Here is a 54,239-nt window from a genome sequence, read left to right as displayed (position 1 = left end):
CGATCGCGTTTGAGCCAGTCGTCGAGTACATCAAAGATGCCTCTTTCGGTCTGGGCGCGTCCGACTGCGATTGTCATTTACGCAAATCTCCAAATGGATATAATTACAACGGATCTGCCTCTAGTCATTAGTCTCTAACCGTTGCCTCTGCTTAGCAGAAAACAAGTTGGATTATGAACAGAGTTTACTTTTCTTTACCGTATTAACGATTATAGAGGTAATTCTTTACAAGAGCAAGTTTTTATTAAAAAACTTCCGGAGCTTGACTTGTCGGAAGTCCCCGAACCCCCCGAAGCCCTCGAAGCCCCCGAAGTCCTTGCCCTGCATTTGGGAACTTCTACTATATAGGAGTCTTTGCGCTTTGCGTCAGAAGCCCGGTCGCTTCGTAGATATATCGGCCTCAACCTCTTATTTTTCTAAGAAACTGGGTTTCCGTGGGTAAGTCCTATATATATACTGAGGATAGAGCTCCAAACTTAGGTTTTTAAGACTATATGTTCAGCATTGACATCATTGTGAAAAATACGCCCGTCTCGCTGTCGGTGCAGCGGAAGTTGGAGGAGGACGCTGAGACTGTTTACCAGCAGGTGCTGGCGGCGATTCGCAACTCCCAACCGCAAATTTTGGAACTCACCTGCGAGAAAAATCCTGAGAAAAAGGTGGCTGTACTCAGCAGCGAGATTTCTGGGGTGGTGGTTTCTCAGAAATCGGGGGCGTCATCTACAGGCAGATCCCCTGGTTTTGTCTCGATGACAGCAGAATGAGGGCTGGGGGTGTTGGTGCCGATATGAGCCAGTCAGCCGTTGCTGTGCGGGATTTGGGTTTTTGCTGGCCGTCGGGCGATCGAGTGTTGCAAGGTTGCTCTCTGGATGTACCCAAGGGCGAGTTTTGGATGCTTTTGGGCACTAACGGCAGCGGCAAGTCTACGCTGTTGAGGCTGATGGCTGGGCTGCTGCACCCCCAGTCGGGGGAAATTGACCTGGGCGGGCGAGTGGGTTTTGTGTTCCAAAACCCGGATCACCAACTGGTGATGCCGACGGTGGGTGCGGATGTGGCTTTTGGTTTGGTGGAGGAAAAGCTTTCTAACGTTCAGGTGCGCGAGAGGGTGGCGGAGGCTTTGGAGGCTGTGAATTTGCTGGAGTTGCAGCGGCGGCCGATTTATGCTTTGAGTGGGGGCCAAAAGCAGCGAATTGCCCTGGCTGGGGCGATCGCCCGTCACTGCGAAATTCTGCTGTTGGACGAACCGACGGCTTTGTTAGATCCTGATTCTCAGTTGGATTTGGTGGCGGCGGTGCAGCGCTTGGTGAAAAATCGCGGGATTACCGCTTTGTGGGTGACTCACCGTTTGGATGAGTTGAATTATTGTGATGGGGCTTTTTTGTTGGAAAAGGGCGAAGTGGTCGATCGGGGAGATCCGGCGCGTTTGAAGCAGCGCTTGATGCAAAGTCAAGATGTTTAGCTGTCAAGCAATTTGAGAATTAAGTCATTCTGCGAGTGAAATCGCTTCTACAAAAACGAAGTCTGCCTCCGCAGACTAAGAGGATGGCTGCACCCCAAATCAATCTCGCAATCCTCGATCGCGCAACCAAGCATCTGCCCAAATTGTATCGGCCTCTGACAGCGGTGGTATGACTTCCCAGTTGCGATAATCTATCTTCAGGTCGTAACTTGCTATGTCGTAAATTTGAGTGAATAATTCCTGCAAATTGATTATAGGTTCGGTATCGCCCGATCGCAGTGGCAAAGGAAAGGCTGGCAGCGGGTTCTGCACGTTAAAAGCGTACAAATCTGCTTTGGGACGGCGATTTCCCCGACACACCAAAACGCTATAGTGGCTTTCAATGTCATTGCCAATAATTGGCATTTTTTGACCGCGCCGCAATAAATCTATTTCAATTAAATGAGTGCGGCTACCTAAAATTTCTTCTCGCTTTTCTTCGTACATTTGTCGTCCTTTTCCTGTGCGCTTATTGCTAGGCGAGAGGATTTCAATCAGGGTGATTAATTCTTGGTTTCCTCTTTCTCTAATTTCTAAATAGCCTTCCCGAACCTGGTAGGGCATGGGAATAATTACTGTTAATGGTTGTGTAGGCGGTGCTGCAACTGCTACGTTTAATGCTGTTGTTTCTGTTGCAGTTTGCGGCTGTATTACGTTTACGTCAGGAATGCCAATAACGGACAAATCCTCGTCAGCGGTTTCATACATTCTCACTTCCAATGACACGAAATACTTAGGACGCAGTTGGGGAGATAAAAACCTGAAAATTTCACTAATCAGCAAGTGGTGTATCCCAGGCCAAAAGTCGGGATGTTCTAAATACGAATCCATGCCGGGAAAGGGAGATGGCATTGATGTGACTCCTTGACTCAAATCTATTTTCACTTTAGCAACATTTTTTTTGCAAATTAGGGCCGATCGCACTTCCTGTCAAATAGAATAATTCCTATTTGTGGAAGGGCGATCGCACTTTTCAACAATTAAACTTCGATCGCCAATTGTGTTTGAATTGGAACGCTGTTTTCATCCAACACAGACACCGCATTTACGAACACAATTGTATGCGGGACTGCAGGCATTAAGCGGCGCAGCACGTTCAAGTAAGATTCGGCATCGGGGCGGCGGCTGAAACGGGCGACTGTTAACCGCTGACAGTTGGGGAGGTGGCGAATTAGATGCCAAGGTTGAAGTCGATCGCGATATGTCGGTTGTTTTGGTATCATAGGAAAATCCTTCCCACTTTTGTGGGTGGTGAATGAAAGGCGATCGCTCTAGATTTCTCAGGTCCGAGGGCGATCGCTGTTAACTATCTTTATTAAAAGCTAAAGACGTAGCTTCTGTCAAGCATAAATGGGGTTAATACGGTTGCGAGTTCGAGAACTGGCTGAGGAGAAGAGTTGGACGCTGAAAGAAGTTTCCGAGAGAACGGGTATTCCGTACAGCACGGTCAAAAATTACGCGCAAGCTCCTAAGCTGGCAACGGTGGACTACACGGCTTTGCAGAAACTTGCTGAAGTCTTCGATGTGATGGTGGAAGATTTGGTTGAGGTTTTGGAACGGTAAACTGATTTTTCAGCGGGAAAATGGGGTTAATTCGGTTGCGAGTTCGAGAACTAGCCCAAGAGAAGGGTTGGACATTAAAAGAAGTTTCTGAGCGATCGGGCATTCCTTACAGTACGGTTAGAAGCTATGCCCATTCTCCCAAGCTGGCAACGGTAGATTACACAGCTTTAAACAAAATGGCTCGCGTGTTTGATATTGCGATCGAAGATTTAGTTGAGATTTTGGAAGAGTAGGCGATCGCTTAAACTAGGGAGTAGAGTGATAGCTTGGCTGATTAGCGTACTGATGGAGGTAATTGCGGGGTTGACTGTGGGTGACTTAACTCAATTGGAACTCCTAGTTTCTCAGAAAGTTCCAGAACATTATTGCTAAAGTCAGCCGCTCCAGCTAAAACTCCAGCAGTCAATGTGAACAGGGCAACTAAGCGGGTTTTAATTCTCTGGGGTTTTCGCTTTTCAGGAGTATTGATGTCCTCTTGCAAGTCATCCAGATGAACCAATGCTTCTTCACGTTCGGCTTCGGGGAATTCTTGAGCCATATCGCGGAGATAATTGATTAGCCTAGTAATTTCATCAACATTCTGTCCAATATTTTGGGAAAAATTGGAAACAGTACCACTGCCGCTTTGAACAAAACCAATACTTGAATTGGGAGCATTGATTGTTGTTTCGTTAGTAATAGATTCATTTTGATTTTGAGTCATATTAACATTGCCTCCTGTGATTACAGTACCTTTATTATTACCTATGTAGAGCCTAGACTGTATCCTGATGTGTTCAGAAATTTCTACTTCTAGAATGTCAGTGTCAGACCGCAATCTAGTCAAACTTTGTAAGATAGTCTGCATATTATGTATATGAGAAAATCCAGTATCAGATTGGGTAGAAAGTTGAGCTTGCAGGTGCTGAGTGACAGTATGAAGATTGTCGCAGGTAGTCTTGAGCCATTCTACAGATTTCTGGGGATTATCACAGATTTGTTCACACTCATTCCATATTAACTGAAGAGTTTGAGCGATGGCTCTTTTTAGGGCAAAGAAGAGGAGAGCGGCTCGCGCACTATCCTGTACGGAGTTAGAAAATTCAATACAGTGTTCCAATAATGCTTGCTCGATTGATCGTTCTAATTGAGTTAATCCCAAAGTTTGGGCAAGAGTGGGTTTAATGCTACAAAGCCATTTGGCTAAAGCAAGATCATCAACAGTCATAGCCTTGACTAAAGGCAAACTTCTTGCTCTCCAATTCACTGAGAGGATGCTTGCAGCATAAGCACTGAGCAAAAATGTCCAATGATCACTCTGGATTAATCGTTGCTCTCCTTTGGTGAGGATATCTCGCAACCATTTTGAATGATCGGGCTGACTTTTGTAGTAGTGGCTAATGCCTAAAGTAATACCAAGCAATTCTGTAGGACGATAGAAAAACGATGTCCGATCTGCGGGAAAATGGTTCCGACCAGATAATCTAGTTAATCCATTTGCCCAGCTTTCGAGAAAATCTTCACTAAATTGTCTGCCACAGGCAAGACTATAGCCTACGGCTGCCAGAACAGGTACTTCACTAAAGCGGTTAGGTGATAGTTTTGTTATGTCTATATCGTTGGCTACTTCAAAGGGAATATGACTGTTTGTTTGATGAAAAACATAGTTAGCAAAACAGCTTTCTGGTGATTCACTGTGATAGTTCGCCTGTAAATACTGTGCAATGCTTTCTAACTGAGAATTGAAACAGTTCCTAATTACATCTCTCATAGGAACCATTTACTTGCACGAAGTTTGATATTGAGCATTGCAGGCGACCATCCCCGAACATCCTGTAGGCGAGCGAGTAAACCCGCAATAAGTTCAGAGTAATAGATGGTTACAGGATCGGATGCGGGTAATAATGATTTCCAAGACAACGAAGTAAACTTCAGCACTTGTTCGCTGAGATACGTCAGATCATAGTAGGTCGATTTAGGATGAAGATGAATAAGTAACGGCGTCGGTAGAGGTGTGCTGGGTCGCTTAATCAGCTTCGCTCCATTTGTACTTAGCAAGCGAGTGTAGCGCCCAAGTTGCAGAATAGTACCTCGTTCTGGTGCATAAATACCTTTGCGTTCGCCTTCTTTTACGTTAACACCCTGTTGAGATTTATCGAGCATTGTGAATGGGTGATCGTGGGAGATTGTTAAAAACGCGAATTCAACATTTTGTTCGTTACCGACTTGATCGACACACTCAGCAATAATATTAGCAACGTCAACATCTTTAAGTGGCCTCGCAGCGTGAAATACCAGTCTTACCTTATCATCTGGTTGCCAGCCATTGCGATTCTTTATTTCCTGCAAGATTGAGAGAGTGGAACTCCTTAATACATTAGGATATTCATCGTAAGTACAGTCTTTAGACAAATTCCCCAAAAGGTAATTACCATCTCCTCGAAACACTGTGGTAATTCCCACAAATCGCTGTCGTTCCGTAAATCTACTACCTGATAGTTCGCAGGTGCCAACACCAATGACCAGTTCGTCATGAATAGTCAGATCGTGATCGACAGTCCAAGGTACACCATTCATTTTGGCATAAAGTGCAACCGTCAGATTTTGTAAAGTGTATTGTAGATCATTTTTCGATTGATTTATTGTGGCTAAACGAACCTCTTGAACTGGAATACCTGCCATTAATAAAAGTGATTTGGAGTGGATGTAGGGATTCTCGGAATCTGGTAGCCGTGTATGGTTATCCAGAAGCACTACCATTGCGGCATCAGGCATAATCTCTCGGCTAGCTAAAGTTAGTTCAATTGTGTCCCTATAAACAGTGGCGGGTTTATTTTGTGTATTTTTAAACCAGGGAATAGGCTGTAATATAAACTTCGGATTAACAAGACTAAAGATTTTTGCAAATCCGCCAGTATACCTGGACTTTTCTTTCCACTCTACCTTCCCATACTCATCATTTTCTCTCTTCTTAATGCTGATGCCGTCACGTAAGGTAGCGATAAAGTTTTCAACTGATCCTTGTTCTGTATCTGGGAAAAAAACAATTATTTCTGGAGTCTTCTTAGAAAAAGTTTGACGGCTAAATGGTCCATATTGCTCGATGCCAACCCAAGCGTAAGGCGATCTTTTAGTCCGTGCCGCATCAAAGCAATACTCAACTGATGATCCTGTAATTACAGACTGATATTCTTTCGTATTTATAGCTTCAATGCGCTCGCCAATTTTTCCTTGTAAACCGGGTGCGATATCCAAAGGCGAGTTAGAGGCTAAAAACTTGTGCATTGTAGTAATAGTGGTATCAACAGCAGGGCCAATCAATAAGTTACTCTGCTCGTTATTAAGCGCCGACTCGAAATTTTTGTACTTATAGCCAAGTATGGCTTTCAGACAACTACTAAACGAGGCTTTAGAACCTTCTAGCCAAACTTCTTCCTCATCAATGGAGTCTATTTTGTCAAAGGAATCAGAAAGATAAACAATTTTTTCTGAAAGACGATCAATGCGCCCAACTAAGCGTCGCTGACCACGAGTACATTGACGGCGAATGACATATAAGTCCCGAAGCTCAACACCCTCATTTTGAAGTGTGCTTAGGGATGCCTGAATTTGCCAATTAGTTTTGAGGCGAAGAAATAATCCAATACCAGATTCATCGTTCTGAATCTCAAAAATTTTTGGTTCAAGAATGTATTTGGGAAAAACCTTGAAACTAGAAATAATGTCGGGTAAATTCTTGACAGTGCTAATAACTTCACTGATAAGTTCTTTTTTTTGAGCAAGGAAAGTAAACGGTTTGTGCTTTAACGGGTTATATCTTGAGAAGATAACTGGCAGTAAGTAGTTTATCCTACTGCTTAGAAACTGCAAATGTTCGTTACAGATAAAATCCTCCCTTTGACCAAAGGGTTTCTGGGGATTTGTGACCTTGGGAATACCGTACAGTTTGCCTTTTCGCCAGTGAAAAAACCACTCATCTCCCAGTAATTCTATAAAACTTTTTAATTCCTGGCTGTTCGGTAGGTTTTGCACATATGCTTTGAAGGTTGGTGCAGAAAGTTCTACCTTGAAACCGTTGAGTTGAATATCCAATTTACTCATAAATATACTTATATTTAAATAGAAGTTTTAGGATTTGTATTATAGGTGATTACTCAATAATATGAAAGTGATAAAACTTGCATTATTGGAAATAATATTACATTTCAAGTATGTAGTTTTATACTCTATAAGGAGTCTTCTATATTATTTTAGCGTTGAAAACTTATAGGTATGCTACATAAATAAAGTAGTGATTACCGTACTTGCCTTTAGTGGGATCACCCATCGTTGTAGTAGGACACCTAGTCTCAGCCGAAATAATTTAGATTTGGTTGCATTTTCTCAGCTATATGACTAACTTTTTGGTTAAAGGTGACTTACTTGTGCAGGTCACTGGTAGTTTAGCATTTCCTAAAAAGCAAAATCGCGCCCCTAAAACAAGAAGCGCGATCGCCTATTTTCCCGCTTCTCCCTCCTCCTCTACAGCCATTGTGGGACAGGCGTCTCGCCTGTCATTTTCTGCGTTTCCTTCCCTACCTCATCTCATATCCAAACAAATTCGGATCGACTTCTCCCAAATTCAAATCGGCCAAACCATACTCAGCCCAACGCCTTTCTACCATCGCCGCCACATCAGGATCAGACTCCAAAACTTCCCCCCACTCGTGATCGGTTTCCGGCGGCATCTTCGTAGTCGCATCAATCCCCATTCTGCCTCCCAAACCAATCTTTTCACTGGCAAAATCTAAGGTATCAAAGGGCGTATTCGGCAGAATAAACACATCCCGAACCGGATCGACTTTAGAACTAATTGCCCAAACTACTTGACGCGGGTCGCGAATGTTGATACTTTTATCGACAACAATCACAAACTTAGTGTAAGTAAACTGCGGTAATGCACTCCAAAATGCTAAAGCAGCCCTGCGCGCTTGACCGGGATATGCTTTATCAATCGAGATAATTGCCGCTTTATAACTCAGGGCTTCCATCGGTAAGAAGAAATCGACAATTTCCGATACTTGCTGCCGCAAAATAGGGGTATAAATACGGTTAAGCGCGATCGCCATCATTGCTTCTTCTTTCGGCGGCCGCCCGCTAAATGTGGTCAGATAAATCGGGTCTTTCCGGTGCGTCATGCAGTGGAACCGCACCAGTGGGGAATCTTCCACGCCGCCGTAATAACCCATGTGATCCCCGAACGGCCCGTCGGGCAGAACTTCCCCCGGCGTAATCGTTCCTTCTAACACAATTTCCGACTCCGCCGGTACTTCCAAATCTACCGTTTTGCACTTGGCCAATTGCACGCCGGAACCGCCGTAAAGTCCGGCAAATAACCATTCAGATAAATCTACAGGAATTGGCGTTGCTGCAGCGAGAATAATCAGGGGATCGACTCCAAGGGCGATCGCAACTTCCAACTTTTTACCAGCCTGCGCCGCTTTCCGCAAGTGTCGCGCGCCGCCCCGCACCGATAACCAGTGTACAGTCATCGTGTTTTTTGACTGCAACTGCAACCGATAAACCCCCACATTCGGCGTACCCGTTTCGCAATCTTTGGTAATTACCAAACCCAGGGTGATAATTTTGCCCGCATCTCCCGAATAAGGGCGAATCATCGGGATTTTGTTCAAATCCACCCCTTCTCCCTCAAATACCACTTGCTGACAAGCTGGGAAAAAGTCTCGGCCCGGTTTGGCTTTCACTACGTCGAACAGCACTTTGCCGAATTCTATCGCTTGGGAAATCTTTTTCGGCGGTTTTGGCTGTTGCAGCATTCCCAGTTTTTTGCCGAGCTCTTCTAGTTCGATCGGTTTTTCCATGTTCATCGCCCAGCAAACGCGCTCTTCCGTACCCAACAGGTTGATTGCAACGGGGAATTCGGCCCCTTTGACGTTTTCAAACAGCAGTCCAGGACCGCCTTTTTGCAGCATTTGGTTGGAAATTTCGGCAATTTCGAGGTCGGAATCGACTAAGGCGCTAATCCGGCGCAGTTGTCCCCGTTCTTCGAGTAGTTTTAGGAATCCCCGCAAGTCTCTAGCCATTTTTTTTAAGAATTGTTAACGTTCTTTTGTTATTATGAGCCGATCGACTGCCACAAGTTACTCCTGAACCGCTCAAAAGATACGTGTTTAACGAACCGCGAAGACGCCAAGGGCGCGAAGGAAGAGAAAGAAGAAGATAGGTAATGCCTTGTTCGGTTCGGGAGTAGGCTGCATAATGGGTTACATGAAATGTCCAAGATGCGAATCTGACCAAGTTCGTAAAAACGGCCGTCCCAACGGGCACCAGCGGTATCTTTGCAAAGCTTGCCGCAAACAATTTTTTGAGCGGTTGAGTCCGCAGTCTTTCAGTCGCAAATGCACCGAAACACGGTTAAGCGAAGCTATCCCGAAGGAAATCGCCCCTGCAACCACCACAGAGTCCGGCGGGATTGCGATTTTGCTGTTGGATGCCGAAAATCTGAAACTTAAGGTTAATACAGAACAATTTTTAGCCGGTTTGTGCGACTATCCCCTGCAAGTTAAAATTGCTTTTGCTAACTGGAAAAACCCGAGTATGGGCAAGTTGGATGCTGAACTTTACGATCGCGGTTACGAACTGATTCACGTTCCGGGCGGTGCTAATAGTGCTGATGGTAAAATGATTGCTTTTGGCGCTGCTATTTTATATCGATATCGGGATGTGCGACAAGTTTTTGTCTGTTCTTCTGACGGTTTGTTAAATCATCTTTGCAATCAGTTGCAAAATCAGGGATTGACTGTGTTTCGGGTGCGTCGGCAAAATTCGGTTTTGTCTGTAGAAAATCCTCTGACTGGTGATACTCATCATTATTCTTGTGAGAGGGAACTGGAAATCCCTAGTTTTGAGGAATTGGCTAATCAAGTTGCAGAGTTGTTGAAAGCTGAACACAAATCTATTGATGAGCGAATCGCTCGTTTTTCTAGTGTGGCGGAGCTTTTTCAAGAGCGCCGAACTATTGTTTTCCCTTCTACAAGTTCCCCCGTAGCAGCACTGTCGGAGCCAGCACAAAACGAAGTTACCCCGGTGCTTGAAGCATCTTTGGCAACCGTTGCTGTTCCTCCAAATATTGCGGAGCAAAATTTTCCCGAAATAATACCTGCTGTCAATTCAAATGCTATTGAGTCGCTGGATGTTTTAAAAACTATACTTGTAGAAATAATTGAATCTGCCCAAATTGAGTTGAAAGAGGATGCTATTCCTGTAACAAGAATTAAAAAATGTTTTTTTGCTAAATATCACTCTCCTGCTGATTTAATTGTAAAAAGTTTTTTGGGTAGAACTTCGAGTTTGATCAAATTTTTGCATTTGGAATCAGCTACTTTTAAAATAATATTAATCGGTACCGAACATCAAGTGGGACTCGTTCAAAAACCATCGAGTTCAAAAATTGAATTATCTGCCGCCCTTGAAGCATCGGTAGCAAAAATTGTACTGGCATTAACTGCTGAATCTCCAGGTAGTTACATTCCGATTCCCCAGGTAGCCGGCGAATTTAAAAAGCAATACGGTCAACCAATTACTAAAAAGCTGAAATCGCTGGATTTGGGCACCAAATTTCCAGATTTTTTGCAGTCCTGTAAAACATTTAAAGTTAAGAAAAAAGGTAAAATTTATGAAGTGGCGATCGCACTTCCCTAGCTTTTTTATAAATACGGCCCTACCTGGGCTGTAAATCGCCCGCCGAAGTATGAAATTAGCCGAGTGCGATCGGACAAATCATTTTTTACGGCGGTCGCCAATTTCGAGCGTCAATCCTACGCGCAATAACTCCAATAAAACTCGCAGCAGTTAACGGTCAAAAACTTAATCTAATGTTAACCTTAATTTAAAACAAGCTTATTGTTATTGCACCCATTTCTTAATAGTTAAAACTTTAATCTAAAATTAACCATAATTTAAAACAAGCTTATTGTTTCCTATGTCTTTAATTAGGGATTTTAGTCTATCCTATGTAGGATTCCCAAAGCCTGCTATCAATATTGAGGACGAAAATTATGACTTTCTTCACAGCACGTTGGCGGCGTGCTTTTATAGTTACGCTAGCGGTAGCAGCATTTTCGCTCTCGTTGATTAGTTCTGCTGTAGCTGCTGTCACACTAAACGGTTCGGGAGCAACTTTCCCTAAACCTCTTTACGATCGCTACTTCTCTCAGATGAGAAGTGCCAATCAAATTACTGTAAACTACGAAGGAACTGGCAGCGGTGCTGGTATCAAAGCATTAATTGCAGGCACTGTTGATTTCGCAGGCAGCGACGCGCTGATGACTGCTGCACAAATCGCTGAGGTAAAGCGCGGCGTCATGGCGGTTCCGACTGCTGGCGGCGCTGTTGCAGTTGTCTACAACTTGCCCGGAGTGACCAATCTGAGGCTAAATAAGGATGCCATGAACGGCATCTTTGAAGGCAAAATTACCCGCTGGAACGATCCTAAAATAGCGGGAATTTCTGGACAAGCTAAAGGCTTGCCAAATACTGCAATTCGAGTAGCTGTACGCGCAGACAGCAGCGGTACAACGTTTATTTTTGCTAACCACTTGCAGGCAACTGGTAGCAGCATCAAAGCTGCCGCTCAGCCGAGTTGGCCCGGAAGCCCTGTCAGCGGTCAAGGAAACCCCGGCGTAGCTGCTTTGGTGAAAAATACAGCGGGTGCGATCGGCTACGTTCAAGATACTTATGCTCGGCAAAACAATCTCCAAACAGCATTTATTCAAAATAAAGCTGGCCGGTTTGTAGATCCTAGCTTGGCTGAAGCAGAGAAAGCTTTAGCAGGGGAAACATTCCCCGCAGACTTCCGCTTAGTAGAAGGCAATCCTAACGACGGTTATCCGATTGTTGGCTTGACTTGGCTGTTAATCTACAAACAGTATCCTGCTGCGAAAGCAGAGGCTATTAAAAAGATGGTTAATTGGGTGATGACTACAGGTCAAGGTATCAACAAACAGCTAGAGTTTACTCAGATTCCTTCAGCTACAGCTCAAAAGGTGGTTCAAACAGTTAATCAGACTGTGGTTGCCAGAAATTAATTGGGGCGAGCGCACGGGGTTAGGAGTGGACGAGTTAAATGTATGACTCAAAACTCATAAATTATCAGGTTAATGTGCGCTAATTTTACTATGTAAGGTGCGAGCTGCACCCCCTAGAAACCAGGTTTGCAGCGCGCACCAACCCCCTTAGAATTACTCGTGTTTTAAGCAAACATTTCGCTTTTTACGCAATAATTTCGGTATGACCAATACTTCCAAAAAACGTAAACAAGTGACGCGAAAATCGGCAGAAATAAACACAGCATTAGACTTGACAGATACTTCTGGCGAAGGTTTATGGATCGAGTCAGGATTTACAGTGTTTGTATGGGCTTTTGCCTTAGCGACAGCGGGCACGCTGTTCTGGATAAGCGCGATAATTTTTAAAGATGCTTGGCCAGCTATTAGCAATTTTGGACTCTCCTTCTTGTGGAATCCCAAGTGGGATATCGGCGAGTTGCAGTTTGGGGCATTGCCGTTTATTTACGGCACTGTGATTAGTTCTGCGATCGCCATAATCATCGCACTTCCTTTAGGGCTGTCAGTAGCTATAGTTACTAGCGAGAACTTCTTACCCCCTTGGGTGCGATCGCCCTTGGGATTCATGGTTGAATTAATCTCGGCTATTCCCAGCGTAATAGTTGGCCTTTGGGGAATCTTTGTTTTGATTCCCTTTTTGTTGCCATTGCAGCAGTCATTGTTTGATAATTTCAGTTGGTTTCCCCTGTTCAGCAGCGAACCTTTAGGCCCCGGAATGCTGCCCGCAGGAATACTGTTATCGATTATGATTCTGCCCACAGTAGCCGCCATCAGCCGCGATGTATTGCTATCTGTTCCAGTAGATTTGCGAAGTGCTTCGATGTCCCTCGGGGCCACCCGCTGGGAAACAATATTTAAGCTGTTATTACCAGCAGCTAGTTCAGGAATTATAGGCGCTACAATCTTGGCATTGGGGCGCGCTTTAGGCGAAACAATGGCCGTCACAATGGTGATTGGCAACTCGATTCAAATTAACAAATCGCTGCTAGCTCCCAGCTACTCAATTCCTGCTGTTTTGGCAAGTCAATTTCGGGAAGCTCTCGAACCGCTGCACATTGGCGCTTTGATGTATTTAGCCTTGATTCTATTTGTCATCACTCTGTTGGTGAATGCAGTGGCAGTATTGCTGGTTAAGCTAATGGGCGTTAAGGGAGCTAAAAATTAAAAATGACTCAAGCACAAAAATCAAACAGTATTCTGGATGCAGAAATCTACAACCCCCTGTCACTGAGCAGAACTTTGTTCAGCCGGGGAATGACACTTATTGCCTGCTTTCTCACAGCTCTTGCCGTGCTACCTTTGTTCGCTATTCTGTACAAAATCTTGGGGGAAGGGCTTACACATTTGAGCTGGGAAGTGCTAGTATCTTTGCCCGCACCCGTCGGAGTTGAAGACCAGCCCAACGGCTTTGCCAATGCCATTCTCGGCACTGCTTTAATGGTGGGAATTGCGACATTAATCAGCGTCCCTATCGGCGTAATGACGGGAATATTTTTGTCCGAGTTTGGTAGAGAAAACAAAGCGATGGCCAATGGTATTCGCTTTATCACCGTCATTCTCAGCAGCGTTCCCTCGATCGTAGTTGGCGTCTTTTCCTACGCCCTAATTGTCGTTACCACCAAAGCATTTTCATCCTTAGCAGGCGGTTTTGCCCTCGGCATCATCATGCTTCCAGTTGTTGCTCTGACAACAGAACAAGCATTAAAATTAGTGCCTACTTCTTACCGCCTCGCTTCTGCTGGTTTGGGAGGCGGACGCTTTCAAACTATGTTTCGCATTATCATACCCTCAGCACTTCCAACTATTACCACAGGTATTTTACTCGCTGCTTCCCGGGCGGCTGGCGAAACGGCGCCGCTGATTGTAACGGCGTTGTCAAGTCAATTTTGGCCTCCTTTAGTTGATAAATTGGGCGAGATAATGCAGTCTCCCATAGGTGCAGAAACTATCTCAAAACTCAAAGAAATTCCCGAGACACTGCTGACTCCGACTCCTTCTATGTCAGTATTAATATATAGCTACGCCAGCTCTCCTTATAAAGAGCAGAACGAATTGGCGTGGACTGCTGCCTCTGTCCTTTTGGGTATGGTTTTAATTGCTAGCGTCGCATCCCGTACAGTAACTCGGAAACGCTTGCAAAACCGATAAATCAATAACTAAAGTGCATCTTTCAGTCAAATATTAACAATATAAGCCGCAAATAATGAAACCTAAAGCTAAGTTGAAAGCAGAAAACTATACAGATCAATTCCTAGAAGATGCCACCCCGGAAATTGACCCCAATGCAATGCCAGCCCTGCGGGTTCAGGACTTGAGTTTTTATTACGGAACTCACAAAGTCTTAGAAAATTTATCGATGAATATCCCTCACCCGCAAATTACGGCGATTATTGGCCCTTCAGGTTGTGGCAAATCTACCTTCCTCAAAGCTCTCAACCGGATTGGTGAATTGGAGGGAAAGGTTCAAATTAAAGGAAGAGTAGAGTTTTTTGGACAGGATATTTACAGCCCGAAAGTAAACATTAATAGTTTGCGTCGCCAAATTGGGATGGTGTTTCAAAGGCCGAATCCTTTTCCGCTGAGCATCTACGATAATATTGCTTACGGGGTGAGAATTTTTGGTCGCAAAAGCAAAGCAGAATTAGATGAAATTGTGGAATCTGCACTTAAAAGTGCGGCGCTTTGGAATGAAGTCAAAGACGATTTGAATAAATCGGCTCAGGGGATTTCGGGCGGACAGCAGCAGCGGCTTTGTATTGCTCGCGCTTTGGCGGTAAAGCCAAAAATTTTGCTGATGGATGAACCTTGTTCTGCTCTCGATCCGATTTCAACGATGAAGATTGAGGAGTTGTTTCAGACTCTGCGGCAGCAGTTAACTGTTGTGATTGTGACGCACAATATGCAGCAGGCGGCTCGTGTTTCTGATTACACGGCATTTTTTAATACTGATGAAAGTCGCATCGGCCGGCTGGTTGAATTTGGGCCGACAAGTAAGATTTTTACTTCTGCGGGCAATTCGAGTACGAGAGATTACATTCAAGGCCGTTTCGGTTAATACCAGGGTGTTTTGCTTTCTCTCACTCGCTATATTATGACAGGGGCTTAAGTCCCTGTCTCACAGTTAAAGTTCTCTTAGGAAAACTCTGAAATAGTAATAGTATTTGACTTACTATTAACTCAGATTTGGCAACATTCTCAATAAGTATTTCAGTCCTCCTAGCTGGGGACTTGATTTTGGAGGCGGGGGTTTAAGCCCCTGCCGGAATTATTGCAAATATTACTAGATGTAACCTAATATCAGTATGGCACTGAACAGAAAACCGCTATATTTATGTCTTCACCACTTCTGAAGCGAGAGTTAGGTGTTTTCGGCGCAACTCTCATGGGCCTGGGATCAATTCTTGGCACGGGAGTATTTGTGAGTATCGGGATTGCAGCGGAAGTTGCTGGGCCGGGAGTGATTTTGGCTGTGGGTATTGCGGCTTTAGTTGCTGTTTGCAATGGCCTTAGCAGCGCTCAATTAGCGGCAAATCATCCTGTTAGCGGCGGTACTTATGAATATGGCTACAAATATCTCAATCCTTGGCTGGGTTTCACTGCCGGCTGGATGTTTCTGTTGGCGAAAACGGCTTCTGCGGCTACTGCTGCTTTAGGTTTTGCGGGGTATTTTTTAAATGCAGTTGGTGTAGCCGATCGCACTTACCTGATCCTAACAGCTTTAGTCGCCCTCGCCGCCCTCACTTTAATTGTATTGACGGGAATTAGGCGATCGAATATTGCCAATACTGCCATAGTCTCCGTTACACTTCTATCCTTAGCGGTGTTTGTTGCTGTCGGTTTGCCAGAGGTAAGGTGGGAAATGCCCGCCCTACAGAATGATAGCTCGATCGGCTCCATCTTCCAGGCCACCGCCCTGATGTTTGTCGCTTATAGCGGTTACGCCCGCATCACCACAATGAGCGAGGAAGTGCGGGAACCGAGGGAAACCATTCCGAAAGCCATAATTTTTACTTTGGTGCTGACAATGCTGCTTTACGTGGGGGTAGCAGTAGTTGTCGCAGGCGCGGGGGGAGCCGATAAATTGTCTTTACAACCAGGCGGTACGGTTGCACCCCTGGAAGTCATCGCGCGCAGTTTCCCAATTCCAGGAGTTTCTCAACTGCTAGCCGTCGGCGCAATTACCGCTATGTTGGGAGTCTTGCTGAACTTAATTTTAGGGCTGTCGCGCATCTGGCTGGCGATGGGGCGGCGCTTGGATATGCCGAGAGTCTTGGCGCGGCTGAATCCTTCGGGGACAACTCCCTACGTGGCTGTGGTGGTTGTCGAAGTTACGATCGCACTTTTAATCCTCGTCGGCGATGTCAAAACCACTTGGTCATTTAGCGCTTTTAGCGTTTTGATATATTACGCTATCACCAACCTCGCCGCGCTGCAACTTTCCCCCGCCGAAAGGCTTTATCCGCAGTGGTTGGCTTGGGCGGGTTTGGGGAATTGTCTGTTTCTGGCTTTCTGGGTGGAGAGGGAAATTTGGCTGACAGGATTGGCATTAATTGCCGCCGGTTTAATTTGGCGGGCGATCGTCCGACTCCCGGCGACAAACTAGAATTGTGATAAATTGAAACAGCATCCCGCATTGTAGAGGGCCATGCCCGATCGAACTCCCTTGCTGGCGACTCAAGAATCTCTCGCATTCAGCGCCATCAGTCGCTATATAGCTCAAACCCTAATTACCATTCAGGAACAGCATCCCGAATGGATAGCTGAAAAATACAGGAAAACCCCCTGGGCCAAACCTGAGTTTCAGTCAGTTTTGATTGGAAAATTGACAAAAAGTTTCACAGTAGCCAGCGATACAGATTCCCTGCTGCTGACTGCGAAAAAATACCTACAAATTCTGCTGGTTCCAGAATTCGTTAATTCACCTCAATTCAGCAAATTATCGGTCAAAATTCAGCAGCTAGCCCAATCTCAAACAGCACCCGCTAAATCACAAAACTCAGTTTCGTCAAAGCCTCCCACTCCCACCACCCATCAAACAAATTCGCTTCCTATCGGCATTGCTATCTTGCTGCTAGATGTCGAAAACTTGCAACTCACCATCGAAACCGAAAAATTCCTAGAGGGAATTTGCAACTATCCCATCCAAATCAAAGTCGCCTTTGCCAACTGGCGCAGCATGGGCAAAAAAGATGCCGAATTTCACCAGCGCGGCTATCAACTAATTCACGTCCCCCCCGGCAAAGACAGCGCCGACTTAAAAATGGCTACAGTCGGCGCATCGATTTTCGTACATTATCCCACAGCCAAAGAGATTTTTGTCTGTTCGTCCGATCGCGCCCTCACTCACCTCAGCAATACACTGCAAGCCCACGGACTAACCGTATTTCAAGTCCGCAAACAAATAGATAAAATCCTAGTTTTAAACAGCAAAACCGGACAAATGGAAACCCATTCCCTTGTAACCATACCGGAAATTACACCCCTAGAACAATTAGTTGTTCAACTAAAAGAATTAATCAAAAAAGAGCAAAAACGCACCTCAACTCAGTGGATAAAAGTTTCTACTGTTTCAGCTTTATTTAGGGAAAATTACGGCTTAGTCCTCAATCAAGTTGTTGCCCATCATTTGCTCGGTACTAAAACCCGGGATATCTTTCTTAAATATCCCACCGATTTTGTCCTCCACAAACCCTCAGAAGTTTCTCAAACTTATGTCACTCTTTTTGAAGTAAGATTATCGCCCCCACCGCCAATACTGAGCCAAGAAATTCTGAATAACCACCAGGCAGCACCTGCGACTTTGACAGATATTAATTCTCTGGAAGACTTGGAAAGAGCTCTTGTCAAAATCGTTGGCGACTTAACCGGCAACTCTCGTGAAAATTCTGTATTTCTCTCCAATGTAGGCAGCGAATTTCACAGACAATACGGCAAACAAATTACCCAAATAATTAAAGATTTTAATCTCGGGAGGAAATTTACTAAGTTTTTGCAATCCTGCACTTCTCTCCAGCTAAAAAAAGCCGAAAAAGGCTGGCAAGTTTCCCTCAATTAATTAAAAATTAAAATATATCAACCTCCCCATTACTAGCAACTTGAGTTATCATACAATCGGGACGTAAAGAAATGTAAAGGGATATGCAGGACAAAGTTGTGGTTGTGGTGGGTGCAACTGGCGGCATCGGTTCAGCGGTGGCCCGCAAACTCGCTGATGCGGGTGCGAGGCTAGTGCTCGCCGCCAGAGACAGCAGTAAATTAGACGCTTTAGCTAGCGAACTTTCGGCAACAGAGGTACTGTGCGTACCCACAGATATCACCGATTTGCCCCAAGTCGAGACGCTGATGCACAAAGCTGGCGGGCATTTCGGACAAATTGATGCCCTCGTAAACGCCGCCGGTGCCGGAATTCTCAAGCAGTGGAACAAGTTAGAACCCGCTGATTTAGATGCAATGCTTGACTTGAACTTGAAAGGCAGTTTTTACACGTCTCAAGCAGCGGCGAATGTGATGAAAGAGCGCAAATCCGGCCACATTTGCAATGTCATCGGGATTTTGGGCAAGCATTCGATGGCGATGGGAACGGCTTATTGCGCTTCAAAGTTTGGGGTAGTTGGTTTCAGCAAGTGCATGGCAGATGAACTGCGACGCTACGGTATTAAGTTTACGCTATTCTATTTTGGCGGGGTGGATTCTCCGTTTTGGGATAATGTGAGTTTGAAGGTAGACAGGTCAAAAATGCTGAGTACCGAAACTGCTGCAAATGCGATTATGTTTGCTCTTTCGGCTGACCCGCAAGCTGTGCCGATGGAGATTAATATTCAGCCGGAAAGTCATTTGTTTTTTTAGCTATTGAGGAGTGATTTGAAGGCAGAACGCAGCGGAAGCTGAAGGCAAGAAAAATTATGATATTTTTAGGTTTGAGAACTTGTACAGCAGTTAATTATGTAGGGTGCATGGGCTCGCGCACCTTACTCCTATAAATAGCACGTCAAACCATTTTTTTGCCTTAGTCCTATTGGTGAAGGCCTAGCGGTCAAACCTAAGTTATCGCACACACCGGGTTTCTTTTAAGGGCCGACTTATTTCTACCTTCAGAGGGAGCTAGGATATTCAATCTTTAGGTTATTATTAAGTGGGCGCGCAATAAAAAGTATGAAAAATATCCATTACTCAATTCCTCCCTTGCAATTTCGCCTTGAAAATCAGCAGATTTTCCATTTTTCAGTTTCCATTTTCAATTATTGATTATGGAGTTCGATCGCATTCAATTTTACGTTGAAAACGCTCAAGTATCCCGCGAGTGGTTTGTCGGCAAGTTAGGCTTTCAATCAATAGCAGGTTATGCCAATAGCCACACTCACACCGAAGCTGTCAGCAGTGGCAATGTATGTTTTATTTTATCTTCGCCCCTGACACCCGCTAGTCCCGCTGCTAGTTGGTTGAAGTTTCATCCTCCAGGGATTGCCGATGTGGGTTTTCGGGTAAAAAATATCGAATTAGCGGTAGCTATAGCGGCTGCACAAGGCGCTAAAATCCTGGAACCGATTCAAGAAGACCTAAACGCAGGAGGCTATTTTAAGCGGGCCAAAATCGCGGGCTGGGGAGATTTAACCCATACTCTTGTGGAGCGCATTGGCAGCCATTCACTGCTATCGGCTTCCGATAAGCTGCCGTTGTTTACTCGGATTGACCACGTAGTGTTAAATGTGGAATCGGGCGATTTGTCAAGTGCTGTGAGTTGGTATCAAAAAATATTAGGTTTTCAACCGCAGCAAAATTTTGACATTCAGACTGAGAAATCGGCTTTGCGGAGCCAAGTTATGGTGCACGCTGAAGGTGGGGTGCAATTTCCGATTAATGAACCGGCAACAGCTAATTCTCAAATTCAAGAGTTTTTGAGCGCAAATCGGGGGCCGGGAATTCAGCACATGGCTTTGCAAACTAATAATATTGTGGGTGTTGTTGCCGATTTGCGATCGTGCGGTTTGCCTTTTCTGCCGGTTCCTCCAACATACTACTCCGAATTGCAGCAGCGGCAAAACTATTTGCCCGCAGATTGGCAAGCAATTGCAGCTTGTCAAGTTTTGGCAGATTGGCAAGAAGATACTCCCGCAGCGATGCTGCTGCAAATCTTTACCCAGCCAATTTTTGCAGAACCGACTTTCTTTTTCGAGATTATTGAGCGCCGAGTTAGTTTAGTTAACGGCAAACAGGTGCAAGCTGGAGGTTTTGGGGCGGGGAATTTTCGAGCTTTGTTTGAGGCCATTGAACGGGAACAAATGAAGAGGGGAAGTTTGATAGATGATTGACAAAAATTCCACTTTTTAGATCATACAGGCGTGTTAATCAGCACTGCGATATCTTTCCAACCGTAGGCAATTTCTTTGAGTGCAACTCCTGCTCTACTTGTTTGCTGTTCGTCTACTTTTTCACCTCCTAAGAATTCATAAAACCTATAAGCTGAATTGTCTCCTAGTACCCAAACTAGCATCGAGTTCAAACCTAACTCTGCCAATTTTGTGGCAACTGTTCTCACGAGTTGCTGTCCGATTCCTTGACGCTGATATTCCTGCAAAATATAGATGGCAAATAATTCTCCTTTATATACATATTTGCCGGTGCGTTCGGGACCACCCGCAGCAAAACCCACAATTAGTCCCGAGTCATTCTCGGCAACGCAGACAAAAACCCCAGTATTTTTGACGTTTGCCAGGATTTCTTGCCAACGGCTTTCTCCTTTTTCATAGGACAGTTGCGCGAGGTAATCTGTGGGTACAATTTTTCGGTAAGCTGTCCGCCAAGTATCTAGATTAACCCGTGCGATTGCAGGTGCGTCAGCGATTTTAGCTTCTCTCACAATCATCAGAAAATACTCCTTTCCCGGCCTGAAATTCTCTTTTCAAGTCTAGGCAAACTATACGATCGCGCCCTTCTAGTTTAGCTCGATACAGGGCTCGATCGGCCTGTCCAATTAACTCCTCAATCGATAAACCAGCAGCAGGTACAGTAGTAGCGATCCCCATACTGAGAGTTATAACATTACTTACCTTGGAAGCAGCATGAAAAATTGCCGCTGCTTTCAAATCGTTGCGAATTGCTTCAGCTATCTGCTTTGCTCCTTGCACATCAGTGCGCGACAAAATTACCGCAAATTCTTCGCCACCGTAGCGGGCGGCTAAATCTCCTGCCCGCTGAGCCTTGCTAGCTAAAATCTCGGCTACTTGTTTTAAACATTCGTCGCCTCCTTGATGCCCGTAATGATCGTTGTAAAGTTTGAAAAAATCGATATCGCACAAAATTAAAGACAGCGACTCTTTTTCTCGCTCCATCAACTGCCATTCTAACTCCAATTTTTTGTCAAAACAGCGGCGGTTGGGAATTTGAGTCAATCCATCCACCGAAGCGAGGCGCTGCAATTCCATGTTAGCTGCTTGTAATTCTAATTTGGCTTGTTCTAAAGCTAAATTTTGCCGAGCTAATTCTTCACTTTGGCGTTTTTCTTGTTCGTACAAAAATCGGATTGAAGCTTCAGCTTCTTGCAATTCTTTCTCTGCATATTTGCGCTTGACAAATTCCCCTAATTGAGAACTTACCACAGCTATGATTTGAAGTAAATCTTGATCCGGTGGCAGTTCTTCCCGGCAAAAAAAAGTCATTACTCCTACAACTTGGCTCCTAGCGTGAATGGGGAAACCGAATCCCGATCGCAGTCCCGCTTCCTCGGCCAAGCGGGATCGCACGAAATTGCGATCGCCCACAAGATCCGTAATCCACTGCGTAGAACCGCTTCGGGAAACCGCTCCCGGCAAACCCTCACCCGCAGCCAAAGTAATCTGCTCCTCGTTTTCGGCAAACTCCCTAACTTCTTCCGCTGCCTGCCAAATTGCCACCCGCCGCCAACAAGGAGCTGCCTCGATCGGACAGCAAAGCGGCAGGCACCAAAGCGGATCTGTTTCAGATTTTATTTCCTCACCCCATCTAGTTTCTTTCTCAGCCTCTGCAGGCGTCCAAAGCTCGCCAAAATCCCACCCAAAACTTTGGCAAATAGCTTGCAAAATTTTCGGAGTTGCACTATCTAGAGAAGTTGATTCTGACAGGATATGAGTAACAGCATACTGTGCTTCTTGACACTTTTTTATGCGTTGTTGCTTGGTAACGTCTTTGCCGATATAAACAAAATCTTGTATAACCTCGCTATCTGCATCCGGGCTTCCTGTGCTTGTCTCGAAAGTAGAGCAGGAAAACGCAACAATCAGCTTTAAACCTATTTTCGTTTGGCAAGCTACTTTTACTTGAGGCCAATATTCGCTTTTAAGTGCAGGAGGTAGCTGGCTGACTTTGCGTAACAATTCCTCCTCAGCCGTAATCAGGGATATGGATTGGCCGATTAATTCCGATTCGGTATATCCAAATAATTGCTGTGCAGCTTGATTCACTTTTTTGATTTCGCCCGATGTTCCTGTTACGAACAAAACATCCCCTAGGGAATTAATAATTTTGTCAATATAATCGCCAGCCGCAGCTAAGTTATCGCCTTTAATACTTGTTTTGTTGACAGCCTGAACCATGGTTGCCTGAGTTCCAATGCTATCTGTCACATCTTCACATAAAATAATCAATCTATCAGCATTGGCTTGTCCCTTATAACCAAAAATGTACAAATTTAGATACAAATAAGAGCCGTCTTTGAGAACTCTGCTAATTGATTTTAACTGACAATCTTGCTGTCGTTCTTCAATAATATCTTCAAGAAGTCCTTCAATTCCTATCAGTTCGGGAAAACTATCGCGCACGTCTTTTCCTTCGCCTACTTCCTCATGAATGTAGGCAAAATCTTGCACTTTCACAGATATTTCTTTAATCTTAAGTTCCCGATCGACTGTGAGGTATTCAATCCTGCGTAAGGATAACAGCTTATAAAGAAGAATATTAATACTTCTGGGGCTGCTCTCTACAGTTAATGTGGGAAGCATATCGTTATTGTAGAGCATCTCTCTCAAAGGTTAGCCGGTAAAGTTAGTTGTTGTTTTGCTGCGATTTATCATGGGAATTTTTATACTGGCAGAGGTCATCACCTGTTACCGGTGGCAAATTTATGCAAACAGTAAACTTTGGATTCTCCAAGCAGTTTTTTGCTTATTTTAAAAATGGGGCCAAATATTAATTTGACCCACTTTTTGTGAGAAAGCGCAGTCAAAATCATCCTCTGTTGAGGTTGAGATTTATGAAGAATATGTAGCGGTTTACACTATTTGTGCGGCACATTTTAATTTTAAATTCCCCGATATGGCTTACAACCGCTAAAGTTGAGGGACAGCACAGTTTAATTCAAATGTTTGCTTTATTAATTAGCACCATTCCTATAGACCTTACCTCCCCTGGGTATTTGTGTCAATTTTTGTAAAGAAAGTGTTACCTTTAAGTGATATAGTATCGAAGGATTTGTATAAAAGCTTAAAAATACTCTGCTAAATGCTGAGACTTATTACCGACTTTGACGGCCCGATCATGGACGTATCCGATCGCTACTACCGAGTTTACCAGTATTGTCTCGCCGAGACTAAGCGTTCGGACCAACCAGTGCGCGAACTCCCCAAAGCCGAGTTTTGGGAGATGAAGCGCGCGCGGGTTCCCGAAACCGAAATTGCCATCCTCTCGGGATTAGATGCAGATCAAGCCCGCGATTTTGCTCAGAAACGCCGTCAAACCGTCCACACCCTACCCTACATGGTTTACGATCAACCAGTCGCCAGCGCCGTGGAAACCCTCGAAAAGGTGCAGCGCGCTGGAGTAGACTTAGCGGTGATGACCATGCGCCGCGTTAGGGAACTAGATGAAGCCTTCAACCGCTGCAATTTAGGGCAATTTTTCCCAGAAAACCGCCGCTATTGCCTCCCCAACGATTACGTTAAAACCGGGGATGTCAAAGATAAGCCGCTGTTGATGGCAAGAGCTCTCGCCGAACTGCCGCCGGCTTCTGACACTTGGATGGTTGGCGATACGGAGGCGGACATTATAGCAGCAAAAACGCACGGTGTCAAGGTAATTGGTGTTTTGTGCGGAATTCGCGATCGCACCCAACTAGAAATGCACCAACCGGATTTAATTGCCAACAATTTGAGCGAAGCAGTTGAGATTGTTTTAGGTCGCAAAAATTAGTCATTAGTCATTAGTTATTAGTCATTAGTCATTAGTTATTAATTGTTAGCCGATGTTACTTGTCGGAGGTCTTAATTCCACAGTTATTAGTGGTTGGCTGCTGACTAATAACTGCTGACTAATAACTGCTGACTAATGACTCCTGACTATCGCAGAAAACCGCTGACCAGCCACAGAATTAAAAACGTAAACAAAGCGATAAATTTCTCTGTTGTTATAAATGCCGGACTGACCAAAGAACCCAAAAAGCCTCCCAGCAACAAGCCTATAACCAAGCCCGCCACAGTCAGCAGCACAGCCCGACCAAATTTTTGTTCCTTGCGATTAACAAAATAAAGACAAGAGCCGACCCCAAGAGCCAGAGTCAACTGTAGTAAACCATCATTAGCTGCCGGATAAATACTCAGTCCGCCTAACCCCACATACACCCCAGCCGGCCACAAAATGTCCGATCGACTAGGAGTATCGATTAGCCGCTGCAACCAAGCTGGGCTGCCACTAGGAGGAGAGGGAGTAAAGCTTGGGGGTGGCGGAGTCAGCCGCTCGGGAAAGCGGATGCGTTCGGGTACTTTAATTTTACCTTCCTGTCGCTGCCGCAGGCGATCCATGAGGATCGCATCGTAAGCGGCTTCGAGCAATTCCAAACGTTTCTTGTCACCGCTGTACTGCTCAGCTAGGCGCGTGCGGGCCTCTTGCACTTCATCAAAGGAAGCATCTTCATCGACTTCAAGCAGTTGATAGGGAGTTGGCTCACTCATGGTAATAACCCGCTGAAGACTCTCGTTATAGAGTAATCTTAACAAGAGAGGAAAGCGGGGCGGGGGCTCTGCCGCTTTCCCAAAAGTTTTGCTGCTAGTTTTTGGTGCTTTAAAACAGGAACCAGCAAACCTTACGAAAATAGAAACTAGAAGGCATTTGGCATTCGTAAATAAAAAATAATGAATCCAAAGATTTTTATTTTTATCTTGGCCGTCTAAAATTTTACCTTCTGCCAAATGCCCTCAGAAGGGACTTGTCCCGCAGGCACTCACAATTCCCGACCACTGGACTTTTTTAAGTCGATCGCGGCGGTACGAAAAAAAGTGAGCCGAGTCAGAATAAGTACAGAAAGGAGCGATCGCCACTTGAGAAACATCGATTCCCAACTGCTGCAATTGCAGAGCATTGCAGAGGCGAACATCCAAGCGTACTTTTCCCGGTTCTGGATCGGCTAAGACAGGCGTTTCCGGCAGTTGGTGCAAAAACTCTAGAATGCCGTCGGCTGTCGCACTAACGCCACTCTTAGGAGCAATGGTGGCTCCCAGTTCCGCTGCTACCTCCACAGATACCTGGTAAACCTCTCCAGCGATCGCCGGCCCCATAGCAATCTTCAGATTTTCTAGTTGACTGCCTTGTGCCACAAGTTGAGCGATCGCCTCTGGTAATATCTTAGCAGCAGTCCCGCGCCAACCCGCGTGAACTGCAGCAACGAGTCCCGTGCGCTCGTCAGCAATCAGCACCGGCACACAGTCAGCCGAGCAAACCCACAGCGCCTCCAATTCTCGCTCGGCTACCAAGCCATCAGCCTCAGCATAGCTTGGGGCAGCGGTTTCCGGGCCCGGAGCCACAACCGGGGACAACTCACTCGTTTTGAGTACCGCATTGCCGTGTACCTGTTGGAGTCGGTAAACCTTAGCTCCAGGTTCGAGAACTTCCGTCAGCTCGATCGGCCCCCGGGGCGAGAACTCGCGAGTAAAAAAGCCGTGAGACCAGCGAGAAAGCAAGCTGCAAGTCAGATACGGCAAGCCTTCAGAACTCTGCCAGTCCCAACTGATACCCTCAGGCTCTCCGGCGCACTCAGAGTCAGGAAAATTTGTCAAGCGATCGCCAGCTACAGTCATGAAACCTATCCATCCCCAAGCGAATCATTTAGCTTGTATTCTAAACAATCAACAATTTTGTCCGCGAAGTTTAAAGGCAGCGCCAGCTTTAAGGAAAAAATCGCGATGAAGCAGGCGGTTTTAGGACAACCGACTGCGCCGAAATTTTGCATAACCCGAAAAATATAGGCAACTAATTAACATAGAGGAACGCCAAAGCGCTATCATCAGTGTGGCCGTCAGACACTTCAAGGCAAGTGCCATCGGGATCAAAAAAACCGGATATCGATCGCGACTGAATGTGCAAGGTATTCGAGCTTGTTCTATGTGCAAAAAAAATTGCCTCAAGCCCGGTAAAATCAGTTAGGTCTGTATATAAAGACAAGGATTGCCATACATTCGATCCTGACTTCGAGATCCTTGTGCCCCCTGTTGAGTTGGGAAAAAAAATCGTGAAACCAGTTCCAGACAAGCAAATAACAGCCCCTTTGAACACCAAACAGCAAAAAAAGAACCCTACAGGCACCCGGACTCGATCGCGCCTTTTGTCCGATCGCTCACTGCTGGTGGGACTGGGTTGCCTTGCCAGTCTGGGACTGCTCAGCAAAGGCCTAGTTTGGGCCCAAGCCGAAACTCCGCCAGCAGAACAAGCCGTCCCCGGCGCTGCTGACCTCCAGCCATTATTTGAAGCTCCTCTCCCGCCCCCGGAACCCGAATACAGCCAAGTGGAGCCTGAACCATACCCTGAACCGCAGGCAGAAGTTCCACCGTCCGAGCCTTTTGATGCCGCACCGCCGTCCGAGCCGGAGTACGCCAGCGAACCACCTCCCACCCAATATTATCTGCCAGAACCCGCGCTGATTCCCCTGCCAGAAGCGACGGCCCAGGAGCCGCCTTTTGAAGCGCCAGTTAACCCAGCCCACGCTGAAATCGACCAAACAGACTACAGCATTGGCGCTACCAGCGAGTACCAAGAGTACGAAGCGCCAACAAGTATAGAGTTTGCAGAACGATCGACCGGCTGCGAAGGAGGTGGCGATTTGTGCGCGCCTCCTCCTGTTTCCGAGCCGGTGACGGCCGATGCCGGAGAACCCAACTACAGCCCGGAACCTCCGATCGCAGACGACGGCTATATTGCAGCCCCTCCTCCTCGAAATCTGCCAGAAAGCATTCCAGACAATGTTGGGGAAACTGTAGCCGGAAATAGTAGCGGGAATCCTGTCAGTAAAATCGGTCAAGCCGTTCAACAAATAGGCAGCCAGGTTTGGGGGGGTTCAAACCCGCCGGAACCTGCCTACGCACCCCCGCGCTACCCAGCAAACATCGGCTACTCGGCAGACGCAGGATACTCGGCAGACACTGGATACTCGGCAAACATCGGCTACTCGGCAGACGCAGGATACTCGGCAGACGCAGGATACTCGGCAGACGCTGGGTATTATGCCGGCTCTGCATCTTACGGTGGCGGCGCTCCAGCGCCCAGCATGGGACTCGGGCCGGTTCAAGTCGGTGCCATTAGTGTCAGCAGCGGCAGCAATACCGGTTTTGCTTACTACAATCTCACGCCGCGTCCCGCAGGCCTGCCCGGGAATGGCAACACCAGCTTGCTGTTTCCGCTATCTATTGCTTCGGCAATTACTTCGCCCTTTGGGTGGCGGACTCATCCGGTTATGGGCTACGGCAGGTTTCACACCGGAACGGACTTGGGGGCCCCGATGGGAACGCCCGTACTGGCAGCCTATGCGGGTCAAGTGGCGATCGCCGATTGGTTGGGAGGCTACGGTTTGACAGTGGTTCTCAACCACAACAAAAAGTCTCAGGAAACTCTCTACGCCCACCTTTCGGAACTGTTTGTGAAACCGGGAGAGTGGGTGAAACAGGGAGAGACTATCGGCCGCGTCGGCAGTACGGGAATGTCTACAGGGCCTCACCTCCACTTCGAGGTTCGGCAAATGACTGACCAGGGTTGGGTGGCGATCGACCCGGGATCTCAGCTAGAATTCGCTCTGGCAAAAATGATCGGCAGTTTGGAAACCGCCAAAGTACCGCAAATGCCGAAAATGGTGGAAATACAAACCGCTAGCGGACTCAAGGATTTGGAAAACGATCTGCCGCAGCTTCCACCTCTGCCGCTGGGAATGGACATCGAAGTTCACAACATCCAGCCGCCATTCCCGGAACTCTTAAAAGCTGACATTTCTAAGCCCAAAGATCCCGAAGCAGTCAAACCCAAAATTCAGAAGCAAGCTAACAGGTAAAAATTAGGGATTGCTTAGATTAATTTTCTTGTGGAACGGTCGAAAAGCGCACCCCACAAGAAAATTAATGTTTTGTGCAACCAGCACGCGAACTCGTTGTTTTTCGTCGTTACCACGCTCTTTTGGGCAACGAGGAAAAACTGATAAAAAATGGTAACTTGCAGCTTATGCTAATAGCGCAGCATTTGTGGGAATTAATTTTATTTCTGATTATTATAGTCGGCCCGATTCCCTTAAGCTTGTCTCTTGCCTTCGAGAATCAGAAAGAAAACAATAAGTATTCATTTCCCCATTTTCTCCTCGTAGTCTTGACGGGATGGAGTATTGCACAAGTTTGTATCGGCTTGATTTTAGGAAGCGCCGATAGCCTAAATATTGCTGCGGTGATTATAGCAGAAATTTTGATTTGTGCGATCGGCTTCATCCTGATTTATACAAAAAACCACAAAACTTTTACCTTCTCGCAGTGGCCGATTCCCCAACTGAAGCAACCTTTAGGCCCCTCAGAATTCCTAATTATTGTTGCCACCGCTGTTGCAGGATTTTTGCTGTTAAAAACTCTCGCAACCAAACCCACAACCAATTATGATTCATTGTGGTTTCATCTACCTGCGATCGCGCGATGGTATCAAACCACTTCATTTACATTATTAGATGCTGCGGGAAATTGGATTTTTGAACAAGAACAAGCCCGAGTATATCCTTACAATTGGCACGTTTTATCTGCTTTGTGTGTGCTTCCCTTCGGAGAAGATTTTCTAGCAGCTTTTCCCCTGCTAATTGCGTGGGTACTGGAGGGAATTGCAGTCTATCTCTTAAGCGTAAAATTTGGAGCCAGGCGAATTCACGGTATGGCAGCAGCATCTTTAGTATTGACAGTACCGATGATGCTCAACCAAGTTAACACCATTCACCCAGACTTACCGCTAGCTGCAATATTTACAGTCGGTTTATATTTTGGTTTATCCTACCATAGCAGCAGATCGCAATCCGAACTTTCCCTATTTTTGGCAGCCACAGGAATGCTAGGCGGAATAAAAATCACGGGAATAGTCTATTCAGCCTCACTTTTAGGAGGATTAGCAATATTAGAAATTAAAAGATTCGCGGTTAATAAAAAATCTACACCAGCTAATTTTAGAATTCGCCACTTTCTCAAACCAGTGTTACTGTGCGGCATAGCTTGTTGCTTGCTTTTAGGAGGTTTTTGGTATGCGAGAAACTTGCTGCACATCAATTATCCCGTCAGCGAAGTCGGCGATATTAAAATTCCCTTAGAGCCTGTTCCCTTACCGTCTCCCATACCTGCACCACTACCTCCGGTACAGCAGCCGCCCGCTTCGCCAATTCTAAAGATTTGGCAAAGCACTTTAGCAGCTCAATTTAATCCCAGCAATATTTCCCACTGGCAAACTGTCGGCTTACAAATTATCATTAGATTGCAACTGCCATTTCTGGCGATCACACTTCAGGTATTGGCAGCACCTCTGGCTTTTATCAGAGGAAAAACCCGAATAATCGATCAAAATAATATCATTTTAATTGTAGTTCTCGCCAGCACCGGAATTTTGTATTTAATTACACCTTACACGTCCGGTACTGCGGGAGAGTCGATCGGTCAACTCAGCCCTCTACTCGGTTTTAACCTCAGATACGGATTTCCTTTTTTAAACGTACTCGCCATCGCCGCAGCAGCTACAGCAACTCTCTTGAAAACTCCAAATCTAGTTGTTCTGGCAGTGGTTGTGGTTAGTGGTTTTTTAGGAATTACTAGCAACACAAGTTTTGATAATATTAAAAAGGCTTCTTTCACCGGAGATAGTATTGTTTGGGGGAGTTTGTTGATTGACAATTTTAAGTCTAACCCCCTAGAAGCTATTAATAGTATCGTAAAAATATTACGCCCCATTTGGCAAGATATATTACCCGATCCGATATTTTATCTTGTGTCAGTGACGCTGGCTGCGATTTTGTGGAAAATGAATCCTGCCTTGGGATGGCTGAATCATCTATTTCCCACCCGCAAAAAATCGATTTACATAGTGATAATGGGTGTCTGTATAGGATTGATACTAATTGGTCATTGGAGGGAAAAGCGAGATTTTGCACGCACAGAGCTGTATCGTGGTATTTACGAATATATTGATAAAAATACAGTACCAGATGAAAGAATAGGCTTCTTTTTAAGTTCGCGCAACTACCTGTTTTACGGGAGAAATTTGGACAGACAAGTTTTATATGTGCCGTTTAGAGCCGATCGACTTTCGGCATGGATTGACAACCTGCGGCAAAATAAAATTAGGACGGTGGGATTCGGGCCACTGACTGGGACAGACGCAGCTACTAGGAAAGCTCTATCTTGGCTGACAAGTGCCCAGGGCCCGCTGCAACCAGTTTTCGGTAAAGATTTTAATACTGAGTCGGTGCTATATCGCTTGAAAAATTAAAAGTTATTAGTTACCATGAACCAAGCTAAAACTCTATTTTCAATTATTGTTCCGACCTACAATCGACCCGATAAATTAGCGGCGTGTCTTCAGTCTTTTGTTGAAATTGAATATCCCCGCGATAAATTTCAAGTTATCGTGGTCAACGATAGCACCGAAATTTCTGTAGAAAATACAATTTCGCCTTTTCAAAATCAGCTAAATATCACACTTCTGACACAACCCAACTCCGGCCCTGCAACGGCGCGAAATACTGGATCTTTTGCCGCAGAAGGCAAATTTTTAGTGTTTACAGACGATGACTGTACTGTGGGGGTAGATTGGCTGCAAAATCTGGAAAAGCGATTTGTGGAAACACCAGATTGCTTAATCGGAGGTCGAACTGTAAACGCGCTGCCGGATAACATCTATTCTACTGCCAGCCAGCAACTGATCGATTACCTTTACAGTTACTATAATGCTATTGGCGATCGCGCGCAATTTTTCACTTCTAACAATTTTGCCCTTCCCGCTGAGGCTTTCCAAAAAATCGGCGGCTTTGACACGACTTTTTCTCTAGCGGCTGGAGAAGACCGGGAATTTTGCGATCGGTGGTTGCATTCGGGCAATGCCGCAATTTATGCTCCCGAAGTTATAGTCTATCACTTCCATGCACTAACTCTTCGCAAATTTTGGAAACAACAATTCAATTATGGTAGAGGTGCTTTTTTGTTTCAGCAAATTATCTCGAAACGCGGGGCTAATGGGAAACTACAACATCCGTCATTTTATCTGAATTTGCTCACTTATCCATTTTTCCACGCACCGGGCTTTCAAAAGCTATTAATTGCTGCATTGTTTTTAGTTTCTCAGGCAGGAATTGCTGCGGGATTGTTTTGGGAGAAAAACAATTTTGTTGAGGAATAGATTTTTATTAATGAACCGCAGAGAGCGCAGAGAGAGAATTAAGAGTTAGTGGGGTGCCTCTGCTTTGAACAGTCAATTATTGATATAATTAACTCGCTGCTGAGGCATTCTACAACTCAAAAACAGGCTCACCTGCCTGTTCCACAAAGAGTGAGTTTTCTGGTGGGGTTGGCAGGATATCCCGCCCGTAAAAGGCTTATTGAGAAGGGTGCAATATCTCAGATATGAGCAAGGTGCGCGGTGCGTACCCACAGATTAGATAAATCCGTGTTCGGCTAAGAATTCTGGTGTAATTGTTCCCAAACTGTTGATTGTGGGGGTTTCTTCCCACGGTTCGGCGTGGGATTTTGAGCCGCTGCGGAGAAATTTGGCGACATATTTGCCCAGAATATCTGCTTCTAAGTTTACTAAACTTCCTGGTTGCAAATAGCTGAGGTTTGTCTCACCAAAACTGTGGGGAATGACAGCAACTTCAAACCAATTGCCGTCAGCATCGCAATCTGCCACGGTTAAGCTGATGCCGTTGACGGCGATACTGCCCTTGGAAACGATGTAAGGTGCGATTTGACGTTGCCATCCCGAATTTGCTGCTGGTGGGGCAGTAAACCGCATCTCCCAAGCGTTGGCGGTTTGGGTTGATGTTGCTAAAGTGCCGATCGCATCTACGTGCCCCGTCACAAAATGTCCCCCCAATTTGCTACCGGCGCGCAGGGAGGTTTCTAGGTTCACCAAAGCATCGGGGAATGAGCCCAGAGTTGTGCGGCGGAGGGTTTCTGGGGAAGCGACGGCGACAAAACCTTGCGGCAGAACTTCCACTACCGTTAAACAGACTCCATCCACGGCTACGCTGTCCCCAATGGCTAAATCTTGTAAAATTGGGTAGGAGTTGTTTGATGTGCAGGAAATTTGGAAATAATCGTTGCCTAGCGACTTCAGCTTTCCGAGAGATTGAATTAGTCCTGTAAACATAAGTATTTTTCCGTAGTCGATCGCTTATTTACATCAAACCATAGGGACAAACCAGAGACAGGAGGTTTTGCCGTCCCCCTGTCCCCTGGAGTCAATCTAAAATCTAAAATCGACAGTCCCAGATCTGTTGCAGATTCAGGCGAAGATCAAGTCATACTGGATTTAGGTGATCTTTATGTCCAAGTTCTCTACTGCCTTACAGTTTCTTAATTCTATGAGGCCGATCGAATGATTGAAATGAAAGTCGCTGGAATTGCCTTAGATGCAGCCACGCGCAGTCCTATTGTCTTATTGAGAGACGCTACTGAGCGACGGGCTTTGCCTATTTATATCGGTCAGGAGCAAGCAAAGGCTATTATTAGCGCGATCGAAGGGCACAAACCTCCTCGGCCCTTAACTCACGATCTGATGGTCAATTTCTTAGAGGCATGGAGTCTTACCTTGGAGCGCATAGTTATTCACTCGCTGCAAGATAACACGTTTTATGCCGTGCTGATCGTCCGTCAGGGAGAAGTTAAAAAAGAGATCGATGCCCGACCTAGCGACGCGATCGCCCTAGCCCTGCGAACGAACTGCCCCATCTGGGTGATGGAAGAAGTCGTCGCCGATGCTTCGATACCGGTCGATCGAGATGCTGATGAGGCAGAACGCCGGGCCTTCCGGGAATTTATCTCAAACCTCCGTCCAGAGGATTTGATCAAGAGAAGCGGCTTCAGCCCGGGCGAAACTTCCTGACCTTTATGCGCTATCGACGGTTTGGCAAAACGGAGTTGCACCTGTCGGTATTTTCCTTGGGAACCATGCGCTATTTGGCTTCTGAGGAAACTGCCTGTCAGACTGTACAACAGGCGGTGTCTCAGGGAATCAATCACCTGGAAACTGCGGCTGGTTACGGTTGCAGCGAGGAATATCTTGGCGCGGCCCTTTCGGCTGGTTTGTCTGTCGATCGATCGCGCCTCCACGTCACTACAAAAATTTCCCCAACCGAGGATGCAGCAGCCATGGAACGCTGCATCGACGCATCCCTCAAACGCCTGAATTTAGACTATATCGATTGTCTGGCAATTCACGGTTTGAATACTTGGGAACATTTGGCTTGGGTGCGATCGCCCACAGGCTGCATGGAAGCTGTACGCAAAGCCCTGGCTGATGGTCGCATTCGGCACGTCGGCTTTTCTACTCACGGGCCTCTGGATCTGATTTTGGCTGCAATAAATACAGATTTGTTTGAATTTGTCAATCTGCATTATTACTATTTTTTTCAGCGCAACGCCCCGGCAATTGAACTCGCCAAGCACAAAGATATGGGCGTTTTCATCATTTCCCCAGCCGATAAAGGAGGGCAACTCTACACGCCCCCGGAAACTCTCGCACAATTGTGCTCGCCTTTCTCGCCTTTAGAGTTGAACTATCGATTTTTACTCAGCGATACTAGGATTGGGACTCTGAGTGTGGGGGCTGCAAATGCGACCGAATTAGAGCAACCTCTGAAATATGCCGATCGCGACTTTCCCCTCACCCACGCCGAACTCGCTGCGTTCGATCGGCTAGAATCGGCTATTGCAGACACTTTGAAAACCGACAAATGCAGCCAGTGCTATGCCTGTTTGCCTTGCCCGGAAAACATCAACATTCCCGAAGTATTGCGACTTCGCAATCTCGCCGTCGGGTGCGACATGACTGACTTTGGCAAATACCGCTACGCCATGTTTGAAAATGCCGGACACTGGTTTCCCGGCAGCAAAGGCAACCGCTGCACCGATTGTGGCGAATGTTTGCCCCGGTGTCCCGAAGAGTTAGACATCCCCAGCCTCCTCAAAGATACTCACCAGCGACTGGGGGGCAAAGCAGGCAGGCGGTTGTGGGATTGAAAAAAAGGTGATGCAGGGAAAAGGCGATCGAGCGTATCTAAGTGTTGCAATAATTACGTTAAACTTTGGTTTAAGTGAATTTACGATAGAGTCGATCGAAAAACTACTTAGCTTGCGGACTGTCTGCAGGCATTGGTGTCCACTTAACGTCTTATGTTGTACCAATCTACTGTTTGAGTTCATAGTCTTCCTGATCCCCCCTAACCCCCCAGGGACAAGAGCGTCAAAGTCCCCCTTCTTAAGGGGGATTTACGGGGAGCGAGACTCGGCTATAAACGAGAGATACAAATGGTTTTAGTCTGAAGTTGACACCCATGTCCCCTGTCTGCTCGCAACAAACTTTAAATAGGAGCCGACAGTATATGGAAAAACAACTAAATAATACAATCTGATTGAACACCGAGAAATTGATTTATTTAAAAATATCCCAGTCATTTTCTTGCTTTATTGCCCCCGGCGAGAGCTAACAATTTTATGATGAGTGATTAAGCGAACTCGATATAAAATATAAAATCGTTCGACTGAGCGCTCACGCCGAAGTCTAAAATCTCAAATCTCAAATCTCACCTTGATTCCCTTCCCGATTAATTGATGGCCTGTCATCTAAAACCGATCCCGTATTTACTACTATGGCTCATACTCAGTTAAACGACAGCCAGCCAAATTGTCTGCCGCAAACTAAAGTGGCGACTTCCGAAAGAAGATTGAAAGCAGCTTTCAAGCCGTGTACCTACAACTTATCGGTTACCAGAAAACAGCTAATCGGACTGCTGACTTTACAAACAATCTTGCCAGTCGGACTAACGGCAGCAGCACTTTGGCTAACATCGGCAGTTGGAAGCAATCAACTGCAAAATCAAGCTAAATCCGAACTGAGCCTTAGTGAAATTAACTACAATCTCCAACTCGATAGCGCCGCCGACCGTTTGCAAAACTCTTCTGACAGCAAAACGATCGCCCAAACAGCCTTAGCTTACAACAGCGGTAAACAAACAACATCAGATTTGCGAAAATCAGTCAAGCAAATTTTGGCAAATCAAGTCAAAACAGGGGAAATAGACAGCGCGGCTTTAGTGGGAAAAAACAGGCAGATTGTGGTTACCGTCAACTCCAACCAGAAGGGAAAAAGTTTTAACCTGCAAAAAATAGTCGATCGAGTATTCGCTGCAAAACAGCCAATTACGGCTACCGAAATCCTTGCCAAATCAGAAGTTCAGGAACAATTGGGATCTGTGCCGCCCGGAAAGGGCGATCGCCCTGTTCTCCTCCGCTACGCAGCAATTCCCGTAAAAGATCCAAAAACTCAGACAGTGATTGCTGCCTTAGTATTAGGAAAAATTATCAGCAAAACGTCGGTAGTTGCTAGCAGCCAAATTCTCAATTTACAGGGCGGTGGATATCAGGCTATTTACGCACCGCTGGCTGACGGCAAATTTGTTTTGGCAAGTTCGCAAACATTTACAAAAAACCAACAGTTACCAGACTTGCTGGCCGAGAAATCGCTGCTGAAATCTGCACTCGCCGCCGGCGGCAAACCAGTCGCCGGAAACGTACAAACAGGCAGTCAAACTTATGCAGTAGCTGCCAAATCCCTTGGCAATTTAGCGGGAAAACCCGCAGCAATTTTAGTGCGATTCATCCCCAAAACCTCGATCGCAACTGGGTGGGGCAATAACTGGCTGCTGGCACTGTCTGCGGCTGCCGTTGTCCCCTTCGCCTTGGCAGTTGCAGTCACCCGCCGGATTGCCAAACCCACAAACTCAGATTTATCCACAGCAGACGGGAATCAGGCATCTAACTCCACCGCCGAACCGCAGCAGCGACCCCGGAAGTTGGATCTAATTTATGACAATTTAAATTTCGGCGAATTCCCCGATTTATTCAAAAAATCGAGTTTAGATGGTCAATTAGCAGTCGATTTTCGATATAAAAAAATTGCGGGCGATCCTCTTCGACCGCTTCGCCAACGCCCGATCGCAAATCCCCACATCCCGCTCGCTTTCCAACCCCTAGAATTGCCCGAAAACTCCATCTCAAACCAGTCGCGGCAGGTACATACAGAACTAGAAAAAAGCGAGATAGCCTTAAATCTAGTCCAGGAAGCTTGGCAAGACTTAAATCGCCTCAACTTGGAATTGCAGCCAGAAATACTCGATCGCCAAAATACTCAAAAAGCCCTGCGAAAGAGCGAAGCACTGCTGCAAGCGATTTTAGACAACTCAACAGCAGTAATTTACATCAAAGATGTTGACGGAAAATACCTGCTCACAAACCGCCATTTTGACAATTTGTTCGACATCGCAAAAGAGCAAATAACAGGGAAAACCGACCGCGATATTTTTCCCCAAGACAAAGCAGCAGTTTTGCGAGAAAATGACCTGAAAGTTCTCGAATCCTCCTCGCCCCTAACCATCGAAGAAATCATCCCTCAAGACGACGGCCCGCACACTTATATTTCTCTGAAATTTCCCCTGTGCAACTCTGAAGGTAAAGCTTATGCAGTCGGTACAATTTCTACAGATGTGAGCGATCGCAAACTTGCCGAACTCACCCTAGAAAAAGCCAAAGCAGAACTAGAAATAGAAGTCGAACAGCGCACCCTATTCCTCAAACAAGCCAACGAACTCTTGCGGTTTGAACTCGCCGCCAGAGCCCGCGGCGCCATCACAGTCAGACAAATGACCGCTCAGGTAGCCCGACACGCCAGAACAGTTGACGGCATTCTAGGCGCTTCTCTTGACCTAATTTTTCTAGTAGATAGATCGGGAAAATATACCTATGTCAGCCGCACCGCCGCTCAAGCGGCCGGCCTGAACCCCAGAGAAATGATTGGCAAAACCTGGCAGGAATTAGGCTGGTCGCCAACAATTATGCAGCGGGTTCACCAAGAATGCCACGCCATATTTGTGACAGCCGAGCCCAAGAAAGGCGAAGTAATTGTCCCCACGGCAAACTGGGGAACCCGCGACTACGAGTACATTCTCAGTCCGGTTTGTGCGACAGACGGCAGCGTCGAAGCCGTAGTGGCGACACTCCGGGATATCACCGAACGCAAAGATGCGGAGGAAGCGTGGCAGTTGGCCAAAGAAGCAGCAGAACTCGCCAACCGCGCCAAGAGTGCTTTTCTGGCAAACATGAGCCACGAGTTACGCACTCCCCTCAACGCGATTATCGGCTACAGCGATATGCTGGTGGAAGATGCCGAAGAGTTAGGCAACTTAGAGGTAGTCTCGGATTTAGACAAAATTCGCACTGCGGGCAAACACTTGCTGCACCTAATTGACGACATTCTCGACATTTCCAAAATTGAAGCTGACAAGATGGAGATTTACCTCGAAAGCTTCGATGTTGGAGGCTTAATCGAGGAGGTGGTAACAACTATCAAACCGCTAATGGATAAAAACGGCAATACTTTGGAAGTATTGATCTCTGACAATATCGGCGCGATGCACGGCGATTTGATGAAAGTGCGGCAGGTAATGCTGAATTTGCTCAGCAATGCTGCTAAGTTTTGTGCTAATGGGACGATCGTGCTTGCTGTCGAAAGAATTACCAGTGAAGAATTAAAAAATAAATATCAACCCAGAGTTGCTCAAATGTTAATTTTGGATGCAGACTTTTTAATTTTTCGAGTGACGGACACGGGCATCGGCATGACACCAGAACAGCAAGAGCGACTGTTCCAACCTTTTACTCAAGCTGACAATTCAACTACTCGCAAGTACGGCGGTACGGGTTTGGGACTGACTATCAGCCAGCGTTTTTGTCAGATGATGGGCGGCGATATTGAAGTAAGTAGCGAGTTAGATTGCGGTTCTACTTTTACTGCTTATCTGCCTGCTTCATTGTTTAAGCGATCGGAATTTTAACATGACTGTAGTGGGGGCTTTACCAACAATAAAAGCAAAAAAAAACAATCTAATAAACCCGCCCCCACACAACTAAAAATCGCAATGTACATCTTTTGCCTCTAATAAGATGTAAGGTTGATGTAGGTTATGTGCTGTGCGCGGGCGGGTTTTCTAGATGGCGAGTTTCCGACATAAATGGTTGGTAAAATGCGGCCCTACGGGAAATATATAAAAAATAAAACAATAATTATGAAATACGATGTTTATCCCCGCAAAAATTGCATTTTGACAAAAAGTTTATTTTTGTTCCTTATGGCGGGTTCTGCGTGCTTCGGAGCCTTGCTGTGGGGACAATCGGCCGCATATTCCCAGCAGCCGAGCTGCCCGACTGGCAACGCTGCTAATTTCCCGCCGCCCCCGCTTTCGCAAACCGAAAAAAGTGTGCCGAGTCTGTGGTTAGCTCAAAAACTCTATGGCGGAAAATTGCTCGATCGCTGGTTTGTAGATCCCGGCAATACTTGGGTAATTATCATAGTCAACCGCCAACTTTGGAGTTTGCTCGATTATATGGAACGCTATCAGTTTGTCAACCGCTTTGGCACTGTCGCCAACGATTACGGTTACAATGTGCGAGTTTGCAACCGTCAAGGCACTGCTTTGGCAGTTTATTCGTGCCAGGGCGATCGGCTTAACTGTCGCATTGATTTAGAATCTCTCTCAAATCCGGGTATTCGAGGAAGGGTGAAAGGATTGTAGTAGGGTGCGTCAGTCGCGAGTAATTTTGTGGATAATAAATAAATCAAGAGATGACGCACTCTACATTTTAACTTCTCACTACTTGCCTAGTTTCTTGCCAGAGCGATCGATATTGCTGAATCCCCGCATCCCCAAAAGGCAGCAGAAAGTCGCTAGCAGCAAGAATCTTAGCATCCGGCAACAACACAGAATTAGTGCGAACAGCTTCCGGCAAATCCTCGGGTTTCATGCCGACAATTATCGGCGAACTAGCTTTAGCCAGCAAAGATAATTGAGGAGCAACCCGAGGCTGCAAGCAAAAATCAATCCATTTATCAACTAAAGAAACTGGATTCCCTGATGCTGGTTCTACCCACAAATCTGTCCAAAGTGCAGTTCCCGAAACAGGAATTACTAAAGCAATATCCTTTTGAGTTTGCAGCAGCGGCAGCAAGTCCCCAGAGGAACCTACTGCCAACCAAGTATCGCCTAAAATTAATGGTTGTAGGTAAGCGTCAGAACTATAAAGTTTAACTTGTTGGTGCAGATTTGCGAGTTCTTTTTTAAGATTTGGGACTTGATCTAATTGCTGCGTATTGTAAGATTTTCCGAGTTTTTTTAATGTTAAACCGATAACTTCTCTGGCACTGTCTGGCAGAGAAATTCGATCGCGTAATTCTGATCGCCACAAGTCTTTCCAATCTGTCGGAGTCCACCCCAAGGCCTTAAATTTGTCGGTTCGATAAGCAATTACCGTACTTCCCCAGCGGTAAGGTGCAGCCCACACTTTACCTTGAGGATCTAATTTACCCTCATCGTTGCGCCTGACGAGTTTTTGCCATCTTTCTGGCAATTGTGGCCAATTAGCAAACTTAGCAGGATCGATCGGCTTAATCAATTTTTGCCTAATTGCCAAAGTCAGCCAGTAATCTCCCAACATCACCAAGTTAGCTTGATTTTTTGATTGGGGAACCTGTTTCCACTCCTGCAACAGGGCGAATAATTCTTTTAATTGTCCTTCTTGCGTTACCTGCAAAAGCGGAGACGGTTGTACATCGCGGCTAAATTTGCTTACCAGTTGGGCCGGAATACCATTTTTGAGCGATCGAATTTTGAGAATGGGCTTCGAGTCGCACCCTGCCGCCAATTGACTTAAAGTTAGGGTGGCGGCCCCCAATAGCAAAGACCTTCGTTTCACCTGTGAATCCGCTTTTCTAAATAGTGACCGATCGTTTTGTGTTCTACAGCCCGGGAAATAATTGTTTGTCGAGTCCGGTAGTTGGCGCCGATTTGTCTTATTTCTTCCTCAAACACAGAGCCATTGTACTCGGTTCTGCTGCGGTCTGAGTCTGTTGGACTCTTGCCCTGATTTTACCTTCTACCTTGTCGATCGAGCTTTCCGATGCCGAAAACTCTGTCAACTTAACGCCTAATTTCTCTGCTCCAAGTTCCTTTGAGCCAGTTTTGCTCGCCAGCCGGGTCGATCGACTGCATCTGTGTTACATTTTTTAATATAACGAAACAACGAGAGCGCTGCCATCTGCCGTTGGAGGACGCTTTTTACACAACCCAAGTAAAAAATCCTTTTTAAATCGGCGACAGCTTAATAACTAAAAAAACTAAAAATCCATTCATCTGAATCCTGAAACCACTGGCGAGAGCGAAGTCAATCTAATAGGACGCTCTGCCATCCGACTCTCAGAAACCCGACGTTTTAACTCTGATTGAAGGTTTGAACGAAGTATGGGGGTTAACCAACCCGGTTCTTGTGTCCCAGACTGTGTAAAACCTAGAATCTAAAATCTCCAATCGACTCACGAATGCCGAGCGATTATCTTCAAGCTGGCTCCCTAAATCTACCGTCAGGATTGGGAACACAACAATTACGTCAAAAATTAAATAATTTAGTGATAAATCCCAGTTATGTAAAGATTTACCTAAAATGTAAAGATATAAGTTACGAGCCAAAGGATGATTGTATGGAAGCGCTCCGCCAGCAAGTTACAGTATTGAGCCAACAAGTCGATGCCCTCTACAAACTCATAGAAAACCTCAATGAAAAGTTCTTGGAGTCTGCCAAGGACACGAAGCTGACCCAGCAACAGAGAAACGATCGCTCTGGAACCCTAGGAAATGACCAAACCTCGTCCTATCAAAGCTACAGCACTCTCGACGGCCTCCTCGAACACAAGGACATACTGTTAGATGACAGCTACTTCGACAAGAATTCTCAAAGCTTGGAAAAAGAGCTGAGCGCAGAGATTCAAATCCAGCGCTTAACTGCTCAGCTAACAGCAGCTTATAATCGAATTGCCGCCTTGGAAGAACAGTTGCTCTCCAAAAGAATGCACTCGCAACATCTAGGCGGGCCTAATTAAATATTGCTAGCGGGGATCGGGTACTAATCAAAAAAAAATACAAGTTGCGTTGATTTATGCTCGTCTACTTATAGATTCATTGCATAGAGTTTTTTATCTCCCGCAATTAGCAGGGGGAATACTGCATCAAAGCCAGATATTGTGTAGGAAATTCTGTAAATATGAGAGCAGAAATGCTATAGAAAGTGATATAATTATTCAGCAAAAAGGAAGCTGGGTGAGCAGCACCACCATGTTCGCAGCTCGATCGGCGCATCTGAATTTTTAATGTTTAATTCCTAAGATTCCTGGACGCACAGAAAACTAAAAACCCGGTTTGCGAGTGTATTCGTCGCTGCAAAACCCCCATATTTTCAGTAAAAACCTGGTTTTTTGCCTCCAGGACTCTCTAATGTTTAATTTCACACCGCGAGGCTAAAGCTTCGACAGCTTGGAGGAGTTGAGGAGGAGTCCAATTTGCAGTCAGACCACTGGCGATCGCACAGGCTCCCGCACCGACACCTTCTTTAACATAGCCGCGATCGTAAGCTTGCAATTGCCCGTAGCGAGATCCCGCAAAACTTAGCTGCGCGGCTAACAGAGGCACACCGCCGATATGATTAGCAAGTCCTACAGTGTCTCCTGTAGGGTCTTCGGCCACCCAGCGCGTAGTCCCCACCGCAACTTGTTTGGGACACCATACCAGAGCATATTCCCTGACTAAGGCTTGCATCAAAGCGTACACTGCCAGCATTTGCGTGCCCCCGGCCAGAAGCACCCCGCAAGTCCGACTCGCGGCGATCGCCATTGCCGCGACCGCTATTTGCATCGGATCGCCCACCGCCGCTACCAATTCCAGGGGAGTGCTGTTTTGTCCGCCAATTTCCCACTCAGCATTATTGAGTCCCGCTGTCACCGCAGCCAATTTTTGAGCGTGATTGCAGCGAGGATGAGAACTATTAACTTTGCCCGCCGCTGCAATACCCAAACCCATTAACACGCCCAAAGCAGTAGTCGTTCCCCCAACTACGCACTCCCCTAAAATTAAATAGCTGCCATTAGTTTGAGCAGCCAATTTAGCTCCCCAAATTAATCCTTGTTCGAGCAAATGTTTGACTGTTTCGAGTTCTAAAGCATTCCCAGAAATCAGACACTTTGCCGGAGTGCCGCCCAAATCAATTGCAGGTACCGGAGGTGGCAGGGGCAAACCAGCATTAAATAGGTAAAGGGGAAGTTCCAAAGCTTCGACTACAGCGCGAGATATTAGTACCGGCGAGGCACCCGCTTCTAGGGGCGGCAAAGGATATTGGGGCGACGGTTGGGGGCCGTTATACAAAAATTCTGCATCGGCTAAACAAGTAAATTGTCGATCGTGCGGGGTTGCTCCTGCTGCTGAAATCCCCGGAATTAAGCCAGTAGCGGTAAATCCTAGCACGCAGGCAAATATCGGTTTTCGTCCCCGATAGCGATCGAGCCATCGCTGCCCCTGTTCAACTTTTGTATAAATACCAATCATAATAGTTACTTATTAGTTATATAGCAATCCTCGCATCATTTGTGAATTTCTTACTTTCTCCCTGCGGCTTCGGGGAGGGTTGGGGTAGGGTAAAAAATTTACGACTTCTGCAAGGATTGCTATAGCAGAAGGAAGAAGGAATAATAAAAAAGAAGTAGTTACTAATAGTTTCAATGATTAAAAATGCCTTAACCGTCTTGGCGGTTGCTAAATTAGTCATATCATGTCCGCAGTCACGATCGCAATGGAAGAGGTTTGTAGTGAAAATTTTAGTCCTCATAAAAATCTGCACTTAAAGAGGTTTGTAGTGAAAATCTTAGTCCTCATAAAAATCTGAGGACTCAAGTCCTCACTACAAAATTTCTAACTGTTATCATAAGAGAAATAATATAATTGGTAAAGAGATTCTTCTTCCCTCTTCCTTCTTCCCTCTTCCTTCAAATAACTACTCTTCATAATCGATCAAAACTTGCACCCAGCTTGGCGGCCGCGGGATTGGATTTCCCAAACGATCTAATAGCAGCAAAGCTACTAAATGCACTACAAATAAATAGACAATATTGTTAACCAAAATCATCCCGGCGGCGATCGCCCCAATAGTGTTCAAACTCGGTACATTAAGCCAGCCCAGCTTCACAAACACCCATTCCACCATCTCTGTTACCTGGGCGGTTACGTAAACCCATAGATCTTGGCCCACCAACGCTGACAGCAGCCAAAACCGAAAAAAGAAGCCGACAGTACCAATTAGCGCGCCCACACTAATAGAGAGTGACCAACTCGCTTTACGCCTCCAAAGTCCTCCCAGCGCAACTCCCATAATTCCAAAAGGCATCACGTATAAAATGCTCCGCGTCGGGCCCATGAGTACCGACAGCAGCAAACCCGATACCAAAGCTGCCATCCAAGCTGCTCGGTTGCCCCAACGCAAGTAAACTAGGGCGATGGGTATCGGGAAAAAAACCCGCAGCAAAGGCCCCAGCGGAAAGTAATAATTTACCAGCCAAATTAAGCTAGCCGTACTTGCTAAAAAAGCCGTTTCTACCAGCCTTAAAGGCGCTTCCCCAGAGGCGCGCTTCCCCGGATCGGGATTGGTGCGATCGCCAGCCATTGCTGAAATATCGGCGGTTTGCGGCTCGTTATTTGTACTGGGTGAACTACCCGAATTAGACGCAGCATCTGCTGAAAAAAAATCACTCATCCGATTTTAGATTTTAGATTTTAGATTTTAGATTTTACGGAACCTGCGCCCGATACGGCTGATTCCCGATTTTAGATTTTAGATTTTAGATTTTAGATTTTACGGGACTTGCGCCCGATACGGCTGATTCCCGGTTTCACTGTTTGGATGCCTCGCCGCCAAATTTAATATTGCTCGCAGAAACCGGGTTTAGGCAGGAACGCAAGTCTTATTTTAGATGGATTTTCTCAGCCAAAATTTTCAGCAGCATTATTTTTCGATTTTGGCTTCCTGGATTACAAGAACCGAACAAGATGCGTGGTGAACGACATAATTGCTGACGCTGCCGAGAAAAGCTTCTGTAAACCCAGTGCGGCCGCGCCTCCCCAACACTATTAAATCTGCGCCCCAATTTTCGGCGGATTCACAGATACAATGCCCCGGATCTCCGTCCATTTTGCAGTCAAATTCCACCTGCAATCCTTTTTTTGCTGCGGCGTCGCAGTAATTTTTCAGCAAACCCGAAGCCTGTTTTACATCCCTGTCCAGCCGCAAACGTTGAGCTTGATAAGCTTGATCCATTAACTCGACATTCAGGCCCAAATCTACCGGAATTGGCACTGCAGTCTGACCCATCGTGCTAACAGTAACGCAGTTAAATAGCATCACCTGGGCGCGATCGCTCAGAGCTAATTCTAAAGCTTGAGTGAAGACGCGGTGGCCGAGTTCAGAATCATCTAAGGCGGCGAAAATTTTCTTAAAACTCACAGCTTTACCTCCTGCGGGAAATCATTAGTATCAGTTAGGTAACAGAGAGTGCTGTTGAATCTAATTCAAATTAGCAAACTCTGATACTTCTAGACTAACAGACGCTCTAAGGCATGCAGGTCGGGAATGCACAAAACGTCACGTTCGCGCTGAATAGTTCCTTTTTTTTCCAGCTTGCTCAGCACTCGCGTTACTGTTTCGCGAGCCAGCCCGCTGAGGCTGCTCAATTCTCTGTGTGGTAGGTTGGGAATTTCTGTACCTCCTGTTTCCAGGATTTTTTTGCCTTGCCCCTCGGCCAAAAATAATAGAATATCTGCTACTCGCGAGGTACTGTCCGACTCTCGCAAACGCAGGCGGCGGTTGACTTGTCGCAGGCGACGCGCCATCAGTTGAGCTAGTCGAATGCCTGCTAGCGGCTCGGTATGAATGAGCTGCACAAAATCCTGAGATGGCATATTGCCGATCAGTGTCGGGGCTAGGGTGATCACATCTGTCGATCGCGGTGCTTCTTCGATCGCGGCCATTTCCCCGAATAATTCTCCTTTCCCTAAAATATTCAGTGTTACTTCTTTTCCGTCTAGGTTGTAGGTGCGAATTTTCACCCAACCATCCAATATAAAATACACTGATGTTCCCCAGTCATTTTCGAGTAAAATCACTTGATTCGACGGATGACTGCGGGTAACGATGTGGACAGTTGCTCTCTCAATTACAGGATCGGGTAATCCTGCAAAAAAAGGAGTAGAAACTATCAATTGATTTATATTGGAATTCGGATCTCGGGTGTTAAAGCGGTCTTCCATGAGGCCATCATTTTAATTTATGCGCTTGAGCTGCGCTGGGCAGTTAGAAATAGCTTGCAGCCGAGTCATTCGATTTGAGATTCAAGAAACAATGATCTCAAATCAAGGATCTCAAATCGGCAATTTTACCTCTAAAGTTTTGCGGGCAAAGGCTCAATATGGGAATTAATAGCCTCAAGCTCTGATTGGGAGCTAGAAACTAAAGAATATACCATAATTTTTTAGATATATACCACTGAGCAAATTTTATTAACAAAATTTTAGCAAGGTGGCAAACGACTGAGCCGATCGAATTACCTTTGAAAGCACTTCGCTTAGAAAGCTTAACACTGCTGAGAGATTTGTTGTCACTAGGCCCTGCTGTCGAGAAGGCAGAATCGACGAACACAAGCCTGCAAGCACGGTAGACAGATCCCAAATCCGACTGCAAGCCTGAAACCTGGCAAAGGTCAGCACGATCGGCAAAATCCACAGCCATTGCGAGCCTAAAGACTGGCGCTCTTGGCGAGCGAAACCCACCGACTTCCCAGCCAACTTTTCTGCTACCCCAAGATTATTGTACCATTAGTATCTAGCCATGAATACATATAAAAGGCTATAATTAAAGGTTACTCAAACCCAGTATATGGGAACAATCCCGAATCTCGGTATCCCAAACCGCAAATTGTTTGAGGTTTTTTCCAAGTCCGTGAAACAGCAAGAGACAGTGGCGCGCCACCATACTAACCAAACTCGCGGTGACAGTGTGCGGCCCGCCGTTCCAGCCGGTGAAGGCAAAAGTTCGTCGGGATCGCAGCTCTTACGAGCAGGAATCAGGCTCCGGGTCGGGAAACTCGCCCCTGAGCCGCAGAATTTGACAGCACTTGCCATTGATAGCAGCGGGCATTTGGTGCGGAAGTACCGGCTAACCTATCATAGGCAATAGAAGTTATCCGAAGGCAAAACGTTAATTAACAGTTGTCAGAAAATATTAGTGAATTATTGACGGACTCGCATTCAGATTATTCTATCTATTGGCATCGCTGCCGCCTGACTTCAGTCTTTTTTCGGTAAAGTTTCTCCCAAGCCGCATTCCCAGAGGTTCCGCCCTTGAATTCTCAGAAGTACAAAATTCAAGCACTGATTGCTGAGATAGACGAGGTACTCAGCAAGCCCGCACCCCGCTTGCCTTGGACGGGTTCGATCGATACTGTCCACCAGCGCCAACTTTTAGAGCGAGTTCGCGCTTATCTGGTTTCCTCAGACTCAAAGCTAACGGCCGCAAAAGCCCCCGCCCGCCCAAATGTCCGCCCGCAACCAGTTCCAGTGCCCAAAGTGCCTCTGCCCGCCCCTGGCCCCTCAGCAGCAGAGCAAATCATGCTTGCCGTAACCGGAGAAATCAGCCACCTGCGTTCCAGCCTGACAGGGCCGCTCCAAGAAGACATAGAAGCTCTGCGGCAAGAGCAGCAAGCTCTAATTCAAGAAATCAAACAGCTAGAAGCAAAACGGCAGCAGCAACAATCCCTAGCTCAGCAACAAGCCAACCAACAGCGAATCATTGCTGAATTCTTGCAGGTACTGACTGCCCGCTTGGAAGAAACCTTGACTAGCGATTTCTCCCAAATTCTAAGTTCCCTAGAAAATCAGTTATTGCAAAGCAGCGCAACAGCTTACTCTTTGGGCGGTGCGGGTGATGAACAATCGGCTATTGACGTAACACTTAACCGAGAAACCTCAGAAGAACACCCGCTGCTGACGCCGGCTCAGAGGTTGGAGCAAATGCAACTGTTCCAATCTCATGCTGACAGTCTGCTGATGAGTCTCGATTCTAGGATGGGTACCGTGTTCGAGGCTTTGCAAGCAAATCTGCAAAGCTATCAAGCTTCCTTGAGACAAGAACTCGAAAATATGTACGGTTTGAGTCAGCAGAGCGAGGCGATGTTCGCAGGTTTGCTCAACCACTTGGCCGCACAGTTGGGACGAGAAGCATCTTCCTACGTTCAACAGCCGATCGATTTAGCAAATAATCTCGAAACCGTCACCCCAACCGCAGCCGATCAATCTCCTGTCGCTCCCACCCTTTCAAATACTTCGATCGATCACTCAGCCGCAGAGACTCTGACTGAAGACTCGGTGCAGGAAATTCGCACCGGCGAATTCGGAGAACAAGACAGATTGCCCTACGCCGGTACAGAAATTTCTCCGCAATTCAGACAGTTGAGGCGCGACCGCGACCGCATTCAAGCCCCCATTTTGCTCCCGGAGTTGGAAGATAAATTTGTCGGTTCTGCACCCGAAGTATCTCGAAATGAAACTAGGTTTCCTGGCGGTGAATCGGAAAATACGTTAACAGAAAAAAACGAAGAGATTGAGGATTTGTATGCAAGTTTGTTCGCGGGAGAAGCGGTTCCTGAAGTAGAATTACAAATCGAAAGTTTCCCGGTAGAAAATACTGAAATCGAGGTCGAAAGTGAAGGTGTAGAGTATCAAAATGCGGCGGATAATGAAACTGCCGACTCGCTAAAAATGACCGAAGATTTGTTTGTAAATCTGCTAGAGGAAGGCGACTCTCTGGAAGAGATTTTAGGAGATGAAGATTCAGACTTTGTAATGGGTAATTCTGTAGACGCTCTAACTTTAGATACTGCAGATTTATTTGAACCGCAAGTGGCAACAGTAGCTCAAGTTTCAGAAGCACCACCCTCAACCGCTGAGGTGCAACTTGACGCGGACGATCGAGAAAATCTAGAAACGGATCAAAACCTCAGCGAGCAGTTCGGCGCTACTGTGCCTCAGTCAGCAGCTTTGCCGTTGAGAACGCCTGTAGAAATTAGCCCTCACCACCCCAGTGCCGCGCCCCATGTGCCGAGTGCCGGCGATGTTCAAACTGGTGAGTTCGACTCATCCTCGCAGGGGCTCGATGATGGGTACATCCAAGCTTCGCCGGACGAGGATTTGCTGCCGGTCGAGGCATTAGAAGATGACCTCGATCGAGCTCTAAATTTGGACAACAATACTCTGGAACTTTTGGAGGCAGACCTCTACAATCTGGAGGGATTGGAAAATACTAGCTCCCGGCGATCGATTTTCTCAGCCGCTAACAGCTTGGATTTATCGGCGAGTTCCCCCGAGGACATTGCAAAAAATCCCTTTGCCGAGGCCGCAGAGGAAGAACTCGGCACGCTGGAGGATTTGTTCTCCGATGTGTTGGAACTCTCACCTGATGATGAACCCTTTGTTTTGGAAAACGAAGTTGAGGATGACTTGTTTGCTGAGGAAGACGACTCGAATTTGACGCTAGACGAGATTTTGGCTAGTTTGACCGAGACCGATCGCCCTTTGACTGATTCTCCCCCCCCAGAAACTGCCGAAACTAACGAACTGCGATCGAGTCCTCCAGAAAGTAAAAAAAAAACCTAATTTCGACAGAGAGTAAAGCAGGAGTTGTTGAGGGGAAAACCGAGTTTAGCGAGTTTGCCACACAGCAGCCAGAGTTGGCGCCTCCTTTTGTTGCAGGTGCGATCGCCCCATCCCGAGAACGCCGGAATTCTAGCTGGTATTTGGGTATTGATTTTGGTTCCAGCGGCCTGTCTGCGGCTTTGCTCGATCGCACCAGTGGCCAGTTGCACCCGATTTACTGGGAAGTATCGCAGGCTGAGGGTTCCCCAGCAGACGCCAGCTTTCGGATTCCCTCGGCTGCGGTGCTGGCGAACACAGCCCCAGGAAGCCCAGGGTCAGAGGTGACAGTCAAGTCGGCGGGATTCCGACCCCAGGCTTTGGCTGCAGGAGAATTTTTACTGGAAAATTTTAAATTGCCTTTAAAGGTGGGCATTCCTTATCAGCGGGAGGCTGCTGGGATGTACGAACCGCTGTTGCAGTGGTCGCCCTTGCAGGCTTTTTCGATCGCCTTGCCGCTGCAAGGTGTGCGCGCACTGCTGGCTACTTTGAATCCGAATTTGCGGGGACAAATATTTGACGGATCGGGGGAAGTTTTGGATTCTGCACCAAGGGCAATTTTTGCAGGATTGCCAGTTTCCAATTTAATCTGTAGGGCTTCGGGACTAACGCCAGAAACTCTCGATGCGGCGCTTTTAGACTTGCAGGGTGTAATTTTGGGGACTCCTGCCGGCTGGTCGGATGTTTATATGTTTAATCTGCGGGAGGCGGTTTTGGGCGCGTCTCTGGTGGCTTCTGATTCGCAAATTTTTGTGGTGGAAGATGCGATCGCCACTTTGCTTGCTGCTGTAACTCCTGTAAAAAATGGCATGGAAGTCGAGTCGTCAGCCGTGGATTCTGCTAAGGACGGCGAAGAAGCTGCACCGCTGAGTGTTAATGCTTCGTCTTTTAGCGGGGGAACTTTGATTTTGAATGCGGGGGCGGCGACGGTGGAATTAGCTTTAGTTGAGTTGCCGTCCAATCTTCACGATTTAACTCGTGCTGATTTTACTTGCCACAGTTTTGGTTTTGCTGGCGATGCTTTCGATCAGGATATTATCTGTCAGTTGTTGGCTAAAAATGAAACGTGGGGAATGTCGATCGATTTGCCACGTCCGGGGCATCCAGATTTGCCGAGCCGCTATCAATTGCAGCAGCGGTTACAAGGTTCTGCTTTTGGCCTGCAATTGTTAGAAGCGGCAAGGCAAATAAAAGTTATTTTGCAACATCAAAAAAGTTTTGCTTTGGATATTGGCCAGCAGCATTGGGATGTGAAGCGCAAAGATTTGGAAAGTCTGGTTTTAGTGCCTTTTGTGCAGCAGTTAAACCGCGAATTGAATGCTTTGCTCAGCCGCGCGGGAATGTCGCCGGCGGGGATTAATCAGGCGATTTGTGCAGGGGGTATGGGTGCTTGGCCTGCGATCGCCCGCTGGTTGCGGCAGAAGTTGCCGAATGCGATCGTGGTTCAAGACCACGAATTGCAGGTCGATCGAGATATTTTTGAGATTCACAATTCTGCATTAAATTCGGTATCTCAAAGTACAAATTTTTCCCAAAAAGTTGGTCGAGTTGCCTGCGGGTTGGCGAGTTTGGGTCTCTATCCTCACATTTTGGATGTGTCGCAGCAGCAGTACAGCGACTTTTTTCTGCTGTGGGAATTAATGCAGGTTTTGGGTGAGGAAACTTTGAGCTTTCAGGAAATTTTGCAGTTGTTGGAACGTCAGGGCGTCAATACCCGCACCTGCGAACCCCGGATTTTGCGGATTTTGGAAGGAAATTTGCCGGCGGGACTTGTGCCTGCGGAGGAAGATTTCATGCTGTTGGCCGAGGAGTCAAGACAAAATCCTGATTGGGAAGCAATTTTGGCTGAGCCGCTTTTCTTTGAAGATGTCTCACGGGGTTATCGTTTGAATCTCGAACACGCCTCTGTTGTCCGCGAATATTTAGCCAAACTCGCCTCTAGCAGCCAGCAAAAATTCTTAGAGCCGCTAACACTTGCTTGGGATGTTCGCACCGATATTTATCGCTAAACGGCCAAAAACCCGGTTTCTCAGTAGTATCCTCCCTGTCTTTCGGGAAGAGTCCTAGTCGAAACCAGGTTTTTTTGCGTCCAGGACTAACTTTTTTGTGTAAATTTACGTAAGTTTACATAAACTTTATACGTTTTTATAAAAAATACATAGAAACTTTATAAAAGTATTATTGGTTTTTAAAGATTGTGCAAAGCTCAGCATTTCAGGTTCTGCAGATTTGGGATGGCTAATAAGATGGACGTAAGAGATCGTTAAAGTTGAGACAAATCATATGAAATTTCCCATGGGTGCCTCGTGGAAATCATCATTATCAGAAATCCTGTCCTTATTTTTTCAAGAATTTACTTACAGAGTCGGTGTATCGAAACAACAGCATCACCGATCCGTAACGAGCAAGGTAAAACGGTTAATCGATATTTTGGGCTCGCTGCTGGGACTGGCAATTGCTGCTGCGGTGGCGGTGCCGGTGGCAGTGGCGATGCTATTGGACAATCCGGGCCCGCTGCTTTACAGTCAAGTCCGCTGCGGCTTCAAAGGGCGGCTTTTCAGAATGTGGAAATTTCGATCGATGGTTGTCGGGGCAGAAAACCTCAAACATTTAGTTAGGAACCAAGCCAAGGGTCACATTTTTAAGAATGAAAATGACCCGCGAATTACCCGCATCGGCCGTTTTTTGCGGAGGACGAGTTTGGACGAGTTGCCTCAATTCTGGAACGTGTTAGTCGGCGACATGAGTTTGGTGGGGACTCGGCCGCCCACTCCCGATGAGGTTGCTGCCTATGACGAATTTCACTGGAAACGTTTAAATGTCAAACCCGGTATGACTGGGGAGTGGCAAGTCAACGGACGGTCTGGAGTGAAAGACTTTGACGATATTGTACTCATGGATCTCGACTATCAGCGCAAGTGGTCTGTTGTCTACGACATCACTCTGATTTGCCAAACAATTTGGGTTGTCTTCAGTAAAAACGGTGCGTGTTAATAGACTTGCTGTTTTGGGGTGTTTTTGGATTTTAAATTTTAGGAAAAAACAGGGGATGAAATAGTAGGAAACGGATTAAATATATGTTAATAGAATTAGCGATTGGTGATGCTTACGGTGCGGGTTTTGAATTTGTTGACCAGCAGACAATCGAATTGTACAACAATCTCAACGGCTACATCAAGCATCCACGTCACGATATCCAGCCTGGATGTTACACGGACGATACGCAGATGAGTTTAGCCGTCGCAGAAGCTATCGTCAGCCGAGAACCTTGGACACCGGAACTTTTAGCCAGCAAATTTGTTGCAGCTTTTCACCGCGATCGGCGATTTGGTTATGCTGGCAAATTTTACAATTTTTTGCTACAAGTTCAAGACGGAAAAGAATTCTTAGCAAAAATTCACTCCGCTAGCGATAAAAGCGGATCTGCGATGCGAGCCGGGCCCATTGGCGTTTTTCCTACTATTGAAAAAGTCATTGAAAATGCTACCGTTCAAGCTGCAATTACTCACAACACTCCCGATGGCATTAAAGCAGCTATAGCGGCCGCTTTGATGTCCCATTACTTTATTTATCAGCTAGGTTTAAAGAAGAATTTGGGAAATTTTCTAGAAAAGCACGTAGCTGGTGAGTGGTCGATACCTTGGCAAGCAGAAGTCAGCGTTAAAGGTTTGGTCTGTGTTAGAGCAGCTATTACTGCGGTCATGCGAAATGATAGTATGAGCAAACTGCTCCAAGATTGCATTGCTTTTTCGGGAGATGTCGATACAGTAGCAACTATTGCTTTAGCTGCTGGTTCCTGTAGCAGTGAAATTGCCCAAGACCTGCCAGAAAATCTGGTACAAGGATTAGAAAATCAATCTTACGGCAGAGATTATATCATAGAACTGGATCGACAGTTAATGAATTGCGCGATCGACTTCTGATCTCAAATCCGCGCTTCATGGTCATGGTAAAAGCGAGTCAACAGTCAACACTCAACCATCATTCAGTTTTTCGACCCAGAGTCAAGAGTCAACAATCATGAGAATTTTAACCGGAATTGATATGACTTCTTCCTGAGATATGTTATATCCGTTAAATCCCGTACACTGCTTTGTTGCCGAACTTATTTGTATTAGGAATTTGCCTAATTTGATTACTTTTTATAGCTTGCGGGGAGTGCCTTTTGTGCAGTAGTAGTTTAACCGCGAATTGAATACTTTGGTCAGCCGCGCGGGAATGTCGCCAGTGGGGATTAATCAGGCGATTTCTGCGGGGGTTATGGGTGCTTGGTCTGCGATCGATCGCCTGCTGGTTGCGGCAGAAGCCGCGGAATGCGATCATCGTTCAAGACCAGGAATTGCAGGTCGATCGAGATATTTTTCAAATTTATAATTCTGCATTAAATTCTGTATCTCAAAGTACAAAATTCTCATAAAAAAAATAGTTTAGTTGCCTGCGGGTTCGCGAGTTTGGCTCTCTATCCTCTAGCAGCAATGCCAAAAATTGTTAGAGCCACTCACAATCACTTGGGATGTTCGCACCGATATTTATCGGTAAGTATGTAAACTTATCGATCGCCCTTAGATAAAGAGAATAGTCCTGGACGCAACTGTCACACTTAAGTCAAATTGTATGGTGTGTCAGACTTCTTTATGGCGAGATTATCAAGCGTTTAAGGTTCCGGGCAACCCTATTAATTGTGCCTGTTGCGTAAGTTTTGCATAAGAAACAGCATACCCAGAACCCGCACCACTTAAGTAGGTAGGCGATGTAAAACACAATTATGTAAACGATTGTAAAGTATCCCAATGCCCTAAACGTGGCTAAGTTATGGCTGTTTACATACTGTTACATAACTCTGTTTAATCCCGCTTACCTACTTACAGCAGAATTCAGTAGTTAAGAGCGTTGCCCTGACGAATGGTATAACAGCGAATAGTCAGAATTAGTTTGTGCTTTTTTATGTAAAAATACTGAT

Annotated in this window: 44 protein-coding genes; 28 read left to right on the top strand and 16 right to left on the bottom strand. The window is 46.1% G+C overall.

The genetic code is table 11. From position 1 onward, the window contains the following. The first annotated feature begins 494 nt into the window (after positions 1–494). Together QUA47_RS19120 and QUA47_RS19115 are read left to right on the top strand one after the other, a co-directional pair. Entirely contained in the window at positions 495–764 is a 270-nt protein-coding gene (locus QUA47_RS19120; protein WP_190663726.1) for a hypothetical protein, read from the top strand. 23 nt (positions 765–787) lie between these two features. Next, a complete protein-coding gene (locus QUA47_RS19115) occupies positions 788–1,459 on the top strand; it encodes an ABC transporter ATP-binding protein (protein ID WP_333403975.1) in 672 nt (223 codons plus the stop codon). Positions 1,460–1,558: 99 nt separating this feature from the next. Here the strand turns inward: QUA47_RS19115 and QUA47_RS19110 are convergent, their stop codons facing one another. Together QUA47_RS19110 and QUA47_RS19105 are read right to left on the bottom strand one after the other, a co-directional pair. Then, on the bottom strand, positions 1,559–2,350 hold the full coding sequence (locus QUA47_RS19110; RefSeq protein ID WP_333431896.1) for a DUF4058 family protein: 792 nt from the start codon (positions 2,348–2,350) through the stop codon (positions 1,559–1,561). Positions 2,351–2,478: 128 nt separating this feature from the next. Next, positions 2,479–2,721: a hypothetical protein gene (locus tag QUA47_RS19105; RefSeq protein ID WP_333431895.1), complete on the bottom strand. Its 243-nt coding sequence runs from the start codon at positions 2,719–2,721 to the stop codon at positions 2,479–2,481. A 127-nt stretch (positions 2,722–2,848) separates the two neighbouring features. Here QUA47_RS19105 and QUA47_RS19100 point away from each other — a divergent pair, with 127 nt between their 5' ends. After that, positions 2,849–3,061, top strand: a complete 213-nt coding sequence (locus QUA47_RS19100) for a helix-turn-helix transcriptional regulator (protein WP_333322222.1) — start codon at positions 2,849–2,851, stop codon at positions 3,059–3,061. Positions 3,062–3,081: 20 nt separating this feature from the next. Further along, the gene (locus QUA47_RS19095; RefSeq protein ID WP_333102249.1) at positions 3,082–3,294 is read left to right on the top strand and encodes a helix-turn-helix domain-containing protein; all 213 of its coding nucleotides are present in this window, start codon (positions 3,082–3,084) and stop codon (positions 3,292–3,294) included. Positions 3,295–3,335: 41 nt separating this feature from the next. Here the strand turns inward: QUA47_RS19095 and QUA47_RS19090 are convergent, their stop codons facing one another. The 3 genes from QUA47_RS19090 to QUA47_RS19080 form a co-directional block, all read right to left on the bottom strand. Then, positions 3,336–4,811 carry a hypothetical protein gene (locus QUA47_RS19090; protein WP_333431894.1) on the bottom strand — a complete coding sequence of 492 codons (1,476 nt, stop codon included), beginning with the start codon at positions 4,809–4,811 and terminating at the stop codon, positions 3,336–3,338. After that, entirely contained in the window at positions 4,808–7,141 is a 2,334-nt protein-coding gene (locus tag QUA47_RS19085) for a Piwi domain-containing protein (RefSeq protein WP_333431893.1), read from the bottom strand. The genes QUA47_RS19090 and QUA47_RS19085 overlap by 4 nt, the downstream gene beginning before the upstream one ends. Positions 7,142–7,614: 473 nt before the next feature. Next, positions 7,615–9,123 carry a UbiD family decarboxylase gene (locus tag QUA47_RS19080; RefSeq protein ID WP_333431892.1) on the bottom strand — a complete coding sequence of 503 codons (1,509 nt, stop codon included), beginning with the start codon at positions 9,121–9,123 and terminating at the stop codon, positions 7,615–7,617. Between the two features lie 184 nt (positions 9,124–9,307). On the opposite strand from QUA47_RS19080, the gene QUA47_RS19070 reads away from it, so the two are divergent. From QUA47_RS19070 to hppD, 9 genes are all read left to right on the top strand, one after another. Beyond that, complete coding sequence (locus QUA47_RS19070; RefSeq protein ID WP_445302526.1) at positions 9,308–10,741, top strand: IS1/IS1595 family N-terminal zinc-binding domain-containing protein; 1,434 nt, start codon at positions 9,308–9,310, stop codon at positions 10,739–10,741. Positions 10,742–11,097: 356 nt separating this feature from the next. Then, a complete protein-coding gene (pstS, locus tag QUA47_RS19065) occupies positions 11,098–12,126 on the top strand; it encodes a phosphate ABC transporter substrate-binding protein PstS (protein WP_333431891.1) in 1,029 nt (342 codons plus the stop codon). 202 nt (positions 12,127–12,328) lie between these two features. Beyond that, positions 12,329–13,330, top strand: a complete 1,002-nt coding sequence (gene pstC, locus QUA47_RS19060) for a phosphate ABC transporter permease subunit PstC (protein WP_333431890.1) — start codon at positions 12,329–12,331, stop codon at positions 13,328–13,330. Positions 13,331–13,332: 2 nt separating this feature from the next. Next, on the top strand, positions 13,333–14,313 hold the full coding sequence (gene pstA / locus QUA47_RS19055) for a phosphate ABC transporter permease PstA (protein ID WP_190663736.1): 981 nt from the start codon (positions 13,333–13,335) through the stop codon (positions 14,311–14,313). 55 nt (positions 14,314–14,368) lie between these two features. Beyond that, positions 14,369–15,220: a phosphate ABC transporter ATP-binding protein PstB gene (gene pstB / locus QUA47_RS19050; protein ID WP_333431889.1), complete on the top strand. Its 852-nt coding sequence runs from the start codon at positions 14,369–14,371 to the stop codon at positions 15,218–15,220. Between the two features lie 276 nt (positions 15,221–15,496). Then, on the top strand, positions 15,497–16,768 hold the full coding sequence (locus QUA47_RS19045) for an APC family permease (RefSeq protein ID WP_333431888.1): 1,272 nt from the start codon (positions 15,497–15,499) through the stop codon (positions 16,766–16,768). Positions 16,769–16,810: 42 nt separating this feature from the next. Further along, positions 16,811–18,220 (top strand): NYN domain-containing protein, encoded by a 1,410-nt coding sequence (locus tag QUA47_RS19040; protein WP_333431887.1) that lies wholly within the window; start codon positions 16,811–16,813, stop codon positions 18,218–18,220. 83 nt (positions 18,221–18,303) lie between these two features. After that, positions 18,304–19,011: an SDR family oxidoreductase gene (locus tag QUA47_RS19035; protein ID WP_333431886.1), complete on the top strand. Its 708-nt coding sequence runs from the start codon at positions 18,304–18,306 to the stop codon at positions 19,009–19,011. A gap of 401 nt (positions 19,012–19,412) precedes the next feature. Then, positions 19,413–20,474 carry a 4-hydroxyphenylpyruvate dioxygenase gene (gene hppD / locus QUA47_RS19030; RefSeq protein ID WP_333431885.1) on the top strand — a complete coding sequence of 354 codons (1,062 nt, stop codon included), beginning with the start codon at positions 19,413–19,415 and terminating at the stop codon, positions 20,472–20,474. Positions 20,475–20,494: 20 nt separating this feature from the next. Here the strand turns inward: hppD and QUA47_RS19025 are convergent, their stop codons facing one another. Together QUA47_RS19025 and QUA47_RS19020 are read right to left on the bottom strand one after the other, a co-directional pair. After that, positions 20,495–21,028, bottom strand: coding sequence for a GNAT family N-acetyltransferase (locus tag QUA47_RS19025; RefSeq protein ID WP_333431884.1), 534 nt, complete (start codon positions 21,026–21,028; stop codon positions 20,495–20,497). Continuing rightward, positions 21,009–23,138, bottom strand: coding sequence for a diguanylate cyclase domain-containing protein (locus QUA47_RS19020; RefSeq protein ID WP_333431883.1), 2,130 nt, complete (start codon positions 23,136–23,138; stop codon positions 21,009–21,011). The genes QUA47_RS19025 and QUA47_RS19020 overlap by 20 nt, the downstream gene beginning before the upstream one ends. Positions 23,139–23,637: 499 nt before the next feature. Between QUA47_RS19020 and QUA47_RS19015 the strand changes: the two genes are divergently transcribed. After that, positions 23,638–24,324, top strand: coding sequence for an HAD family hydrolase (locus QUA47_RS19015; RefSeq protein WP_333431882.1), 687 nt, complete (start codon positions 23,638–23,640; stop codon positions 24,322–24,324). Between the two features lie 146 nt (positions 24,325–24,470). Here QUA47_RS19015 and QUA47_RS19010 read toward each other — a convergent pair whose 3' ends face one another. Together QUA47_RS19010 and pgeF are read right to left on the bottom strand one after the other, a co-directional pair. Continuing rightward, a complete protein-coding gene (locus tag QUA47_RS19010) occupies positions 24,471–25,082 on the bottom strand; it encodes a CPP1-like family protein (protein WP_190663744.1) in 612 nt (203 codons plus the stop codon). A 243-nt stretch (positions 25,083–25,325) separates the two neighbouring features. Then, positions 25,326–26,204: a peptidoglycan editing factor PgeF gene (pgeF, locus tag QUA47_RS19005; protein WP_333404005.1), complete on the bottom strand. Its 879-nt coding sequence runs from the start codon at positions 26,202–26,204 to the stop codon at positions 25,326–25,328. A 431-nt stretch (positions 26,205–26,635) separates the two neighbouring features. Between pgeF and QUA47_RS19000 the strand changes: the two genes are divergently transcribed. The 3 genes from QUA47_RS19000 (at position 26,636) to QUA47_RS18990 (ending at position 31,794) form a co-directional block, all read left to right on the top strand. Next, entirely contained in the window at positions 26,636–28,441 is a 1,806-nt protein-coding gene (locus QUA47_RS19000) for a peptidoglycan DD-metalloendopeptidase family protein (RefSeq protein WP_333431881.1), read from the top strand. Between the two features lie 74 nt (positions 28,442–28,515). Next, on the top strand, positions 28,516–30,888 hold the full coding sequence (locus QUA47_RS18995; protein WP_333431880.1) for a hypothetical protein: 2,373 nt from the start codon (positions 28,516–28,518) through the stop codon (positions 30,886–30,888). 15 nt (positions 30,889–30,903) lie between these two features. Continuing rightward, on the top strand, positions 30,904–31,794 hold the full coding sequence (locus QUA47_RS18990) for a glycosyltransferase (protein ID WP_333431879.1): 891 nt from the start codon (positions 30,904–30,906) through the stop codon (positions 31,792–31,794). 255 nt (positions 31,795–32,049) lie between these two features. On the opposite strand, the gene ribE is transcribed toward QUA47_RS18990, so the two are convergent. Continuing rightward, positions 32,050–32,763 carry a riboflavin synthase gene (gene ribE, locus QUA47_RS18985; protein WP_333431878.1) on the bottom strand — a complete coding sequence of 238 codons (714 nt, stop codon included), beginning with the start codon at positions 32,761–32,763 and terminating at the stop codon, positions 32,050–32,052. Between the two features lie 228 nt (positions 32,764–32,991). Here ribE and QUA47_RS18980 point away from each other — a divergent pair, with 228 nt between their 5' ends. The 4 genes from QUA47_RS18980 (at position 32,992) to QUA47_RS18965 (ending at position 39,241) form a co-directional block, all read left to right on the top strand. Further along, a complete protein-coding gene (locus tag QUA47_RS18980; protein ID WP_006635481.1) occupies positions 32,992–33,498 on the top strand; it encodes a bifunctional nuclease family protein in 507 nt (168 codons plus the stop codon). A gap of 5 nt (positions 33,499–33,503) precedes the next feature. Continuing rightward, a complete protein-coding gene (locus QUA47_RS18975; RefSeq protein WP_333431877.1) occupies positions 33,504–34,634 on the top strand; it encodes an aldo/keto reductase in 1,131 nt (376 codons plus the stop codon). A gap of 629 nt (positions 34,635–35,263) precedes the next feature. After that, entirely contained in the window at positions 35,264–38,503 is a 3,240-nt protein-coding gene (locus QUA47_RS18970; protein ID WP_333431876.1) for a PAS domain-containing protein, read from the top strand. Positions 38,504–38,734: 231 nt separating this feature from the next. Beyond that, positions 38,735–39,241 carry a hypothetical protein gene (locus tag QUA47_RS18965; protein WP_333431875.1) on the top strand — a complete coding sequence of 169 codons (507 nt, stop codon included), beginning with the start codon at positions 38,735–38,737 and terminating at the stop codon, positions 39,239–39,241. Positions 39,242–39,308: 67 nt separating this feature from the next. On the opposite strand, the gene QUA47_RS18960 is transcribed toward QUA47_RS18965, so the two are convergent. Together QUA47_RS18960 and QUA47_RS18955 are read right to left on the bottom strand one after the other, a co-directional pair. Further along, positions 39,309–40,418 carry an extracellular solute-binding protein gene (locus QUA47_RS18960; RefSeq protein ID WP_333431874.1) on the bottom strand — a complete coding sequence of 370 codons (1,110 nt, stop codon included), beginning with the start codon at positions 40,416–40,418 and terminating at the stop codon, positions 39,309–39,311. Beyond that, complete coding sequence (locus QUA47_RS18955) at positions 40,415–40,534, bottom strand: hypothetical protein (protein ID WP_202798598.1); 120 nt, start codon at positions 40,532–40,534, stop codon at positions 40,415–40,417. Before QUA47_RS18955 ends, QUA47_RS18960 begins: the two co-directional genes overlap by 4 nt. 665 nt (positions 40,535–41,199) lie before the next feature. Here QUA47_RS18955 and QUA47_RS18950 point away from each other — a divergent pair. Then, on the top strand, positions 41,200–41,598 hold the full coding sequence (locus QUA47_RS18950; protein ID WP_333431873.1) for a hypothetical protein: 399 nt from the start codon (positions 41,200–41,202) through the stop codon (positions 41,596–41,598). Between the two features lie 388 nt (positions 41,599–41,986). Here the strand turns inward: QUA47_RS18950 and cobT are convergent, their stop codons facing one another. From cobT to QUA47_RS18930, 4 genes are all read right to left on the bottom strand, one after another. Next, positions 41,987–43,093 carry a nicotinate mononucleotide-dependent phosphoribosyltransferase CobT gene (cobT, locus tag QUA47_RS18945; protein ID WP_333431872.1) on the bottom strand — a complete coding sequence of 369 codons (1,107 nt, stop codon included), beginning with the start codon at positions 43,091–43,093 and terminating at the stop codon, positions 41,987–41,989. A 445-nt stretch (positions 43,094–43,538) separates the two neighbouring features. After that, the gene (locus QUA47_RS18940; protein WP_190663939.1) at positions 43,539–44,294 is read right to left on the bottom strand and encodes a DUF2232 domain-containing protein; all 756 of its coding nucleotides are present in this window, start codon (positions 44,292–44,294) and stop codon (positions 43,539–43,541) included. Positions 44,295–44,543: 249 nt separating this feature from the next. Beyond that, complete coding sequence (locus tag QUA47_RS18935; RefSeq protein WP_333431871.1) at positions 44,544–45,041, bottom strand: universal stress protein; 498 nt, start codon at positions 45,039–45,041, stop codon at positions 44,544–44,546. Between the two features lie 89 nt (positions 45,042–45,130). Beyond that, on the bottom strand, positions 45,131–45,844 hold the full coding sequence (locus QUA47_RS18930) for a Crp/Fnr family transcriptional regulator (protein WP_190663937.1): 714 nt from the start codon (positions 45,842–45,844) through the stop codon (positions 45,131–45,133). A gap of 625 nt (positions 45,845–46,469) precedes the next feature. Here QUA47_RS18930 and QUA47_RS18925 point away from each other — a divergent pair. The 6 genes from QUA47_RS18925 to QUA47_RS18900 all read left to right on the top strand — a co-directional run bounded on the left by QUA47_RS18925 (position 46,470) and on the right by QUA47_RS18900 (position 53,653). Then, positions 46,470–46,769 carry a hypothetical protein gene (locus tag QUA47_RS18925; protein ID WP_333431870.1) on the top strand — a complete coding sequence of 100 codons (300 nt, stop codon included), beginning with the start codon at positions 46,470–46,472 and terminating at the stop codon, positions 46,767–46,769. 164 nt (positions 46,770–46,933) lie between these two features. After that, entirely contained in the window at positions 46,934–49,243 is a 2,310-nt protein-coding gene (locus QUA47_RS18920; RefSeq protein ID WP_333431869.1) for a hypothetical protein, read from the top strand. A gap of 74 nt (positions 49,244–49,317) precedes the next feature. Further along, a complete protein-coding gene (locus QUA47_RS18915) occupies positions 49,318–51,288 on the top strand; it encodes a hypothetical protein (RefSeq protein WP_333431868.1) in 1,971 nt (656 codons plus the stop codon). Between the two features lie 274 nt (positions 51,289–51,562). After that, positions 51,563–52,273 (top strand): sugar transferase, encoded by a 711-nt coding sequence (locus QUA47_RS18910; RefSeq protein ID WP_333431867.1) that lies wholly within the window; start codon positions 51,563–51,565, stop codon positions 52,271–52,273. 83 nt (positions 52,274–52,356) lie between these two features. Continuing rightward, positions 52,357–53,202: an ADP-ribosylglycohydrolase family protein gene (locus QUA47_RS18905; protein WP_333431866.1), complete on the top strand. Its 846-nt coding sequence runs from the start codon at positions 52,357–52,359 to the stop codon at positions 53,200–53,202. A gap of 268 nt (positions 53,203–53,470) precedes the next feature. Continuing rightward, a complete protein-coding gene (locus tag QUA47_RS18900; protein WP_333431865.1) occupies positions 53,471–53,653 on the top strand; it encodes a hypothetical protein in 183 nt (60 codons plus the stop codon). Positions 53,654–54,239 lie beyond the last annotated feature (586 nt).

This window comes from Microcoleus sp. MON2_D5, from assembly GCF_036701905.1.
Lineage (GTDB): Bacteria > Cyanobacteriota > Cyanobacteriia > Cyanobacteriales > Microcoleaceae > Microcoleus.
The sequence above is the reverse complement of the archived record's forward strand: the minus strand, read 5'-3'. Positions and strand labels throughout refer to the sequence as shown.

What these genes read in the sequence shown, in the direction of transcription:
- QUA47_RS19120 (WP_190663726.1), top strand. Translation starts at nt 495, where the DNA reads ATGTTCAGCATTGACATCATTGTGAAAAATACGCCCGTCTCGCTGTCG.
- QUA47_RS19115 (WP_333403975.1), top strand. Translation starts at nt 788, where the DNA reads ATGAGCCAGTCAGCCGTTGCTGTGCGGGATTTGGGTTTTTGCTGGCCG.
- QUA47_RS19110 (WP_333431896.1), bottom strand. Translation starts at nt 2,350, where the DNA reads ATGCCATCTCCCTTTCCCGGCATGGATTCGTATTTAGAACATCCCGAC.
- QUA47_RS19105 (WP_333431895.1), bottom strand. Translation starts at nt 2,721, where the DNA reads ATGATACCAAAACAACCGACATATCGCGATCGACTTCAACCTTGGCAT.
- QUA47_RS19100 (WP_333322222.1), top strand. Translation starts at nt 2,849, where the DNA reads ATGGGGTTAATACGGTTGCGAGTTCGAGAACTGGCTGAGGAGAAGAGT.
- QUA47_RS19095 (WP_333102249.1), top strand. Translation starts at nt 3,082, where the DNA reads ATGGGGTTAATTCGGTTGCGAGTTCGAGAACTAGCCCAAGAGAAGGGT.
- QUA47_RS19090 (WP_333431894.1), bottom strand. Translation starts at nt 4,811, where the DNA reads ATGAGAGATGTAATTAGGAACTGTTTCAATTCTCAGTTAGAAAGCATT.
- QUA47_RS19085 (WP_333431893.1), bottom strand. Translation starts at nt 7,141, where the DNA reads ATGAGTAAATTGGATATTCAACTCAACGGTTTCAAGGTAGAACTTTCT.
- QUA47_RS19080 (WP_333431892.1), bottom strand. Translation starts at nt 9,123, where the DNA reads ATGGCTAGAGACTTGCGGGGATTCCTAAAACTACTCGAAGAACGGGGA.
- QUA47_RS19070 (WP_445302526.1), top strand. Translation starts at nt 9,308, where the DNA reads ATGAAATGTCCAAGATGCGAATCTGACCAAGTTCGTAAAAACGGCCGT.
- pstS (WP_333431891.1), top strand. Translation starts at nt 11,098, where the DNA reads ATGACTTTCTTCACAGCACGTTGGCGGCGTGCTTTTATAGTTACGCTA.
- pstC (WP_333431890.1), top strand. Translation starts at nt 12,329, where the DNA reads ATGACCAATACTTCCAAAAAACGTAAACAAGTGACGCGAAAATCGGCA.
- pstA (WP_190663736.1), top strand. Translation starts at nt 13,333, where the DNA reads ATGACTCAAGCACAAAAATCAAACAGTATTCTGGATGCAGAAATCTAC.
- pstB (WP_333431889.1), top strand. Translation starts at nt 14,369, where the DNA reads ATGAAACCTAAAGCTAAGTTGAAAGCAGAAAACTATACAGATCAATTC.
- QUA47_RS19045 (WP_333431888.1), top strand. Translation starts at nt 15,497, where the DNA reads ATGTCTTCACCACTTCTGAAGCGAGAGTTAGGTGTTTTCGGCGCAACT.
- QUA47_RS19040 (WP_333431887.1), top strand. Translation starts at nt 16,811, where the DNA reads ATGCCCGATCGAACTCCCTTGCTGGCGACTCAAGAATCTCTCGCATTC.
- QUA47_RS19035 (WP_333431886.1), top strand. Translation starts at nt 18,304, where the DNA reads ATGCAGGACAAAGTTGTGGTTGTGGTGGGTGCAACTGGCGGCATCGGT.
- hppD (WP_333431885.1), top strand. Translation starts at nt 19,413, where the DNA reads ATGGAGTTCGATCGCATTCAATTTTACGTTGAAAACGCTCAAGTATCC.
- QUA47_RS19025 (WP_333431884.1), bottom strand. Translation starts at nt 21,028, where the DNA reads ATGATTGTGAGAGAAGCTAAAATCGCTGACGCACCTGCAATCGCACGG.
- QUA47_RS19020 (WP_333431883.1), bottom strand. Translation starts at nt 23,138, where the DNA reads ATGCTTCCCACATTAACTGTAGAGAGCAGCCCCAGAAGTATTAATATT.
- QUA47_RS19015 (WP_333431882.1), top strand. Translation starts at nt 23,638, where the DNA reads ATGCTGAGACTTATTACCGACTTTGACGGCCCGATCATGGACGTATCC.
- QUA47_RS19010 (WP_190663744.1), bottom strand. Translation starts at nt 25,082, where the DNA reads ATGAGTGAGCCAACTCCCTATCAACTGCTTGAAGTCGATGAAGATGCT.
- pgeF (WP_333404005.1), bottom strand. Translation starts at nt 26,204, where the DNA reads ATGACTGTAGCTGGCGATCGCTTGACAAATTTTCCTGACTCTGAGTGC.
- QUA47_RS18990 (WP_333431879.1), top strand. Translation starts at nt 30,904, where the DNA reads ATGAACCAAGCTAAAACTCTATTTTCAATTATTGTTCCGACCTACAAT.
- ribE (WP_333431878.1), bottom strand. Translation starts at nt 32,763, where the DNA reads ATGTTTACAGGACTAATTCAATCTCTCGGAAAGCTGAAGTCGCTAGGC.
- QUA47_RS18980 (WP_006635481.1), top strand. Translation starts at nt 32,992, where the DNA reads ATGATTGAAATGAAAGTCGCTGGAATTGCCTTAGATGCAGCCACGCGC.
- QUA47_RS18975 (WP_333431877.1), top strand. Translation starts at nt 33,504, where the DNA reads ATGCGCTATCGACGGTTTGGCAAAACGGAGTTGCACCTGTCGGTATTT.
- QUA47_RS18970 (WP_333431876.1), top strand. Translation starts at nt 35,264, where the DNA reads ATGGCTCATACTCAGTTAAACGACAGCCAGCCAAATTGTCTGCCGCAA.
- QUA47_RS18965 (WP_333431875.1), top strand. Translation starts at nt 38,735, where the DNA reads ATGAAATACGATGTTTATCCCCGCAAAAATTGCATTTTGACAAAAAGT.
- QUA47_RS18950 (WP_333431873.1), top strand. Translation starts at nt 41,200, where the DNA reads ATGGAAGCGCTCCGCCAGCAAGTTACAGTATTGAGCCAACAAGTCGAT.
- cobT (WP_333431872.1), bottom strand. Translation starts at nt 43,093, where the DNA reads ATGATTGGTATTTATACAAAAGTTGAACAGGGGCAGCGATGGCTCGAT.
- QUA47_RS18940 (WP_190663939.1), bottom strand. Translation starts at nt 44,294, where the DNA reads ATGAGTGATTTTTTTTCAGCAGATGCTGCGTCTAATTCGGGTAGTTCA.
- QUA47_RS18930 (WP_190663937.1), bottom strand. Translation starts at nt 45,844, where the DNA reads ATGGAAGACCGCTTTAACACCCGAGATCCGAATTCCAATATAAATCAA.
- QUA47_RS18925 (WP_333431870.1), top strand. Translation starts at nt 46,470, where the DNA reads ATGGGAACAATCCCGAATCTCGGTATCCCAAACCGCAAATTGTTTGAG.
- QUA47_RS18910 (WP_333431867.1), top strand. Translation starts at nt 51,563, where the DNA reads ATGAAATTTCCCATGGGTGCCTCGTGGAAATCATCATTATCAGAAATC.
- QUA47_RS18905 (WP_333431866.1), top strand. Translation starts at nt 52,357, where the DNA reads ATGTTAATAGAATTAGCGATTGGTGATGCTTACGGTGCGGGTTTTGAA.